Annotated in this window: 41 protein-coding genes (1 of these 41 running past the window's edge); 18 read left to right on the top strand and 23 right to left on the bottom strand. The window is 65.9% G+C overall.

The window, feature by feature from the left end:
- A protein-coding gene (locus AC1Q6P_RS08600) for a glycoside hydrolase family 13 protein (protein WP_492663651.1) crosses the window boundary here: on the top strand, positions 1-1,068 show its 3' portion. 792 nt of this gene lie to the left of the window's left edge; 1,068 of the gene's 1,860 nt are visible here — the last part of the coding sequence; its start codon lies beyond the left edge, outside the window; the stop codon is at positions 1,066-1,068.
- Positions 1,069-1,096: 28 nt separating this feature from the next.
- Here AC1Q6P_RS08600 and AC1Q6P_RS08595 read toward each other — a convergent pair whose 3' ends face one another.
- From AC1Q6P_RS08595 to AC1Q6P_RS08550, 10 genes are all read right to left on the bottom strand, one after another.
- Positions 1,097-2,296, bottom strand: coding sequence for a cation:proton antiporter (locus tag AC1Q6P_RS08595; RefSeq protein ID WP_492663652.1), 1,200 nt, complete (start codon positions 2,294-2,296; stop codon positions 1,097-1,099).
- Positions 2,297-2,514: 218 nt separating this feature from the next.
- Positions 2,515-3,009 carry a DUF7000 family protein gene (locus tag AC1Q6P_RS08590; RefSeq protein ID WP_492663653.1) on the bottom strand — a complete coding sequence of 165 codons (495 nt, stop codon included), beginning with the start codon at positions 3,007-3,009 and terminating at the stop codon, positions 2,515-2,517.
- Between the two features lie 429 nt (positions 3,010-3,438).
- The gene (locus AC1Q6P_RS08585) at positions 3,439-4,104 is read right to left on the bottom strand and encodes a hypothetical protein (RefSeq protein WP_492663654.1); all 666 of its coding nucleotides are present in this window, start codon (positions 4,102-4,104) and stop codon (positions 3,439-3,441) included.
- Between the two features lie 137 nt (positions 4,105-4,241).
- Positions 4,242-4,769, bottom strand: a complete 528-nt coding sequence (locus AC1Q6P_RS08580) for a hypothetical protein (protein ID WP_492663655.1) — start codon at positions 4,767-4,769, stop codon at positions 4,242-4,244.
- Positions 4,770-6,110: 1,341 nt separating this feature from the next.
- Complete coding sequence (locus AC1Q6P_RS08575) at positions 6,111-6,800, bottom strand: GIY-YIG nuclease family protein (RefSeq protein WP_492663656.1); 690 nt, start codon at positions 6,798-6,800, stop codon at positions 6,111-6,113.
- A 639-nt stretch (positions 6,801-7,439) separates the two neighbouring features.
- Positions 7,440-8,963, bottom strand: coding sequence for a 4-alpha-glucanotransferase (gene malQ / locus AC1Q6P_RS08570; protein ID WP_492663657.1), 1,524 nt, complete (start codon positions 8,961-8,963; stop codon positions 7,440-7,442).
- 37 nt (positions 8,964-9,000) lie between these two features.
- On the bottom strand, positions 9,001-11,142 hold the full coding sequence (glgX, locus tag AC1Q6P_RS08565) for a glycogen debranching protein GlgX (RefSeq protein ID WP_492703139.1): 2,142 nt from the start codon (positions 11,140-11,142) through the stop codon (positions 9,001-9,003).
- 8 nt (positions 11,143-11,150) lie between these two features.
- On the bottom strand, positions 11,151-12,104 hold the full coding sequence (locus tag AC1Q6P_RS08560) for an alpha/beta hydrolase (protein WP_492663659.1): 954 nt from the start codon (positions 12,102-12,104) through the stop codon (positions 11,151-11,153).
- Positions 12,101-14,002: a 1,4-alpha-glucan branching protein GlgB gene (gene glgB, locus AC1Q6P_RS08555; RefSeq protein ID WP_492663660.1), complete on the bottom strand. Its 1,902-nt coding sequence runs from the start codon at positions 14,000-14,002 to the stop codon at positions 12,101-12,103. Before glgB ends, AC1Q6P_RS08560 begins: the two co-directional genes overlap by 4 nt.
- A gap of 20 nt (positions 14,003-14,022) precedes the next feature.
- Positions 14,023-16,494 carry a glycogen/starch/alpha-glucan phosphorylase gene (locus AC1Q6P_RS08550; protein ID WP_492663661.1) on the bottom strand — a complete coding sequence of 824 codons (2,472 nt, stop codon included), beginning with the start codon at positions 16,492-16,494 and terminating at the stop codon, positions 14,023-14,025.
- Positions 16,495-16,997: 503 nt separating this feature from the next.
- Here AC1Q6P_RS08550 and AC1Q6P_RS08545 point away from each other — a divergent pair.
- The 8 genes from AC1Q6P_RS08545 (at position 16,998) to AC1Q6P_RS08510 (ending at position 27,530) form a co-directional block, all read left to right on the top strand.
- Positions 16,998-18,101 carry an ABC transporter ATP-binding protein gene (locus AC1Q6P_RS08545; RefSeq protein ID WP_492663662.1) on the top strand — a complete coding sequence of 368 codons (1,104 nt, stop codon included), beginning with the start codon at positions 16,998-17,000 and terminating at the stop codon, positions 18,099-18,101.
- Positions 18,098-19,303 (top strand): maltose/maltodextrin ABC transporter substrate-binding protein MalE, encoded by a 1,206-nt coding sequence (malE, locus tag AC1Q6P_RS08540; protein WP_492663663.1) that lies wholly within the window; start codon positions 18,098-18,100, stop codon positions 19,301-19,303. The genes AC1Q6P_RS08545 and malE overlap by 4 nt, the downstream gene beginning before the upstream one ends.
- An 8-nt stretch (positions 19,304-19,311) precedes the next feature.
- Positions 19,312-20,943 carry a maltose ABC transporter permease MalF gene (gene malF / locus AC1Q6P_RS08535; protein WP_492663664.1) on the top strand — a complete coding sequence of 544 codons (1,632 nt, stop codon included), beginning with the start codon at positions 19,312-19,314 and terminating at the stop codon, positions 20,941-20,943.
- A gap of 46 nt (positions 20,944-20,989) precedes the next feature.
- Entirely contained in the window at positions 20,990-21,880 is an 891-nt protein-coding gene (malG, locus tag AC1Q6P_RS08530; RefSeq protein ID WP_171825886.1) for a maltose ABC transporter permease MalG, read from the top strand.
- The gene (locus tag AC1Q6P_RS08525; RefSeq protein WP_492663665.1) at positions 21,880-24,321 is read left to right on the top strand and encodes an alpha-amylase family glycosyl hydrolase; all 2,442 of its coding nucleotides are present in this window, start codon (positions 21,880-21,882) and stop codon (positions 24,319-24,321) included. Before malG ends, AC1Q6P_RS08525 begins: the two co-directional genes overlap by 1 nt.
- Before the next feature lie 142 nt (positions 24,322-24,463).
- Positions 24,464-25,666 (top strand): sensor histidine kinase, encoded by a 1,203-nt coding sequence (locus AC1Q6P_RS08520; protein WP_492663666.1) that lies wholly within the window; start codon positions 24,464-24,466, stop codon positions 25,664-25,666.
- Complete coding sequence (locus AC1Q6P_RS08515; RefSeq protein ID WP_492663667.1) at positions 25,663-26,769, top strand: histidine kinase; 1,107 nt, start codon at positions 25,663-25,665, stop codon at positions 26,767-26,769. The genes AC1Q6P_RS08520 and AC1Q6P_RS08515 overlap by 4 nt, the downstream gene beginning before the upstream one ends.
- On the top strand, positions 26,766-27,530 hold the full coding sequence (locus AC1Q6P_RS08510) for a LytR/AlgR family response regulator transcription factor (protein WP_171825882.1): 765 nt from the start codon (positions 26,766-26,768) through the stop codon (positions 27,528-27,530). Before AC1Q6P_RS08515 ends, AC1Q6P_RS08510 begins: the two co-directional genes overlap by 4 nt.
- Here AC1Q6P_RS08510 and AC1Q6P_RS08505 read toward each other — a convergent pair.
- From AC1Q6P_RS08505 to glk, 5 genes are all read right to left on the bottom strand, one after another.
- On the bottom strand, positions 27,503-27,865 hold the full coding sequence (locus AC1Q6P_RS08505; protein WP_492703151.1) for a diguanylate cyclase: 363 nt from the start codon (positions 27,863-27,865) through the stop codon (positions 27,503-27,505). The genes AC1Q6P_RS08510 and AC1Q6P_RS08505 overlap by 28 nt on opposite strands.
- Before the next feature lie 44 nt (positions 27,866-27,909).
- Entirely contained in the window at positions 27,910-28,521 is a 612-nt protein-coding gene (locus tag AC1Q6P_RS08500; RefSeq protein ID WP_492663669.1) for a nitroreductase family protein, read from the bottom strand.
- Positions 28,522-28,564: 43 nt separating this feature from the next.
- On the bottom strand, positions 28,565-30,673 hold the full coding sequence (locus tag AC1Q6P_RS08495) for an alpha/beta hydrolase family protein (protein ID WP_492663670.1): 2,109 nt from the start codon (positions 30,671-30,673) through the stop codon (positions 28,565-28,567).
- Between the two features lie 100 nt (positions 30,674-30,773).
- Positions 30,774-33,566: a TonB-dependent receptor gene (locus tag AC1Q6P_RS08490; RefSeq protein ID WP_492663671.1), complete on the bottom strand. Its 2,793-nt coding sequence runs from the start codon at positions 33,564-33,566 to the stop codon at positions 30,774-30,776.
- Positions 33,567-33,879: 313 nt separating this feature from the next.
- Complete coding sequence (gene glk, locus AC1Q6P_RS08485; RefSeq protein WP_492663672.1) at positions 33,880-34,926, bottom strand: glucokinase; 1,047 nt, start codon at positions 34,924-34,926, stop codon at positions 33,880-33,882.
- A 500-nt stretch (positions 34,927-35,426) separates the two neighbouring features.
- Here glk and AC1Q6P_RS08480 point away from each other — a divergent pair, with 500 nt between their 5' ends.
- Positions 35,427-37,346, top strand: coding sequence for a glucokinase (locus tag AC1Q6P_RS08480; protein ID WP_492663673.1), 1,920 nt, complete (start codon positions 35,427-35,429; stop codon positions 37,344-37,346).
- 114 nt (positions 37,347-37,460) lie between these two features.
- A complete protein-coding gene (locus tag AC1Q6P_RS08475) occupies positions 37,461-38,048 on the top strand; it encodes a GGDEF domain-containing protein (protein WP_165794724.1) in 588 nt (195 codons plus the stop codon).
- 88 nt (positions 38,049-38,136) lie between these two features.
- Here the strand turns inward: AC1Q6P_RS08475 and AC1Q6P_RS08470 are convergent, their stop codons facing one another.
- From AC1Q6P_RS08470 to AC1Q6P_RS08455, 4 genes are all read right to left on the bottom strand, one after another.
- The gene (locus AC1Q6P_RS08470; RefSeq protein ID WP_492663674.1) at positions 38,137-39,504 is read right to left on the bottom strand and encodes an esterase-like activity of phytase family protein; all 1,368 of its coding nucleotides are present in this window, start codon (positions 39,502-39,504) and stop codon (positions 38,137-38,139) included.
- Between the two features lie 142 nt (positions 39,505-39,646).
- The gene (locus AC1Q6P_RS08465; RefSeq protein WP_171825877.1) at positions 39,647-40,198 is read right to left on the bottom strand and encodes a YfiR family protein; all 552 of its coding nucleotides are present in this window, start codon (positions 40,196-40,198) and stop codon (positions 39,647-39,649) included.
- A complete protein-coding gene (locus tag AC1Q6P_RS08460; RefSeq protein ID WP_171825876.1) occupies positions 40,198-42,255 on the bottom strand; it encodes a TonB-dependent receptor plug domain-containing protein in 2,058 nt (685 codons plus the stop codon). The genes AC1Q6P_RS08465 and AC1Q6P_RS08460 overlap by 1 nt, the downstream gene beginning before the upstream one ends.
- A gap of 60 nt (positions 42,256-42,315) precedes the next feature.
- On the bottom strand, positions 42,316-43,683 hold the full coding sequence (locus AC1Q6P_RS08455) for an MATE family efflux transporter (RefSeq protein WP_492663675.1): 1,368 nt from the start codon (positions 43,681-43,683) through the stop codon (positions 42,316-42,318).
- Between the two features lie 244 nt (positions 43,684-43,927).
- On the opposite strand from AC1Q6P_RS08455, the gene AC1Q6P_RS08450 reads away from it, so the two are divergent.
- From AC1Q6P_RS08450 to AC1Q6P_RS08435, 4 genes are all read left to right on the top strand, one after another.
- Positions 43,928-45,775, top strand: a complete 1,848-nt coding sequence (locus AC1Q6P_RS08450; RefSeq protein ID WP_492663676.1) for a helix-turn-helix transcriptional regulator — start codon at positions 43,928-43,930, stop codon at positions 45,773-45,775.
- A 137-nt stretch (positions 45,776-45,912) separates the two neighbouring features.
- On the top strand, positions 45,913-47,787 hold the full coding sequence (gene malZ / locus AC1Q6P_RS08445; RefSeq protein ID WP_492663677.1) for a maltodextrin glucosidase: 1,875 nt from the start codon (positions 45,913-45,915) through the stop codon (positions 47,785-47,787).
- A 57-nt stretch (positions 47,788-47,844) separates the two neighbouring features.
- Positions 47,845-48,612, top strand: coding sequence for a substrate-binding periplasmic protein (locus AC1Q6P_RS08440; RefSeq protein ID WP_492663678.1), 768 nt, complete (start codon positions 47,845-47,847; stop codon positions 48,610-48,612).
- 67 nt (positions 48,613-48,679) lie between these two features.
- The gene (locus AC1Q6P_RS08435; RefSeq protein WP_492663679.1) at positions 48,680-50,146 is read left to right on the top strand and encodes a sulfatase family protein; all 1,467 of its coding nucleotides are present in this window, start codon (positions 48,680-48,682) and stop codon (positions 50,144-50,146) included.
- A 9-nt stretch (positions 50,147-50,155) separates the two neighbouring features.
- On the opposite strand, the gene AC1Q6P_RS08430 is transcribed toward AC1Q6P_RS08435, so the two are convergent.
- Positions 50,156-52,303: a diguanylate cyclase gene (locus AC1Q6P_RS08430; RefSeq protein ID WP_492703137.1), complete on the bottom strand. Its 2,148-nt coding sequence runs from the start codon at positions 52,301-52,303 to the stop codon at positions 50,156-50,158.
- Positions 52,300-54,363, bottom strand: coding sequence for a GGDEF domain-containing protein (locus AC1Q6P_RS08425; protein WP_492663680.1), 2,064 nt, complete (start codon positions 54,361-54,363; stop codon positions 52,300-52,302). The genes AC1Q6P_RS08430 and AC1Q6P_RS08425 overlap by 4 nt, the downstream gene beginning before the upstream one ends.
- A 138-nt stretch (positions 54,364-54,501) precedes the next feature.
- Between AC1Q6P_RS08425 and AC1Q6P_RS08420 the strand changes: the two genes are divergently transcribed.
- Positions 54,502-55,137: a DUF6172 family protein gene (locus AC1Q6P_RS08420; RefSeq protein ID WP_492663681.1), complete on the top strand. Its 636-nt coding sequence runs from the start codon at positions 54,502-54,504 to the stop codon at positions 55,135-55,137.
- 47 nt (positions 55,138-55,184) lie between these two features.
- Here AC1Q6P_RS08420 and gloA2 read toward each other — a convergent pair whose 3' ends face one another.
- Both gloA2 and AC1Q6P_RS08410 read right to left on the bottom strand, forming a co-directional pair.
- A complete protein-coding gene (gloA2, locus tag AC1Q6P_RS08415; protein WP_102770010.1) occupies positions 55,185-55,607 on the bottom strand; it encodes an SMU1112c/YaeR family gloxylase I-like metalloprotein in 423 nt (140 codons plus the stop codon).
- Between the two features lie 230 nt (positions 55,608-55,837).
- Entirely contained in the window at positions 55,838-56,602 is a 765-nt protein-coding gene (locus AC1Q6P_RS08410; protein ID WP_171825868.1) for an SDR family oxidoreductase, read from the bottom strand.
- Positions 56,603-56,843: 241 nt separating this feature from the next.
- Here AC1Q6P_RS08410 and AC1Q6P_RS08405 point away from each other — a divergent pair, with 241 nt between their 5' ends.
- Positions 56,844-57,476, top strand: coding sequence for a transposase (locus AC1Q6P_RS08405; protein ID WP_492703135.1), 633 nt, complete (start codon positions 56,844-56,846; stop codon positions 57,474-57,476).
- Positions 57,439-57,671: transposase (locus tag AC1Q6P_RS08400; RefSeq protein ID WP_492663683.1), on the top strand; the 233-nt coding region annotated here is incomplete at its 3' end. The genes AC1Q6P_RS08405 and AC1Q6P_RS08400, both read left to right, overlap by 38 nt.

The raw sequence follows: 57,671 nt of genomic DNA, 5'->3' as shown, positions 1-57,671 counted from the left end.
CAGTGGCCCAGCTACACCGAGACCCACCATGCGCGCCTGAGCCTGCTCGACCCGCACGCCGCTGCCAGCGATCGCGAGCGCTTCGTCAGCGGCTGGTTCACGCGCGGCATGCCCGATCTGAACCAGCGCAACCCACGCGTCGCCCGCTACCTGACGCAGATGAGCATCTGGTGGGTGGAGTACGCCGGACTCTCGGGCCTGCGCACCGACACCTACTCCTACTCCGACCGCGGTTTTCTCGCCGACTGGTCGCGGCGCCTGATGCAGGAGTACCCGCGCCTGAACCTGGTGGGCGAGGAATGGAGCCCGCACCCGGCCGTCGTGGCCTACTGGCAGCGCGGCAAGCGCAAGCACGACGGTTACGCCTCCCACATGCCCAGCATGATGGACTTCCCTCTGCACGGCGCCCTGCTCGCCGGCCTCAAGGAAGACGACGGACACGACAGCGGCCTGACCAAGCTCTACGAAGCCCTGGCCCACGATTTCCTCTACCCCGACCCGCAGCGCCTGGTGCTGTTCGAGGGCAACCACGACACACCCCGCTTGTTCAGCGCGCTAGGGCAAGACCTGGCCCTGTGGAAGATGGCCCTGCTCTACCTAGGCACGGCGCCGCGCATCCCACAGTTCTTCTACGGCGACGAGCTGCTGCTCAGCAGCCCCGCGCAGCGCGACGACGGCCGGGTGCGCGCCGACTTCCCCGGCGGCTGGGCCGGTGATGCGGCCAATGGCTTCACCGGCCAGGGCCTGAGTGCCGAGCAGCAAGAGGCCCAAGCCCTGGTGCGCCGGCTCTTCAACTGGCGCAAGAGCGCCCCAGCCCTGCACGGCGGCCGCAGCACGCACTACGCCCCCATGGACCAGGTCTATGCCCTGTTCCGCCAGGGCGGCGGGCAGACGGTGATGCTGCTGCTGAACAAGGCCAAAGAGCCGCGCCGGGTCGACATGACGCGCTTCCGCGAAGCCTTGGGCAGCCACAGCGAGGGCCGCGATGTGCTCAGCGGCCAGACGTTGCGCTGGGGCGAGAGCCTGGAGCTGCCGGCCCGCTCGGCCCTGCTGCTGGAATTGCGCTGATGGTCTGAGGCGCTGAGAGGAACAGGTCTCAGCTGCTGCGCCCCAGCAGCGCCGCCATGCGCGCCAGCTTGGGCTTGACCACCGGCGTGGTCAGCATGGTGCTGCCCACCGCCATCAGCAGCAGCGCGGTGAAGCTCTCCTGCGTGATGATTTGTTTGTCCAGCAGGATGTTGGCGAAGATGATCATGATCAGCGCTTTGGTCTGCAGCAGCCAGCCGATCAGCGAAGCCTCGCCCGGCTGCCAGCGCAGGATGCGCCCGGCCATGTGCACGCCGATCAGCTTGCCCGCGACCGAGGCGAGCAAGAGCCCGGCCGCTGCCAGGAACACCATGCTGCCGCCCACGCCCCAGTTGGTGCGCAGGCCCGTGCTCAGGAAGAACACCGGCATGATGACCAGCAGCACATGGTGGCGCAGGCTGTCGAGCTGCTTTTGATCGAACCAATCGGCATCCATGATGGCGCCGGCCAGGAAGGCGCCGACCATGTAATGCAGGCCCGACCAGTCGGCGCCAAAGCCGCACAGGGCCAGCCAGATCAGGCTGACGAACCAGCGGTCGCTGGCGCTCAGGCGCGCCATCAGGCGGCGGAACAAGCTGCCTATCACGATGAAGGCCAGCACAAAGGCGAGTTGCTTGCCGACGCGGCTCCAGTCCATCAGGATCAGGGCCAGCACGCCCCAGATCGCCACATCGTCCACGCTGGCGTAGCGCAGGATGCGCTGGCCCAGGGGCTGGCGCAGGATGTCCATTTTTTCCATCAGCAGGATCAGGATGGGCAAGGCCGTGACCGCGCAGGCCATGCCCACGCCCAGCACGAACTGCCAGTCCAGGGCCTTGGGGCCGATCCAGCCCGAGCCCGCCAGCATCAGCAGGGCCGCGCCGCAGCCGAAGAGCAAGGGCATGCCCAAGGCCAGGCCGGCCGTGATGCCGCTCTCGCGTCGGTGCTGCCAGGCGGCCTTGAGGTCCAACTCAATGCCGGCTATCCACACAAACAGCATCACCGCCCACCAGGCAATGCCGTTGAGCGACTGGATCACCGCCGGGTTGAAGACGAACCGGTAGTACTCGGGAAACGCGGCCCCCAGCACACCCGGGCCCAGCAAGATGCCGGCAATGATCTGCACCACCACCAGGGGCGCGAAATGGTCGGTCCTGAACAAGCGCCACACCAGGTAAGGCACGCTCAGGATGATGAGCATGGCGATCAGGAAAATTTCGGTCGTGTTCATGGGCATAGGGATGAGAAGCGCGCGAATGGTAGGCGCTCTCCCGAACGCTTTTGCCTAGGGCTTGCACCGCTGCGGGCGCAGAAAGAACTTGGGTGTAACCGGCGCTGCGGCTGCGAGGAGGCGTGTGGGGTGCGGGCGCGTCTCAAGGGCGAGGGTGGCCGGCCGTGACCGCGAATGAACTGGGGCACGCCGGGAAACGGTTCGCTCGTTCAATGCAGTTACTCGCTCGCCTCAAGCAACTCCAAAATTTCCTGCAGCAGAGTTTCAAATCGCCCGCATACCGTTTCCGTCAGCTTCGCCGCATCGTCAAAGTCTGGTGCATCAACCAACAGCGGCGCTTCAAAGACCGAATACGCCGGCATGGCCTCTGGGTTCACCCACTTCGCGCCCCTCAGCTTTTTCCAATACTGGATCTGCACATCCTTGGTTTGCCCCAGAAGCCACAGCTCAAAGTTTGCCTTCTGATGATTGAAAACCAAGCCGAGCTTGAGCTTCTTGCTCTTGAGATACTCATTCTGCAAATAGAAGTACGTGAAATCGGTGTACCCATGCAGAACGGCCGCGACCGAGAACTCGGTTTCGTATCTCTTCGAGAATTCGGTTCTTAAATTCTGAACCACACCGACCAAGTCCTGGTAGGTTCTTTGGAGTTCGCCGCTGGAGAATGCGTTTTTGTACGCGGGGATGCGGGCGTTCAGACTTTGACTCGACATCGGCCATTCCCTCCCAAATCAAGGTTTGACTTCATGAGTCATTCTGCGACACCGAGGCGGATCAACTGAAAAGAACTGTCACTTGGCACCGGTTGCCTCCCGGAAACTCGCAAGTGCCAACCAGGCCATCCCGAGCCCTATGCCAAACCAAACCACCACACAGGACCAAAACGTTTTGGGGCTGGCTTCGCGGAGCACCAGGACGCTCTCGCGTTTACTTGGAAACTGGACCGCGCCTGACAGAACACCATCAACACAGCACCAAAAGGCTATCCCGGAGAGGCAGAGTAACGTGATGGATATGGCGAATTGAAACGCGGGGCGCATAGATGAGTGCTTAACGACGTGAGGGGCCACCGGAACGACGGAGTCGCGGAGGGCAACTGCAAGCGCAGTTTGTGGTTGCTGTCAAGACGGAATAGTCAAATTTCATAGCGCGTGAATCCGACAGATTCTTGAAAGATTGCCCAACTTCAATATCTGTTGCGGATGTGCTGTTGCACGGCCAGCCCTTTTGGCTCCAATTGGAACGAGACTGACACTCACGTTTTCTACACCAAAGGCATCTCCCGTAGGGATAGCGAATCGGTATTCCTTTTGCCACGAAAAAGTTATGGGCTTTCTCATGGCTATGCGCTCTGGTAGCGCCCAATCGACAATCGGCGGTTCCTCCCAACCGTAGTAACGGACGCCATCGTGTACAAGGTGGTCGACGCGAAAACGCCGACGTAACGACAACGAAGCCCTCAGGCGAGCCAGAAACTTTGTGGGGTCGATAATTTCAATCGCTACCTCTGCATTAAACCGCCGAGCAATCTCCAGGCAAAGCTCGGTGCTCATGCAGTAAACAAAAATTTCATCCTCTTTGGCAGTTGACTCTAGTCGATACGGCAGAGACCCAGACTCTCCGGTCGTGAGATTGTTTACTCGTAGCCCACCTGATGTTTGGTGAACTAGTGTGCCTTCAAATTCATCCGCTCGAACACCTGCATCCTCGTAGTCTCGGAAGTAAGACAAAGACCGAAGCAAAACAACTCCACTCTCCACAAAATCAGAGGCGTGTTCTTTTGAGAAGTAGCGAAATAGAGAGGGCATGAAATTCAACTTTCATTTACAACTCGGAGTCATGCAGGGTTCGGGGACAAGTCTTGACTATCAGACCCTTGCCTCTTCGTTCTTCATTCAACTTTCAGACTCGCGTGTTCTTTTTTTTCGCTGGCGCCCTCGCACAGTCAAGACCCGCCGACGATTATCACCACCGCTCTACCCGCCTTCGCATCGTAGGCAATATACTGATATGCCTCGTAATGGGTCGAATGAAACAGGATTGGCTGCCGCATGGCCAAAAGGCGCTTGAGTCTTGATTCTGGAATCTTCAACTCATCGCCATCCAAGTCAGAAAAGTTCTCTTTTGTCCGTCGAACTGCCTTGGGCAACTGCTGGTGCGGAACAACTGCATTCCAAAGGGTGTCATCCACAAAACTCTTTGCCACCGACACCAAGTTCGGATCATCCCATTGCACAACGGTATGCCTCTTGAACGGCGCACTGTAGCGATACAAGGTTCTCCCGGAAGCGGAGACCACGGCGATGGTCAGGGTCGCCGAATGGCACGAGCCTGAACCGATTCCAATGGTCAGCAAATCATGCGATTTTGACGAAGCAAACGAAATCTTGCGCCTGGCCCGGTACTCGCACGACGGATCAGCGGCGGTTTGCGCAGTTGCGACAGAAGCAAGTAGGCCTCCCATCAGCGCCACAAATGCAACTCTCCTCATTGCTTATCGTCTGCAATGCAGGCTTGGGCATCACTCGTCCTCATCTCGTGCCCGGCATGAGAGTTCGGCGTAGCGGCCACTCGGTGCTACAAATCTGACATTTGATTCCCTCTGGTATTTCTCCAAAGATTCGTACTCATGCAGAGTGCAGCGATTGGCAACTGCGAACTCCGCAAGCTCGCCTGTGCTCCCTAGCAGTCGAACCACAAGGCCACCACCTTCACTGACGCAACACCCGGCGTACTTGGTCATGTATTCCTCTTCTAGGAGCACAAGCTCGTGACCCAAAAACTGCAAACTACCTTGAACGCGGTAGTAGTCCGTGTAATCAACCCGAATGAGAGGTCGAAACGGAATCAGGCTCTGCTCTTTGAATTCCCTGAGCACCGTAGGGGAATCGGGGTCAAGTCTTAAATATTAAGTCCCCGCCGCTGGACTCTTCATTTGCCTACCAGACTCGCATGGCTTTAGTTGCTAGCTGGCGTCCACTCATCAAAATGCGTCCAGTCTTTACAGATGACAAAAATGCCATCACCGCCGCCTGTCGCGGAGTTCATCAGGAGCAGAAGTTGCTGGCGCGGCGATGAGGATAACTTAACATTTAAGACTTGACCCCGAATTTTCGCCTTCATTGCCAAAACGTTGAGCTCCTTCTCGAAGGGTACTGTACCAACCTGAGGGGCATTGAATTGACCAAGTCGCTGGATGATGCCACGCCAAGAAAAAACTGTTTATTCTCCTGACTCGTGGGTGAGCTTAATACGCACGCCCGTGACGACAATATTTCGATGCTTAACAGTTAACGCCAGTCGGAAATTAAGGATTGGACCCACTGTTGTATAGCCCACCTCAGGCGTTGGCTGAGTGATTATTCGCAAGGTAGGTTTTATGAACCACGAGCGCACTCCTGAAAATATGGAGAGCGCCCACGCAAGTGCACCAACTAGTGCAGCCACTTCAGTGATATTCATTTTACGAGCGTATGGCATGAGTCAAAAATTGCCACCAGCTAGAATGCTTCTGCCGTCACACCACGCTTCAAAAGACTCAACTCGACCGACGACAGGCAAACCGCGCCAAACGAAACTATCACCACTTTGGTGGCAAGAGATGCTAGCGGAGTCTCGGGGGCAACCACCAAATATCAAGTCCTTGCGACCGAGTTCTTCAACAAATTATAATGTTCGCTTAGCTTTAGTTTTTCTCTGGGATCTTCTCGTCAAAATTTTTCTTGTTTTTTGATGGCATCGAACGCTGTCAGCGTTGCCTGTCGAGGCACTGATGAGGAGCTGCAGCTAATGGCGCGGCGATCAGGGAGTTAACTTAATACTTAGGGCTTGACGCTGGATTTATCTCCAAACCAATCCCACTTCCCCCGCAACCCAATTCCAACAGTTCTGAGACCATTTCAATCTGCGTGCGAAAGATGCTCAACGGAACCTCCGGCTGATTGTTTAGATTACTCCCCAAAACAAAGAGTGATCTCAAAATTTGATCAAAGAAGTCATCCGAATCAGATGGCTGAGCTCGATTCTCACTATAGCCTCCCGCTATTCCAACCATCGACTCAAAGTACTTCCGCAACCCCTTCTCAGGACATGGCAAAACCTTTGCTCGCGTCCAATTTGGCCACCAGCCTTTCCTGGCATGCTCTGAAAATCGGTCGACAAAAGACCTCTCAGTTTCCCCGACATAAATAGGCTCATCGCCCTCCCCGTAAAACGCATAAACCCAACCAAGGTGAACACTCAACTGCTTTGAAATAGCCCCGGATTCAAAATTTCTCTTAGTTATTTGGTATCCATTGGCGTGAAAGAACTCGTAGAAAACCGTTGTCGCACCAAACAGATATGCACCTAGGGGCTCAAAATCCTCTTGAACACGCCTAAATCCAAGACCAATATCAGAATCTAGTTCTAGATTGTCGCGGCACTTTTTTTGCCCGACTCTATCCGCCGGTTGCGGAGGTCGACTAGTGTCTGCGTCCGTAGATTCTTGTTTTGGTGAAGACATTTCTATTCCTTTGGTTTTGGCTGAGTCTGTTTAACCCATGCATCGAGACACCCGACATTCAATGAGGCGACCAAATGCACTTGGACGTCAACTCCATTCGCAGCTTGTTCTTTGAGGATCGCTGAATCATCATTTTCTTCACCTTATTAACCTGGACCTTATCAAATAAAACCCCGAAAAAACAGCACAGGGTTTTATCGAGCAGCGCGGCCGCCCCTGCCCACCCCTGTCTTTCCTGTGTCATCGGCGCCAGCAGGCTCGCCCTATCCATGCCGTTTGGCACGCTCGCCGATGCCTCACCCGATATGAATCGCTTCGAGGTGCGCCGAACCGACTGCCCTGTCGAGTCGATCCAGCTGAATGAGTCCGCTCCTTGCACACGGCATGATCGACCACTCAATTGAACCCATAGAAACATGACGCCCCAACAACAAAGGGAGCCTTTCGGCTCCCCTGGTTGCTCCTGCCCTGCTCAATGCCATGGCAGCGGAGCCCGGCTCTTGATGGCGTCTGACCTCGTCCAGTCCCTGGAGAGTGCCCGCTGCAATGGAAGGAAGCTTCGCAGCCGCGGCCGGGCTCGTCCATCCCCCAGGAGTGTGGACGGGTCAACCCTAGTGAAGGTGTCCCGCTGCCGCTCAGTCAGGCCGGCAGCTGCATCAAGCCCACATCAGCCCGGCCGCTGGCGGCCGTGATCAGGCCCAGCACGCGGCCGGGCTCGGCCCCGACCATGTCCCAGCTGAAGCGCCAGGCCCAGTTGCCGCCGAGCACGCCGGGCACATTCATGCGGTGCTCGCTGCCCAGGCCCAGCACGTCCTGCATGGGGAAGACGGCGATATTGGCGACCGAGTTGCAGCAGGCGCGGATCATGGCCCAGTGCACATCGTGCTCGTTGCAAGGCAGGTAGGCGCCGGCAAACGCGCGCTCGCGCGCTGAAGCGCTGCGCCACCAGCCGTGCACGGTGTCGTTGTCGTGCGTGCCGGTGTAGGCCACGCTGGCGCGCGGCCAGTTCTGGGGCAGGAACTCATGCGTGCCGTCGCCGCCGAAGCCGAACTGCAGGATCTTCATGCCCGGGAAGCCACAACCCTCGCGCAGGGCATGGACGTCCTCGGTGATGAAACCAAGATCCTCGGCCACGATGGGCAGCGGGCCCAGGGCCGCGGCGATGGCGTCGAACAAGGCCTGGCCGGGGCCGGTCTTCCATTGGCCTCGGCGGGCGTCCGGGCTGTCGCCGGGGATTTCGTAGTAGCCGGCAAAGCCGCGAAAATGGTCGATGCGGAAGACATCGGCCTGGCTCAGCGCGCGGCGCACGCGGGCCGTCCACCAGGCGTAGTTTTCGGCGGCCATGCGGTCCCAGCGGTAGAGCGGGTTGCCCCAGCGCTGGCCCTCGGCCGACATGGCGTCGGGCGGCACGCCGGCGACCACGGCGGTCTGGAACTGTTCGTCCAGCTCGTAGAGGTCCGGGCGCGACCAGCAGTCGGCGCTGTCGTGGGCCACGAAGATGGGCAAGTCGCCCATCAGATGCACACCCTTGCTGTTGGCGTAAGCCTTGAGCGCGCTGACCTGGCTGTCAAAACACCACTGCACGAACTGCCAGAAGCGGAACTCCTCGGCATGGCTTTCGCGCGCCTGCGCCAGCGCGGCTGGTTCGCGGCGCGCCAGGGCCGGCGCCCAGGTCCACCAGGCCTGGCCACTCAAAGGCGAGCGGATGGCCATGAAGAGCGCGTAGTCGTCCAGCCAATCGGCCTGAGCCGGGGCGGCGCACCAGGCGGCAAAGGCGGCGCGGTCCTCGGCGCTGGCGCGGGCGAAGAAGCCCTGGGCCGCCAGGCGCAGCTGCTGCTCGCGCCAGGGCAGGACGCGGCCGTAGTCCACCTTGTGGGCCTCAAAGCCGCCCTCGGGCAGCTGCGGCGCGGCCAGCCAACCCTTGGCCACCAGGGGCTCGAAGGCCACCATCCAGGGGCAGCCGGCAAAGGCCGACACGCCTTGGTAGGGCGAATCGCCGGGGCCGATGGGCGTGGTCGGCAGCAGCTGCCACAGGCGCTGGCCGGCGCTGGCCAGCCAGTCGACGTAGGCGTACGCATCGGGGCCGAAATCGCCCATGCCGTGCGGGCCGGGCAAGGAGGTGATGTGCAGCAGCACACCGGCGCTGCGTTGGGTGAGGTCCATGGGGTGGGTTCTCGTGGGGAAACAAAAAAGAAGAGAGTCAGGAAAGAGGGGCTTCCGGCGCCTGGCTCAGCACCAGCAGGCTGCAAGCCGGTGCGGCCAGCGTGCTGCTATGCTCGCCATGCTCGGCCAGCTCGCCGCTGCTGTCCAGAGCCAAGCGCCACGGCCCGGGCGGCAAGGCGAAAGCCTGCAGAGCCTCCGCGGGATTGAAGAGCAGAAGCAACAAAGGCTCGGCTGCTTCACCTTGCAGCAGGCCGGCAAAGGCCAGCTCGCCGCCGTGGTGCCAGTCTTGCACCTGCATGGCGTGGCCGTGCGGGCTCAGCCAGCGCAGGCTGGCCGCGCCGGATGTGCCAGAAGTAGAAGCAGCCTCGCCAAACCAATGCGGCTGGCGCAGCAGCGGGTGGGCGCGGCGCAGGGCCGTGAGGCGGCCGACAAAGGCCGCCAGGCTGCGGTCGGCCTGCGGCCAGTCCAGCCAGCCCAGGGCGTTGTCCTGGCAGTAGGCGTTGTTGTTGCCGCCCTGGCTGTTGGCGATCTCGTCGCCGGCATTGAGCATGGGCGTGCCCTGGGCCAGCAGCAAAGTGGCGAGCATGGCGCGGCGGGCGCGCTCGCGGCGGCGGCGGATGCTGGCATCGTCGCTCGGCCCTTCGACGCCGAAGTTGGCGCAGAGCTCGCCGTCGCGGCCATCGCGATTGTTCTCGCCATTGGCCTCGTTGTGCTTGCGCGAGTAGCTGACCAGATCGTTGAGCGTGTAGCCGTCGTGGCAGGCCACAAAGTTGACCGAAGCGAGCGGGCTTCGCTGGCCATGGTGAAAGACATCGCTGGAGGCGGTGAAGCGGCGCGCGAACTCGCCCCGGCCGGTGCCACCGGCTCCGCCGGCGCCCAGCCAGTAACCCCGCACGGCATCGCGAAACTTGTCGTTCCACTCGAGGAAGCGGCCCGGAAAACGGCCCAGCTGGTAGCCGTCATAGCCCGCATCCCAGGGCTCGGCGATCAGGTGCACACCGGCCAGCACCGGGTCCTGACGCAGGGCCATGAAGAAGGCGGCGTTGCCATCGAAACCGTGGCGGGTGCGGCCCAGCACCGGGGCCAGGTCGAAGCGGAAGCCATCCACCCCCATCTCCTGCACCCAGAAGCGCAGCGAATCGAGCACCAGCTGCGCCACGCGCGGGTGCGCGGTGTTGAGGGTGTTGCCGCAGGCGCTGTGGTTCTCGCAGCGGCTCAGGTCTTCGGCCACCAGGCGGTAGTAGCTCTTGTGATCGAGGCCGCGGAAGGAAATCGTCGGGCCGAACTCATTGCCCTCGGGCGTGTGGTTGTAGACCACGTCCAGCACCACCTCCAGCCCCGCTTCGTGCAAGGCCTGCACCGTGGCGCGAAACTCGGCCGCCACGGCGCTGGCGTCCTCGCGGTGGGCCGGCTGCGCCAGGCGCGGGTCGGGTGCGAAAAAGCCCAGGGAGTTGTAGCCCCAGTAGTTGCGCAGGCCGGTGCCGGCCAGATGCGGCTCGTCCAGCGCGTAGTGCACCGGCAGCAGGGACAGGGTCGTCACGCCCAAGGCCTTGAAATGCGCAATCGCCGCCGGATGCGCCAGGGCGGCATAGCTGCCCCGCAGCTCGGGCGGGATCTCGGCCATCTGCTGCGAGAAGCCTTTGACATGGACCTCGTAGAGCACCACATCCTGCAGCGCGTGGCGCGGCGCCGAGCGGCGCGGGCTGAGCCCGGCCAGCGGTGCGGGCACGCGCGCCTTCAGCGCCTGGGCGGCGTTGTCGCGGCGGTCGAAGGAGCGCGCGCCATCCGGGTGGCCCAGCTCATAACCGTGGTGCTCGGCATGCCAGCCAAAGTGACCGACGATCTCGCGGGCATAGGGATCGAGCAGCAGCTTATGGGCATTGAAACGATGGCCGGCCTCGGGCTGGTACGGGCCGTGAGCGCGCAGACCGTAGACCAGGCCGGCACCCAGGCCGGGCAGAAAGCCCTGGAAGATGCCGTCCTGCGGGCCCTGCAGGCGGTAGCGGCGCAGCTCGCGCTGGCCGGCGGCATCAAAGACGCAGAGCTCGATGGCCTGCGCATGCTCGGAGAACACGGCGAAATTGATGCCGCCATCGCGCACATGGGCGCCCAAAGGCTCATGGCGGCCGGGCTCCAGGGCCTCGGGCAAACGGAATGCAGTGCTCGTCGTCATCATCATCGTCAAGCTCAGGCGCTGGCGCCCAGTAGAAAGCTCAGGGGCTGGGCCAAGCGGGCAGACCAAGCCAACTCATTGTGGCCTTGGCCTTCAAACACCCGGGACTGCAGCTGCGGGGCTCGGTGGCCCAGCTCGGCCATCAGCGCATCGACCTGGGCTTGCGCATCGTCGTACTGCGCATCCAGATCCGCCGTGCCGCGGTCCATGTAGAGGCGCAGCTGGCCCGGTGGCGGCAGCTTGCGGCGCAGGTAGGCCAGCGCGGCGGCGGGGATCTCGCGGTTGCGCTCGAAGCTGCCGATCCAGTGCGTGCTCAGCGCGGCCGCAGCGCCGAAGACCTGGGAGTATTCGCAGAGGCCGTAGACGCTGATCATGCCGCCCATGCTAGAGCCCATCAGAAAGGTGGACTCACGGCCGGGCGCGGTGGCATAACGCGCATCCACGGCGGGCTTGAGTTCCTCGACGATGAAACGCAAGTAGGCATCCGACATCACCGGATGCTTGATGCGCTCGGCGCGGTAGCGCTGGGCCGTGGGCGAATCTTTCAAAGCCTGGTCGTAGGCCTGCGGGAAGAACTCGGCGTGGCGAAACTCGGGCCGATTCCAGATGCCGACGACGATGAAGTCACGCAGCTGGCCCGTGGCGATCAGGGGCGCAGCCACCTGATCGACCTTCCAGGCCTGGCCGTTCCAGGTGCTGCGCGGGTCGAACAACATCTGGCCGTCGTGCATGTAAAGCACCGCATGCGGGCGGCGGCCGTCGTAGCCGGGCGGCAGCCAGACTTCGACCGGGCGCGGCGGCACGGCGCGCGAGGGGAACGGCGCCCAGCGTTCCAGGCGGCCGAGCTGCACCTGGGCCTCTGGGCTTGCTTGAATCGGCTCGGCCGACGCGGCAGAACCCAAGACCGCGCCGCTCAAGACCGCCCCCGTCTTCATCAAGGCCTCGCGTCGATTCAAGCCCAGCGTCATGACTTCTCCCGCCCCAGGAACAGGACCGACAGCGGCGGCAGAGTCAGCACCAGGCTGCCATCGGCCTCGGCCTGCAAGCCGGCATCGAGATTGCCCAGATTGCTGCCGCCGTAGTGGGCGGAATCGGTGTTGAGCAGTTCGCGCCACGGGCCACCTGCGGCAAGGGCCAGCGGCAGCGCTAGGCGATAGCCGGGCCGCGGCACCGGCGTGAAGTTGCAGACCACCAGCACCGTGCGGCGCTCGCCCTCTTCACCTTCATCGTGCCGCGCCCAGGCCAGCACCGACTGCTCGCGGTCCTCGGCCTGCAGCCACTCGAAACCGCGGGCCTCGCAGTCCAGGCGATGCAGGGCCGGCTCGCGGCGGTAGAGCAGATTCAGGTCGCGCACCAGGCGCTGCATGCCGGCATGGTGGCCCTGCGCATCGTCCAGCAGATGCCAGGGCAATTCGGCATCATGGTTCCACTCGCTGGGCTGAGCAAACTCCTGGCCCATGAAGAGCAGCTTCTTGCCCGGATGGCCCCACATGAAACCATAGAAGGCGCGCAGATTGGCGAACTTCTGCCAGGCATCGCCAGGCATCTTGCCCAGCATGGAGCCCTTGCCATGCACCACCTCGTCATGCGAGATCGGCAGCACAAAGTTCTCGCTGAAGGCGTAGACCAGGCCGAAGGTCAGCTTGTCGTGGTGCCAGCGGCGGTGGATGGGATCTTCCTGCATATAGCGCAGGCAATCGTTCATCCAACCCATATTCCATTTGTAGTGAAAGCCCAGGCCGCCGGCATAAGTCGGTGCGCTGACACCGGGAAAGCTGGTCGACTCCTCGGCCACGGTGATGGCGCCGGGCGCCTCCTGGCCGAGCAGCTCGTTGATGCGCTTAAACAGGCTGATGGCCTCCAGGTTCTCGCGCCCGCCGTCCACATTGGGCAGCCACTCGCCCGCCGGGCGGGAGTAGTCGCGGTAAAGCATGGAGGCCACCGCATCGACGCGCAAGCCATCCACGCCCCAACGCTCCATCCAGTAGAGCGCATTGCCGGCCAGGAACTGGCGCACCTCGTAGCGGCCGAAGTTGTAGATGGCGGTGTTCCAGTCGCGGTGGAAACCTTCGCGCGGATCGGCGTACTCAAACAGCGCCGTGCCGTCGAACTGCGCCAGGCCATGCGGGTCCATGGGGAAATGCGCCGGCACCCAGTCGAGCAGCAGGCCCAGGCCCTGCGCATGGCAGGCCTCGACAAAACGGGCGAAGCCCTCGGGCGGGCCGAAGCGCGCGCTGGGCGCAAACAGACCCAGGGTCTGGTAGCCCCAGCTGCCATCAAAAGGATGCTCGCTGATGGGCATCAGCTCGATGTGGGTGAATCCGAGATTGGCGGCATAGGCCGGCAGCTGCGCGGCCAGCTCGTCCCAGCTTGGGAAGGCTCCAGTGCCACGGCGCCAGGAGGCGGCATGGACCTCGTAGATGGCCACCGGCGCCTGCCGCGCATTGGCCATCGCGCGCTCCAGGCTCAGACGCGGCCGGGTCTTGAGCAGCGGCAAGGCCGGCGCCACGATGCTGGCCGTGGCCGGGCGCAACTCGGCCGCACGCGCGAAGGGGTCGGCCTTCAGCGGCAGCAGCTGCCCCGCGCGGTCGTGAATCTCGAATTTGTAGAGATCGCCCGCGCGCGCGGCGGTGGCAAAGCCCTGCCACACGCCTGATGCCTCATCCTTGACGAGGGGATCGGCCTCGCCGTCCCAGCGGTTGAAACTGCCGACCACGCTGACCCGGCTGGCATTGGGCGCCCAGACGGCAAAGCGCACACCATGCTTGCGCCCCAGACGCCCGACATGGGCACCCAACAACTCCTGCGGCCGCGGGTGCTCACCACGGGCCAGCAGGGCCAGGTCTTGCGCGGAGATCAGTGCCATGGCCAAGCGCTGACGGAGGCTCAGCCCAAGCTCTTCACCGACCAGACGCGATCGACGTACTCGGTGATCGTGCGGTCGGCCGAGAACCAGCCCATGCCAGCCACATTGAGCACCGCCTGGCGGGCCCAGGCCTCGGGCTGGGCGAACAAGGCGTCGACACGGGCCTGGGTGGCCACATAGTCCTTGAAGTCGGCCATCAGCATGTAGACATCGCGGCCCAACAGGCTGTCGACCAGGGCGCGGTAGCGCTCGCGGTCGCCGCCGCTGAAGGCACCGCTGGCGATGGATTCCATCACCTGGGCCAGCTGGCGGTTTTCTTCGACAAAAAGGCGCGGGTCGTAGCCCAGGGCCTTCATCTGCGCCACGGCTTCGGTGCGCAGGCCGAAGCAGAACATGTTCTCGGGGCCGAAGGCCTCGGCCATCTCGATATTGGCGCCATCCCAGGTGCCGATGGTCAGCGCGCCGTTGAGGGCGAACTTCATATTGCCGGTGCCCGAGGCCTCGGTGCCGGCGGTGGAAATCTGCTCGGACAGATCGGCCGCCGGGATGATGGTCTCGGCCAGCGACACACCGTAATTGGGCAGGAAGACGAGCTTGAGCTTGTCACCCACACGCGGGTCGCTGTTGACCACGCGGCCCACATCATGGGCCAGCTGGATGATGGACTTGGCCGCCACATAGGCCGATGCGGCCTTGCCGGCGATCAGCACCGTGCGCGGGGTCCAGTTGGCTTGCGGATTGGCGATGATGGCCTGGTAGCGCGCGATCACATGCAGGATGTTGAGCAGCTGGCGCTTGTACTCGTGGATGCGCTTGATCTGCACATCGAAGAGGCTGTCCGGGTTGATCACCAGGCCCAGCTCCGCGCGCACCCGCTCGGCCAGGCGCTGCTTGTTGGCGCGCTTGACGGCCATGAACTGACGGCCGAATTCAGCGTCATCGGCAGCTGACTTGAGTTGAGCCAAGCCTGCCAGGTCCTGGCGCCAGGCGATGCCGATGCGGCCATCGATGAGGCTGGAGAGCGCCGGGTTGGCCTGCTGCAGCCAGCGGCGCGGCGTGACGCCGTTGGTGACGTTGTGGAAACGCTCGGGGAAGATGGCCGCGTAGTCCGCAAAAATGGTCTGCACCATCAACTCGGAATGCAGGGCCGCCACGCCGTTGACGCGGTGCGAGGCGACGATGGACAGGGCCGCCATGCGCACGCGGCGCTCACCGCCGAAGGGGCTGCCTTCGTCGATCAGCGAGACGCGGGCCAGCAAGCCCTCGTCGCCGGGGAAGCGCTGGCGCAGCTCGCTCAGGAAGCGGTGGTTGATCTCGTAAATGATCTCGAGGTGGCGAGGCAGCAAGGCCTCGAACATGCGCACCGGCCAGGTCTCCAGGGCCTCGGGCATCAAGGTGTGGTTGGTGTAGGAGACCGCCTGGCGGGTGATGGCCCAGGCCTCGTCCCAGCCCAGGCCCTGCTCATCCAGCAGCAGGCGCATCAGCTCGGCCGGCGCCAGCGCGGGATGGGTGTCGTTCAGATGGATGGCATTGCGGCGGCCCAGCTCATGCAGGGGCGCGCCCTCGGCCAAGTGGCGGGCCAGCAGGTCTTGCAGCGAGGCGCTGACCAGGAAGGCCTCTTGCTTGAGACGCAACTCGCGGCCGGCTTCGCTGCTGTCGTCCGGGTAGAGCACCCAGTTCAGGGCATCGGCGGCGACGCGGTGGCGCGCGGCCGCGGCGTAGTCACCCTGGCAGAAGGCCTTGAAGTCGATCGGCGCCACGGCGCTGGCCTGCCACTGGCGCAGGGTGGACACGCGCTCGCTGTGGTGGGCCGGCACGATGAAGTCAAAGGCCTGGGCCTCCAGCAACTCGGCCGGCAGCCAGCGGCGCTGGCCTCCTGCGTCCAGCTCGACCCGGCCACCGAAGCCGACGCGGTAGCGGATCTGCTCGCGGCGCACTTCCCAGGGTGCGCCGAGGCGCATCCAGTCGTCCGGTGCCTCGACCTGGCGGCCGTCCTGAATGGCTTGGGCGAACATGCCGTACTGGTAGCGCAGACCGTAGCCGAAAGACGGCAGACCCAGCTCAGCAAAAGAATCGAGGAAGCAGGCGGCCAGGCGGCCCAGGCCGCCATTGCCGAGCGCCGCATCGGGCTCGCGCTCCAGCACCTCGCCCAGGCTCAGGCCCTCAGTCGCCAGCAGCGCTTGCAGATCACCCTGAAGGCCCAGGGCGGCCAGGGCATTGCTCAGCGCCCGGCCCATCAGGAACTCCATGGACAGGTAGTGCACGCGGCGCACGACCTCGCCAGCGACCGGGCGCTGCGCATCCTGCGCTTGAGTCTGGGCCCAGCGCTCGGCCAAGACCTGGCGGCAGGCCGTGGCAGCAGCACGCAAGGCCAGGGAGGCGGAGCTTTGGCCCAGGTTCTGGCGCTGCGCCTCCCGGTAGGCGGCGGCAAAGGCGGCGCGCAGCTCGGGGGAGGCCGAGGAAGTCAGGGCGCTGGAGGCAGAGTCGTTCATGGGCACGGCTTTCGCAAGCGAGGTCAGCGGGGATGAAACAAGGGTGGCGAGCTGAGACATGGCGGCGATCGGTTGAAGGGGCGGACTGGCTGCAAGCAGGCGTGAAACGCGCCCGCGACCGCCGGTGTTCATCAAAGGGTGTTCATCAGTGCGCCACAGGGGCGACAGAGCAAGAATGCGAGGCCGCCAGAGGGCCTTCCTCTGGCCACCACACGGCCGGCTGCGGCGGCATCCGGCGTCGCGTTGGCAAAAGTATCGCCGACGCCCGTAGTTTTGTGTAGTTTCACTACATCGGGTTATCCCGATGATCAACGCAAGTCATTGATTTTACTTGTTTTGAACTTGGATCAATCGGGTTACCGCGGTTGTTCAAGTAGTTTTGACGCTGTATATTGTCTACAAATCAGGCCTGAAACGGCAAGCGCTTGCCGGCCAGGAACACACAAGCACATACAAGACACAGCGGCGCCGCCCTGAACAGGGCAGCACCCCGGAGACAGCAAGTGGCGGACGTTCAACTCAGCGGCGTGAGCAAGGCCTACGGCAGCATCAAGATCCTGCACGGCATTGATCTGGAGATCCGCGACGGCGAATTCATGGTCTTTGTCGGCCCCTCAGGCTGCGGCAAATCGACCCTGCTGCGCACCATCGCCGGCCTGGAAGAGATCACCGGCGGCGAGTTGCGCATCGGTGGCCGCTTGGTCAACGAGGTGCCGCCGGCCGAGCGCGGCATTGCCATGGTGTTCCAGAGTTATGCGCTCTACCCGCATATGAATCTCTACGACAACATGGCCTTCGGCCTCAAGCTGGCCAAGGTGCCGCCGGCCGAGATCGACGCCGCCGTCAAGAACGCCGCGCGCATCCTGCACATCGAGCACCTGCTGGACCGCAAGCCCAAGGACTTGAGCGGCGGCCAACGCCAGCGCGTGGCCATCGGCCGCGCCATCGTGCGCAAGCCCGAGGTGTTCTTGTTCGACGAGCCCCTGTCCAACCTCGACGCCGCCCTGCGCGTGCGCATGCGCTACGAGTTCGCCAAGCTGCACGAGGACCTCAAGACCACCATGGTCTACGTGACCCACGATCAGGTGGAGGCCATGACCCTGGCCGACCGCATCGTCGTGCTCTCGGCCGGCAAGATCGAACAGGTGGGCACGCCGCTGGAGCTCTACGAACACCCGCGCAATCTCTTCGTCGCCGGCTTCATCGGCTCCCCCAAGATGAATTTCCTGGAAGCTGAACTGGTCCGGGGGACCAATTCCGAAGCTCTCGTCCGCCTCGCCTCCGGCACCCACATCCGCGCCACCGTCGACGCCTCCCGCGCCCAAGCCGGTGACAAGCTGACCCTGGGCCTGCGGCCCGAGCACTTTGTGGTCGGCGGCGAGGACAACGCGATCCAGTCCACCGTCACTTTTGTCGAGTCGCTGGGCAGCGCCACCCATGCCTACTGCGCCTACCCCGGCGTCGAGGACGCGCTGACCTGTGAATTCGACGGACGCACCCGCATCAAATCGGGCCAGGACATCCGCCTGGGCCTGCCGCCCGAGGCCTGCTATCTCTTCGATGCCCAGGGCCAGGCCTTCCAACGCCTGAGCGGATCGCCGACATGATCAGCACGCGCGCCCCGAAACTCTGGCTGCTGGCCGCGGCCTTGCTGGCCACCCAGCCCGCGCTGGCGGCCAAGAACCACAAGCTGCTGGTCTGGATCAATGGTGACAAGGCCTACAACGGCCTGCAAAAAGTCGGAGATGCCTTCGAGAAGGCCTCCGGCGTCAAGGTCGTGGTCGAGCACCCGGTGGACGCCACCGACAAGTTCCAGCAAGCCGCCGGCGCCGGCAAGGGCCCCGATGTGTTCTGCTGGCCGCATGACCGGGTCGGTGAATGGGCCAAATCGGGCCTGCTGACCCCGCTGCGCCCGAGCAAAAAGCTCTACGACGAGGTGGAAGAGAGCGCCTGGAAGGCCTTCGCCTACCAGGGCAAGCTCTGGGGTTACCCCATCGCCATCGAAACCACCGGCCTGATCTACAACAAGGCCCTGGTACCGACACCGCCCAAGACTTTCGACGAGGTGATCGCCCTGGACAAGCGCCTGCAGGCCGAATCCGGCGGCCGCAAGCACGCCATCCTCTGGGACTACAACAAGAGCTTCTTCAGCTGGTCGCTGCTGGCCGGCGCGGGCGGGCAGATCTTTGCCCGCGATGCCCAAGGCGAGTTCGACAGCAGCAAGGTCGGCGTCAACAATGCCGGCGCGCTGGCAGGCGCCGAGATGATCGCGCGCCTGCTGCGCGAAGGCCAGATGCCCAAGGGCGCCCGCTACGCCGAGATGGAAAGCGGCTTCGCCCGCGGCGAGGTGGCCATGATGATCTCCGGCCCCTGGGCTTGGGACAACGCCCGCCGGGCCAAGATCGATTTCGGCGTGGCGCCGATTCCCGGCGTGAAGGCCGGCCAGTATTCCAAGCCCTTTGTCGGCGTGCTGGGCTGCATGATTGCCGCGCCCTCGCGCCAGAAAGACCTGGCGCGCGAGTTCATCGAGAACCACCTGATGCGACCCGAGGCGCTCAAGGTGCTCGATGCCGATGTGCCCATCGGCGTGCCGGCCAACAAGGCCTTTTATGCGGAGCTGGCGGTCAACCCGCTGATCCGCGCCAGCATGGAGAACGCCCGCCTCGGCGAAGCCATCCCCAACATCCCCGAAGTCGGCCGCTTCTGGACCGCCATGGACGCCGCGCTGGAAGCCATCACCAACGGCCTGCAATCGCCCAAGGACGCCCTCGACGGCGCCGCGGGCCGCATGTTGCTGAACACCAAGTGAACCCGTCCATGAATCCGCCCGCCAGCCTCTCGCCTTCGGACGCAGCTCCTGCGCACGCCTCCACCCCGGGCCGCGGCGTCTACACCCGCTTGCCGCCCAGCCGCCTGGAACGCCTGGCCCAGCGCCTGCGTTGGCCGCTGACCGGCGCGGCCGGCCTGGCCTCGCTCTACCTGGTGTTCCTGATGCATGCCGCCGGCCAGACCTGGCTGGCCCTGGGCGCCCTGGGCTTCTTCGTCCTGGTGTTCTACATCTACATCAGCCAGGCGGCGTTTGCCCTGCGCTACCTCTTCCCCGGCATTGCCGGCATGCTGATCTTCATCGCCTTCCCGCTGATTTACACGGCGCAGATCGGCTTCACCAACTACTCCTCGGCGCATTTGCTGAGCCAGGAGCGGGTGCGTGAGTACCTGCTCGACCAGCACGAGGCGGTGCCCGGCCAGACCCAGGCCTTCACCCTGCATGCCGATGGGCCGGAGTTCCGCCTGGTGCTGCGCGCCGAGGACGGCAGCCCGAGCTGGGTTTCGCCGGCCCTGGCCCTGAAGACCACCCGCCAGGAACTGAGCGTGGACATGCTGCCCGCGCAGTCCGCCCAGCAACCCCTGACCGCACCGCTGCAGCAAGCCCTGCCCCTGCGGGAGCTGATCGAGCACCGTGAGGCCCTGATGCAGCTCAAGCTGCGCCTGCCCGGCGCCGCGCAGGAGCTGCGTTATCTGGGACTGCGCGAGTTCGGCGCCATCAGCCGCCATTGGCAGGCACTGGACGATGGCAGCCTGCTGCGCCTGGCCGACCAGACCCGCTTCAGCCCGAATCTGCAAACCGGCTATTTCGAAAGCGCCGCTGGCGAGGTGCAGCAGCCCGGCTTCAAGGTCGTGGTGGGCTGGCGCAACTACACGCGCATGGTGATGGACGCGGAGTTCCGCGGCCCCTTTCTCGCCATCTTCAGCTGGACTGTCTTGTTCTCGGCCCTGACCGTGCTCTGCGCCACCGCCATCGGCATGCTGCTGGCCGTGCTCTTGAACTGGGACGACCTCAAGTTCCGCGGCACCTACCGCACCCTGCTCTTCCTGCCTTACGCGGTGCCGGGCTTCATCTCCATCCTGGTGTTCAAGGGCCTGTTCAACCAGAACTTCGGCGAGATCAACGCCATCCTCGATGCCCTGCTTGGCATCAAGCCGGCCTGGTTTGCCGACCCGCTGCTGGCCAAGGTGATGCTGCTGATCGTCAACGTCTGGCTGGGCTACCCCTACATCATGATTCTCTGCGCCGGCCTGCTGAAGAGCATCCCGGCCGATTTGTACGAAGCCTCGGCGATTGCCGGCGCCGGCCCGCTGACCAACTTCTTCAAGATCACCGCGCCCCTGGTCATCAAGCCGCTGGCACCCCTGCTGGTCAGCGCCTTTGCCTTCAACTTCAACAACTTCGTGCTGATCGCGCTCCTGACGGACGGCCGGCCCGATTTCCTCTCGACCAAGATCCCGGCCGGGCAGACCGACATCCTGGTGTCCTACACCTACCGCATCGCCTTCAAGGACTCAGGCTCGGACTTCGGCTTGGCCGCAGCCATCTCCACCCTGATCTTCTTCCTGGTGGCGGCCATGTCCCTGATCAATCTGCGCCTGATGCGCAAAGCCAATTCATGACGATCATGATGATGACAAACACACCCGTCGTCTGGGGGAGCCGCTAATGGCCATCGTTCGAGGCAAAAAGGCGCGCTGGCAGGTCTGGGCCGCGCATGGGCTGATGTGGGTCTTCCTGGCCCTGACCCTGTTCCCGCTGCTGGCCATCGTCAGCATCTCGCTGCGCCCGGGCAATTTCGCAACCGGCCAGCTGATCCCCAGCGAGATCAGCCTGGAGCACTGGAAGCTGGCTCTGGGCATCCCCTACCAGGCGGCCGATGGCAGCCTGGTTCAGCCGCCCTTTCCGGTGCTGACCTGGCTGTGGAATTCGGTCAAGGTGGCGACCCTCTCGGCCTTTCTGATCGTGGCGATTTCCACCACCGCAGCCTTTGGCTTTGCCCGCCTGCAGTTCCGTTTCAAGACGCCCATCCTCAACAGCATGCTGCTGCTGCAGATGTTCCCGCCGGTGCTGGCCTTGGTGGCGATCTACGCGATCTTTGAAACCCTGGGCAACTTCGTGCCGGCCCTGGGCCTGGAGACCCACGGCGGCCTGGTGCTGGCCTACCTCGGCGGCGTTGCCACCCACATCTGGACCATCAAGGGCTACTTCGAAACGATTCCGGTCGAGATCGAGGAATGCGCCAAGGTCGACGGGGCCACGCACTGGCAGGCCTTCCGCATGGTGCTGCTTCCCATGGCCTTGCCCATCCTGATGGTGGTGTTTGTGCTGGCCTTCATCGGCACCATCATCGAGTATCCGGTCGCCTCGGTGCTGCTGCGCGAAGAGGGCAATCTGACCCTGGCCGTGGGCTCCAAGTATTTTCTGCATGACCAACGCTTCCTCTGGGGCGATTTCGCCGCCGCGGCCGTGCTCTCGGGCCTGCCCATCACGGCAGTCTTCCTGCTGGCCCAGCGCTGGATCGTCTCGGGCCTGACGGCCGGTGGGGTGAAAGGGTGATGCGTGGCGCGCTGCTGGCTGCGCTGCTCGCCCTGCCCCTGATCCACAGCCCGGCCCAAGCCAGCTCCAACTGCACGCCCAGCCCCTTGGGCACACGCGAGCTGTTCCTGCGCGGCAGCTTCAACAACTGGAGCGCGAGCGATGCCCATCGCTTGGTCTATGTCTGTGACCGTTATGAGCTCTACCTGAAGCTGCAAGGCGAGCAGAGCTTCAAGATCGCCGACGAAGACTGGTCACCCGATGCCGACTTCGGCGGCTCGGCCGCTCGCCTGCAGCTCAAAGGCCCGTCGCTGAACCAGCGCTTCAAGGGCGGCATGCACAAGCTGGTGCTGCGCCTGACGGACAAAAGCGGCAGCCTGGCCATCCAGCCCTTTGCCGGCAAACCGCCCCAGCTCCGCAGCGCGCCCAGCGTCACAGACCCGGTGGCCCTGAGCCTGCGCTTTGACTCGCGCGATCTGCAACACAAAGCACCGTTTGGCGCCGTCACGCCCGGCACGCCGCTGCGCCTCAGTCTGAGCGCCCTGCCCGGCGTGCAGCGCGCCAGCCTCGTGGTCGCCAAGCGGCGGCTGGAGGGCAATCAGGAGCTGCTCGAGTACAGCGAGGTGCAGCGCCTGCCTCTGCAAAAGGAAGGCGGAAGCAAAGCGGGCCGCGAGCGCTGGAGCAGCACCGTGGTGCTCGCGGAGCCGGCCATCTACGGCTACCACTTCGAGGTGGAGATCTCCGGCAAGAACTATGTGTTCCACAACAACCGCGATCCGGTGTTCTGGACCCGCGAAAAAGGCAGCATGGGCGCTGGCAGCGTGGACCTGCTGCCCTTGGACCTGCGACCCGAGAACCCGCGACAGATTCGCCGCTACCGCCAGACCGTCTACGCCGCCGACTTCAAAGTGCCCGACTGGGCGCGCGACATCGTCTACTACTCCATCTTCCCCGAGCGCTTCCGCAACGGCGACCGCAGCAACGACCCGCAGCCGGGACGCGAGCACTACCAATACCAGGGCGTGGAGCGCCACAGCCGCTGGCTGAGCAAGCCCTACAAACCAGGCAGCGGCGACGGTTCGGACGGCGTCTACAACAACGATTTCTTCGGCGGCGACCTGGCCGGCATCATCGAAAAGCTCGACTACATCCGCGAGCTCGGCGCCAACACGATCTACATGACGCCGGTCTTCCGCGCGGCCAGCAACCACAAGTACGACACCGGCGACTACAAGCAGATCGACCCGGCCTTCGGCAGCAACGAGGACTTCAAGCGCCTGACGCTGGAGGCCGCCAAGCGCGGCATGCGCGTCATCCCGGACACCTCGCTCAACCACGTCGGCAGCGACTCGCCCTACTTCAACCGCTTTGGGAATTTCAAGCCCGGCGGCGCCTTCGACGGCGGCCGGCTTAACCCCGACTCGATCTACGCCAGCTGGTTCAAGCTCGACCCCAGCCAGGCCAAGCCCGAGGACCAGTACCAGGGCTGGACGGGGGTGAAAGACCTGCCCGAGCTGGACAAGAACTCGCCCGCTTTTCGCGAGTTTGCCTACCGTGCGCCTGACTCGGTGACCCGGCAATGGCTGGACTTCGGCGCCGCCGGCTGGCGCATGGATGTGGCGCCCTGGGTGCCCGACGACTTCTGGCGCGAATGGCGCCAGGTGGTGAAGGCGACGACGCCCGATGCGCTGACCGTGGCCGAGACCTGGTTCGATGCCAGCAAGTATTTCCTCGGCGATATGTTCGATTCGACGATGAACTACATCTTCCGCAATGCCGTGCTCGAGTACGCGGCCGGCGGCGATGCGAGAAAGCTCTACGCCCAGATCGAACTGATGCGCGAGGCCTACCCGCCCCAGGCCTTCTACGCGCTGATGAACCTGCTCTCCAGCCACGACCAGGCCCGTGCCCTGCACCACTTTGGCTATTCGGATGAGCCCGGCGCCAGCGCCCAGCAGCGCAGCGCCCAAGCCCTGAGCCTGGCCAAGCAGCGCCTGCGCCTGGCGGTGTTCTTCCAGATGGTCTTCCCCGGCGCACCGACGATTTACTACGGCGACGAAGTCGGCCTGGGCGGCGGTGAGGACCCCTACAACCGCGCGCCCTACCCCTGGGCCGACGAAGGCGGCCGGCCGGACCTGGCCCTGCTGGCCGACTTCAAGCGACTGACCGCCCTGCGCCATGCCGAGCCCGTGCTGCGCCACGGCAGCCTCAGTGCGCCGCTGCACCTGGATGCCAAGGTCATCGTGCTGGCGCGACAGGACGGCGAGACCTGGGCCCTCACGGCCATGAACAATGCGGCCAGGCCGCGCCGTGTCCAGCTGACGCTGCCGACCGCTCTGCAAGGCCGCGCCTGGCGAGAGGCTCTGAACACCGGAACCGCGCGCGTGGCGCCGCGGGCCGAGGGCGCGAGGCTGACGCTGACCCTGCCCGCTCACGGCGGGCGGGTGCTGATCAGCCGCTGAAACCGGGCGCGAGGCGCTCGCGGCGCCGCCAACGGCGGCAGACCGGGCGCCGCCGCGCCGCAAAAACCGCCTTTGGTCCGCGCGGGGCGGCATTCGTCGCATGCCACAGCAGCGGTCTTGTCCAGCCGCGAGAATGCCGGCCATGTCCATGGCCTTCAACGACACCCGCAGCGCTGGCCCGAAAAGCGGCCGCCAGGTTTTTCTGCAAATCGTCCAGCTGCGGGTGGTGGCCGCCGTCTACTACCTGTGCTTGCTGGTCGCCACCTCGCGCGCCCTGCATTGGTACAAGCCGGAGGATTCACTGGAAAGCTGGGTGCATCTCTGGGTGCGCTTCACCCGACAGAACCTGATCACCGGCTTCACCCTGCTGCTGGCCATTGCACTGGTGGAAGCCTGGCTGCAGCACCGCAAGCACTGCGGCCCCGCCCTCCGCTGGCGCGGCCTGGCCCTAGGCCTGGCCGCGCCGGTCAGCGTGCTGCTGCGCCATGTCATCGGTCGCCTGGACAACCCGGAGGCCGTCTTCAAATGGAGCTGGGTGTTTTCCACCTCCCTGCTCTGGATCATGATCGGCGGGGCGGCCTATGCCCTGCTGCTCTTCACCCACAGGCACCAGGCTTTGCACCAACAACTGGCCGCCAATGCCCGCGAACAAGAGCGTCTGAGGGGGCAACAGCTGGAGGCCCAGCTGAGCGCCTTGCAGGCCCAGATCGAACCTCATTTCCTGTTCAACACCCTGGCCCATGTCAAACGCCTGTACGAGACCGCACCGGAACGCGGCCGTGACATGCTGCAAGCACTGATCGCCTATCTGCGTGCCGCCCTGCCCGCCATGCGCCGCAGCGAGTCGACCCTGGGTCAGGAGCTGGATCTGGTCTGCAACTATCTGAGCGTGCTGCGGATGCGCATGGGTGAGCGCCTGCGCTTCACGGTCTCGGTCGAGCCTGGGCTGCGCGATGCCAGCCTGCCCACGCTGGTGCTGCCCACCTTGGTGGAGAACGCCATCAAACATGGCCTCGCTCCCCTGCCCGAGGGCGGCAACATCCACATCAGCGCCGAGGCCGAGGGCGAGCAGCTCTGCGTGCAGGTGCTGGACGACGGCCGAGGCTTCAGCGGCCAAGGCGGCTCCGGCGTCGGCCTGGCCAACACGCGGGCGCGCCTGAGCGCCCTGTTCGGGGATCGCGCCGCCCTGGTGCTGGAAGCCGCCGAACCGCGCGGCGTGCGGGTGCGCTTGCAACTGCCCCTGAACAGGGGTTCAAGCATGGCCTCGAACATGATCCAGCAGGCGCCTCCATCCGCCCACCGGTCACATCCGGGTACGGCGACCCGCCCGGGCCTGCCGGCATGAGCCGCCTGGCCTCCCGGACCTGGGCCGCATGGCGCTCGCTGACGCCACGCGAAGCCCTGTCAGGCCTGTTGCTGGCCCTGCTCTACGGCCTGATCGACCTGCCCGAGCTGGTGCATGTCAGCGATGTGCCGGGCTGGCAACTGGCCGTGGCACGCGAGCTGCTGAAACCACAGCTGGTGCTGCTGGGCTTGCTGCTGACCTGGCTGCCGGTGCTGCGCAGCCAGCTTGAGGGCGGGCGCCGGATCTGGCTGCTGGTGGCCGCCACCGTGGCCGGCGCTCTGTTGGGACAAGGCCTGGCGCAGGGCGTGATTCATGGGCTGGCCTGGCCCGATTACGAAGCCCTGCTCTGGCAACGCAAGGGGATGACACGGCCACCGCTCGGCTGGCAGCAATGGCTCAGCGGCGCGCTGTACGCCCTGATCCCTTGTGGCCTGCTGGTCGCGCTGACCGAGATGCAGCGGCGCCAGACCCAGGCGCAAGCACAGCTGGACCAGCTGCTGCTGCGCCACAGCGCCATGGCCCGCCAGGCCCTGGCCAGCCGTCTCGCCGCCTTGCAAGCCCAGGTAGAACCGGAGCTTCTGTTCGATACCCTGGTCGATGTCGAGCAGGCCTACCAGGACAGCAGCGCCGAAGCTCCCGCGCGGCTGGAGCGTCTGATCCGCCACCTGCGCGTGGCCCTGCCCCGCCTTCGTGAAAGCGGCAGCCGCCTCGAGATCGAGACCGAACTGCTGGACAGCTACCTCGCCGTCATGTCCGACCGCCACCGCAGCCCGGTACAGTTCAGCGCCGACTGGCCCGAGTCACTGCGCCAGCGGACGCTGCCGCCCATGCTGCTGCTGCCCTTGCTGCAACGCGCTTTGCGCCTGGCGTGGCAGCGCCAACACAGCCTGCCCACGCAGGCTCAGTTGGCGGCGCGCGGCTTCGGCGCAGGCGAGCAAGGCCTGAGCCTGACGCTGAAGCTGTCCTTGCCGGGCCTCTGCGGCGACGACGCCAGCTTGCAAGAACTGGCGGCCCGCTTGCGCGACTGCAGCGCCGGGCTCGCGCGCCTGCGCTGTTACAGCACGACCGGCCATACCCACTTCACCCTGGAACTGCCCCCATGAGATCCCTGAGCGCACCGACCGCCGTGGTCGCCGAAGATGAGCACACCTTGCGCCAGGAGCTGGTCGAGCGCCTGGCCCAGCTCTGGCCCGAGCTGAGCATCGTGGGTGAGGCCGCCGACGGCATCGAAGCCCTGCGCTTGCTGGATCTGCATGCGCCCGATGTGCTGTTCCTGGACATCCAGATGCCCGGCGCCAATGGTCTCGATGTGGCGCGGCAGGTGGGTACGCGCAGCCATGTGGTGTTCATCACCGCCTTTGACGAGCATGCCATCGCCGCCTTCGATCATGGCGCGGTGGACTACTTGCTCAAGCCTCTGGAACCCAGCCGGCTGTTCACCGCCATCGGCCGGCTCAAGGCCCGGCTCGCCAGTCCGGCGACGGGTCAGGAGCGTGCCTGGCAGCCTGCGGCCCCCGCCGAGCCCAGCGCCTCACGCACGCCGCTGCGCTGGATCAACGCCTCGGTGGGTCAAACCCTGCGCCTGATCACGGTGGATGAGGTGCTGTACTTCCAATCCGACAGCAAGTACACGCGCCTGGTCCTGCGCGATTCCGAGGCCCTGATCCGCAAGCCGCTGAAGGAGCTGGTCGAAGAACTCGATCCGCAGCAGTTCTGGCAGATCCACCGCTCCACCCTGCTCAATGTGGCGGCCGTGGCCAGCGTCATCCGCGACTTCCGCGGCCGCCTGCAGGTCCGGCTCAAGGACCACGCAGACATCCTGCCCGTGGCCGAGGCCTACAACCATTTGTTCAAGCAGATGTGATCCCTGCCCACGGGCCGCATCTCCGTCCGGCTCACGGGTCCAGACGGATCACTGCCGACAGAAGCAGCGCTCAAGCCCGAGTCATCAACTCCATTGCGAATCTCGTCCTGCAAGACCACGAACTCCCCCCCGTTTGAGCGAGGCACGGTGTCCACGGTTCGCACCGTACTCGCCATGCGCCGAGCCGCTTCCGCCAGCACCTGATCACCGGCGGCGTGACCCAAACGGTCATTGCGAGGTTTGAAGTCACCCAGATCCACGTCCATCAAGGCCGCGCAGCGGCGACTCCTCCCTCTCCCATGAACACGGGCACAGCCCGGACCCGCATGGCCCACCCGAACCACGATTCGGGCAAAACCACAGCAAAGACCGGAATCACTCAGGAGACCGGTGGCGTCCAGTCCGAACAGACCTCGGCCTGCGACAGAGCCTGGGCCGGCGATGCAATCCCGGGCTTCGCGCGCGGCAGGGCCGGCTTGAGCGGCGTGCCGGCCAGCACCCAGGCCAGCAGCTGCTCGCCGGGTTGGCAAAAGGCCGCCTGCAGCGCCGGGTCGCGCAGAGCGGCACCGCTCAAGGTCTTGGCGGCATAACCCATCAAATGCAGGGCATTGAGGAAGTTCATCAAACCCGCCCCGGCACAAAGCAGCTGCTCATGGGCCGGCACCTCGGGCTCGCCTTCGCGCAGGCGCACGATCAAGGCGGCCAGGCCGGGCCCGTTCCAGGCGCGGTCGTGGGCGCGCTGCAGATCTTCGGCCTCACTCTGGCCCCAGCGCCGAGCGGCATTGACAAAGAGTTCGGCCAGCAACGCACGCTGATCCTCGGACACCAGCACAAAGCGAAACGGCCGCAGGCCGCCATGGTCGGGCGCGCGCAAGGCCAGCTCGGCCGCCTGCTGCCACTGCGCGCGGCTCGGCGCCGGCGCAATCATGTACTTCGGGCCTTGAGAGTAGCGGCCGGCCAGGGCCGCAAGGGCGGAGGAATCGATGCTCATGGCCGGACTGTAGAGCGTTCTGGAGAACGTTATGGCGGGAGGCTCAGCTGCGAACCTCCGCCAGGTGGCGATCCAGAAAACGCGCGGCACGATTCCAGAAATCGATGTCGTTGGCGGGCGCGCGCCAGCCATGGCCTTCGTCGGCATAGACCTGCCACTCCAGGCTGTCGGGCGCGCGGCCAGGCGCGGCCTGCAAGGCCTTGCGGAAGGCCTCACCGTGGATCAGGGGCACGCGCCGGTCTTTCTCACCGTAAGCCAGCAGCAGCGGATGGCGAATCGCCGCCGCATGGCTGAGCGGCGACTGGGCGCGCAGCAGGGCCGCGTCCTTGACCGGATCGCCCAGCAGCAAAGGCATGCCGTGCTGCTTGATGGCATCCGAGGTGTCGCTCCAGCTGACGCTGTAGAGCAGATTCAAATCGGTCACACCCACCCAGGCCACGGCGCAGCGGTACAAGGCCGGCTCGCGCACCAGGCCCATCAGGGCCGAGTAGCCGCCGTAGCTGGCGCCCATGAGGGCGATGCGGGCAGGGTCGGCCACGCCTTGTTCAATGGCCCAGCGGGTGGCGTCGCTGATGTCGTCCTGCATGGCCTGGCCCCACTGCTTCCAGCTGGCGCGCTCGTGCTTCTGACCCAGCCCCAAGGTGCCGCGGAACTGCGGCTGCAGCACGGCATAACCACGCGCGGCCAGGAATTGCACATAGGGGTCCCAGGCCCAGGCCGGGCCGCGCACCCAGGGGCCACCGTGGATCAGCACCACCAGGGGCAGGCGCGGCTTGTCGGCCAGGTTCTTGCTCTTGGGCAGGGTCAGCCAGGCGGGCAGCTCCAGGCCGTCACGCGCCTTGAGGCGGTGCAGGTCCATGGCGGCCATCTGCTTGGCCTCGACATCAGGCCGCTCGCTGCCCAGTCGGGTGTACTTGCGGGTCTGGCGGTTGTAGAGGAAATAGAGCGTGGGCTGGATGTCGGCCGAGGCCTCGATCAGCACCCAGGGCGCATCTCCGCTCCAAGGCACAGACAGGCGATTGGCGGTGCGCGGCAGCACCTTGTCGACCTGGGCCTGCACGGCCTGCAAGTCCGCATCCAGCCACTGCGTGACCTCGGCGTCGATGCTGAAGCGCAGACCCAGCACCCGGTCCTGACGCGTGATCACCTCGGCATCGATGTCGAACTGCGCATGCTGGGCCAGGGGCGCCTCTGACCATTGGCCGTTGACTGGATCGAGAAGCCAGCAGGCCAGCTTGTCGGCGCCCTGGCGGCGGGCGCTGACGTAGAGCTTGCCGTCGGCGCCGAGGTGGCGCACGCGGAAGTCGCCCTCGCCGGTGATGGGGTTGAACTCGGCGATCGGGCACCAGGCCTCCTTGTCGGAGGCGCTGCCCAAATCACGCCAAAGGTAGCGGCCGCGCGGGGCCGCTGCGCGTTCGCCAGAGGTGGCAGCCGGGGTCTCCAGCGTGCGCTGCAGGCGCAGATGGCCAGCGGCATCGAACCACCAGCTCTGCGCCTGCGGCAGGCTGTCGATCTCGCGGCTGCGACCCGTCACCGTGTTCAGACGCAGGAGCTTGAAATGCCCCAGCTCCTTGTCGGTGTAAGCCTCGGGGCGCACCACCAGCACCTCATCGCCTCGGCGCTGGGTGTCACCATGGAGCAGAAAGGTGTTCCAAGGCTCCAGGCTGCGGACTTCGTTGCCGCTGCGAACCAGCACCCGCTGGCGCTCGACCAGCTGCCGAAAGCGGCTGCCATCGTGATCGACAGCAAACAGACCGGGCGCCGCATCCTGCCGGCCCTCGGGCGTTTCGCGATCTTGCAAATCAAAGACCAGGCGCTCCTTGTTGACCCAGAGAAAGCGGCCCACATCAGCGCCTTCGCTGCTGTAGACCACGGTGGGCGCCAAGGTGTCCAGCAGCAGGACGCTGAGCATCCAGCGGCCATGCGGGCCGGTCGTACGCAGGGCGAGGCGCTGACCATCGGGCGAGAGCGCGGCGCCGGTCATCTGCGCCGGCCGGATGAAGCGGCCGGCGTCCGGCAGTTCCGCCGCCCAGGCACACGACCCGGGCCAGACCGAAGCCGCCGACGCGGCCGCAGCGGCGCCAGCCGCCTGGAGCAGTTGGCGCCGGCGCCAGGTGGGAGCAGCGGATGCGGTGGAGTGGTCGTCGTTCATTCAGCGTTTCCTGGTCCTGTGGGCCCGAGGCTTGGGCCTACCCAAAAGTAAAAACCCCTGCGGGCTGGGCGGCCGGCAGGGGTTGCGGTCAAGGCAGGGTTCAGAACTTGTAGCTCGCGCCCACCAACCAGCTGCGACCCCACTTGATGTACTCAAGCGGGCGATCCTTGGTGCCAGCATAGGTCTGGTACGCCGCGTCACCGAGGTTGTTCACCTGCAGTGTCAAGCCCAGGCCCTTGAAGGCGCCATCGTTGAAGCTGTAGCCGATCTGCGCGTCGGTGATGTTCTCACCCACCACATAACGCAGGGTGCGAGCGCCATTGAAGTTGCCGATTTCACCGATGAAGTCCGAGCGGCGGCGGTTGCTGATGCGGAACTCGAAGCCGTCTTTCTCATAGTAGGCCGTCAGGTTGGTGACGCGCTTGGACAGACCCGGCAGGGTGATGTCGCCGCTGCCCACGCTGGAGGCGCTTTCCGGATCGCGGATCTTGATGCCGCTGCTGGTGAAGCTGGCGCTGGCCTGGATGCCGAAGCCGCTCAAAGCCGGCGTCAGCAAGGACAGGGGCAGCGAGGCCGAAAGCTCCACACCCGACAGGCGGCCGCCCTTGCCGTTCTCCGGCGCGGTGTAGGTGCCGGTGGGCTGAATCGGCAGAGGCTTGCCATCGGGACCCAGGATCGGCTTGACATCGGGCAGGTAGGCCGAGAAGTCATAGTTCGAGATCTTCTGGGTGTAGATGTAGCTCTTCAGGTCCTTGTAGAAGTAGGCGGCAGCAACGTAAGCCTTGTTGCCGAAGTACTTCTCGTAGGACAGGTCGAAGGCCACGGCGCGCCAGGGGTCGACCTTGGCATTGCCACCGCTGGCGCCGGGCTCGCGGAAGCCTTGCGAGTTCACGGTGTCACCCACGCCAAACTCGATGGCCGAGCGCAGCTGATCCACACGCGGGCGGGCCACTTGCTTGGCCAGGCCGACACGCACGGTCTGGTCATTGCTCAGACCGAAGGCCAGGTTCATGCTGGGCAGAGCGTCGGTGTAGGTCTTGCCGTCGTGAACCGGCTTGGGGTTCTCGCCACCGGTCAGGCGGATGGCGTCCGAGGACTGGTCCACGCGCTGGAGCTGCAGGCCGATATTGCCGCGCACATCCACACCGCCCCACTTGGAGTCAATGAAGCCCTTCAGGAAGCCGGTGGTGATCTTCTCGTTGACATCCCAGGACTTGGCGATCAGGTAGTTCGCGGCCGTCGAGCTGGGCTCGAAGGTCATGTACTTGGCCACGGCGCCGGGCACGTTCCAGGCCGGAATGTTGCCAATGCCGGCAAAGCCCAGGTCCACCAGACCGTACTGGAATTCAGAGCCGATGGCGGTCTCGCCCTGCTTGCCCAGGTTGATATTGCCTTCGGGCTGGCGCTTCTTCTTGGAGCGATCGGCGTAATTCAGGCCGACCTCGACATCCGAGAAGATGCCGCTCAGCAGAGACGGCGCCGGCATGGTGGCGGCCAGCTTGAAGCTCTTGAGCTCGTCTTCCACGCTGGGCACCTTGCCGTAGCCCGAACCGTAAATCGTGCCGCGCAGCAGCAGCTTGGTCGGATCGGCATAGCTCAGCGTGGGCGCCAGGGTGGAGAAGCCACCGGTCGCATAGTTGAGCTTCAGAGTGTCCAGCCAGGCCGAGGTCGCACCGACCGGCGCCAGCTGGGTGTTGTTCTCCAGGTTCAGCTCATCGCGCTTGGCCTTGGAATAGCTGACATCGGCGGTGACCTTCACATCGCCAAAGCTGAACTTGTTGTTCCAGCCAGCAGCGTCGATCTTGTCCTCGCGCTTGTTGTACATGCCACGCACCAGCGGGAACAGATTGGCCGCCGAGCCACCGATGAAGGTGCCGTTGCCGTTGACCTGTGCGTTGCTGATGTCGATGCGGTAAGCGCCGTTGGTGCCGTTGTAGTCGCCCAGGTTCACTTCGAACTGGTTGGCCGTGTCTTCCTGCTTGGCCGTGGTGTGGAACACGTCCAGCACGCTGGTCCAGGCCTTGGAGGCGCGGACTTCCAGGGTCGCCATCAAGGCGTCACGCTTGGTGAAGCCGGTGCGGCGCAGGGCCTTAATCCCGTTCGAATAGAAGGTGCCTGCCGCCACGCCCGGACGCCAGCCATTGCCCACGGCTTCCCAGGGCTCGTACAGGCCGACCTGGTTTTCCTGGATCGGCGTTTCCTGGTGCGAATAGCCCAGCACCAGACCGACCGTGCGATCGGCGTACTGGTCGATGTAGCTGGCGCTGAAGCGGTTGCCGGTGGCCTTGGCATTGCCGGCGGCGCCGAGCGAATTGCGCTGGCCGCGGGCGTTCAGGGCCACGACACGGCTGCCGAAGTTCAGCGGACGCACGGTCTGCATGTCCAGGGTGCCCGACAGACCTTGGCCGATCAGGCCGGCGTCGGGGGTCTTGTACACGGTCACGCCGCTGAGCAGCTCCGAGGGGTACTGGTCGAACTCGACGCTGCGGTTGTCACCGGTGCTGACCAGCTCACGGCCGTTGAGCAGGCTGGTGGCGAAATCGGGCGACAGGCCGCGCACGCTGATCACCTGAGCCCGGCCGGCCACGCGCTGGGCCGAGAGACCCGGCAGGCGAGCCAGAGACTCGGCAATGCTGTTGTCAGGCAGCTTGCCGATGTCTTCGGAAGAAATCGACTCGACGATGGAGTCGCTGTTCTTCTTGACCGAGATGGCGTCCTCGATGCCCTTGCGGATACCGGTCACCTGCACAGTGTCCAGTTTGGCCGGCGATTGTTGGGCAAACGCACCCGTGGCCAACATCAACAGGCTGCAGCCCACGGCCACCGGGTTGATTTTGAAAATTTCGCGCTGCACTGCCAGGGCCTGCTTGCGCTTCTCTGCGGAAGTACTCATCTTTTGTCTCCTGAATCTCGACTGCTTGCTACGTACTCAACAACGACCGAACCAACGAACCCTTCGCCGCCCTGCCCCGCCGCTGGTGCGCCGGATGCCATGACTTTGAACCTGATGTCTGAACTAGTTTGTATCAAAACTAGATTTTCAGACCAACAAACGTAAACCCTAGTTTTGCGTTCAAGCAACCATTTTTAGATGCTTGTTTCTGAAAAAACCGCTGATTTAACGCGTTTTTAATACCACTCTCAGTCCAGATCAGGGTCATCACCGAGGCTGAAAGTCATGCAGCTTGTAATTCAACTACATCCAACTACAGGCGCATCGCATCTTGCTGCTCCAAGGCCAGGGCTGCACCACTGAGCGCCGCCAGGGTGTCGGTGATCAAGGCCACCGGGATCTCCTCCAGATAGGCACGGAAGCGCCCCTTGGCTTCAAAGCGCTCACGGAACTGCGAGGCAAAGAAGTAGTCGCCAAGGCGCGGCACGATGCCGCCGCCGATATAGACCCCACCACGCGCGCCCAGCGCCAGTGCCACATTGCCGGCGAAGCCGCCCAGCAAGGCACAGAAGGTGGCCAGGCTGCGCTCGCAAAAGGCATCCGCGCCGGTCAGGCCGCGCTCGACGATCTGCTCGGTGCTCAGCGCCTCGGTGAGCGGCGCACCCAAGACCGCCCGCACCGCCTGATGCAGCACCGGCAGACCGATGCCCGAGAGCAGGCGCTCGGCAGAGACATGCGCAAACTCGGTGCGCACCCGGGCCAGCAACTCGCTCTCAAAGCCATCGGCCGGCGCCAGCGTCATGTGCCCACCCTCACCCGGCAAGGCCATCCAGCCGTGGCGCGAAGGCAGCACACCGGCCACGCCGAGGCCGGTGCCCGGGCCAATCACGGCCAAGGCACCCGCCGCCCCCAGACCCTCACCCGGCAGCACCCGCGCACCACCCCACTGGCGCAGCTGCGCCGCCGACAAGCGCGGCAGCGACAAGGCCAGGGCCTCGAAATCATTGAGCACCAGAAGGCTGGACAGCCCCAGCTGCGCCTGCAGCTCGCTGCGCGAAAAGCTCCAGTGCGCATTGGTCAGCTCCAGGCGATCACCCCCGACCGAGGTGGCCAGAGCAAACGCCAGCCGGCGTGGCGCCTGATAGGCCGCACCCAGGCGCTCCTGCTGTAGCGCCAGATAGGCCTGCACGGCCGACAAAGGGCTGCGATGCTCACGCACCGGCAGCACCTGCACGTCCGTCACCGCAGCGCCGGCCTGCGCCAGCCAGCCGAAACGGGCATTGGTGCCACCGACATCCGCCACCAGACTCGGGTAGGCCGGCGCCTCAGCAGCCGATGCACGCGGCGCAATCGCACTCATGCGCACGCACCCTGATCCGGCCTCAGCCCCAGAACCACGCCCATCACATCTACTCGCTGCATCCTCGGTCCCCGTTCGCGGCAGACCACCCGGAAGGCGGCTGCGTCTCATGTTCTTGCGCGGCCAGCCCCTTGAGCCCGCTCCTCGCACAGGCAAAAGGTAGCAAAACTACATTCACATAGCAAGAGCGACTACCCGAAGCATGGCAAAAACTCGCCACCCGTGAGGCGATTCCCATGTCAGAAGCCCCTTGACTACTGAGTGAAGCGCACAAAACACGGCCAACAAGCCAGGTTTGCCGCCTTCTCAAAAAGTAGTGAAGCTACAACTTCAAGTTGAAATCATCCCCATATGTGCTTGCCGCTGCAAGCCTGCGGGCACCCTGCGCACACCGAAGCTGCCGGGCTGCTGGCATGGCAGGGACTGCCCGGCTTACCCTGCCCAGGAGCGGCCCTGATAATGCGCAGCTGCCCTGCCCCCTTGCCTGGATGCCCACGCCGATGTCCTCTCTGCCTCCGTTTGACGCCCCCCGCCTGATTGCCGACATTGGCGGCACTTACGCGCGCTTCGCTCTGGAGACGTCGCCGGGCGAGTTCAGCCGGATCGCCTCCCTGCGCTGCGCCGAGCACGCCGATTTCCATGCCGCTGTGAGCGCCTATCTCAAGGGCTTGGCCGACACCCCCCATATCGCCCACGCCGCCATCGCCATCGCCAACCCGGTCGAGGGCGACCAGGTGCGCATGACCAACTACCACTGGCAGTTCTCGATCGAAGAGATGCGCCAGCGCCTGGGTTTCGACACCCTGGTCGTGGTCAATGACTTCACGGCCCTGGCCATGGCCTTGCCGCGGCTCTCACCCGCCGATGTGCGCCAGGTCGGCGGTGGCGAGGCGCGCATGCCCAGCGTGATCGGCCTGCTGGGCTCGGGCTCGGGCCTGGGCGTGTCAGGCCTGATCCCGGCCGGTGACGGCTGGATCGCCCTGGGCACCGAGGGCGGCCACACCAATTTCGCACCGCGCGACGAGCGCGAGATCGCCATCCTGCGCCACGCCTGGAAGCAGTACGACCATGTGTCTTTTGAGCGCCTGCTCTCTGGACCCGGCCTGGAGCTGATCTACCGCGCCCTGGCCGAGCATGCCGGCCAGGAGGCCGAGGAATTGGATGCGCCCAAGATCACCCAGCGCGCTCTGGATGCCAGCGACGCCTTGTGCGTCGAAACCCTGGAAGTCTTCTGCGGCCTGCTGGGCACGGCCGCCTCCAATCTGGCGGTGACCCTGGGCGCCCTGGGCGGCGTCTACATCGGCGGCGGCATCGTGCCGCGCCTGGGTGAGGCTTTCGACCGCTCCAGCTTCCGCGCCCGCTTCGAGGACAAAGGCCGCTTCAGCGACTATGTGGCCGGCATCCCGACCTTCGTCATCACCGCCGAGCACGCCACCTTCAAAGGCGCCTCGGCGATTCTGCAAGCCCAGCTGGCCACGCTGGAAGAAGCGCCCGGCGCCGGCCTGCTGGGCCAGATCCGCCGCGCCCGCCCGGGCTTGTCACCGGCCGAGGCCCGCGTGGCCGACCATGTGCTGGCCCACCCGCGCTCGGCCCTGAACGACCCCATTGTCGAAATCGCCCGCGCCGCCAACGTCAGCCAGCCCACCGTCATCCGCTTCTGTCGCACCCTGGGCTGCGAGGGCCTGTCGGACTTCAAGCTGCGCCTGGCCTCGGGCCTGACCGGCACCGTGCCCGTCACCCACACCCAGGTCAAGGGCGACGACTCCATGCTGGAGCTGGGCGCCAAGGTCTTGGGCAACACCGCATCGGCCATCCTGCAGGTGCGCAGCCAGCTCAACCGCGAGATGATCGACCGTGCGGTCGCCCTGCTGCTCAAGGCCGGGCGCATCGAGTTCTATGCCGTCGGCCACTACGGCGTGGTGGCGCAGGATGCGGAATTCAAGTTCCTGCGCTTTGGCATGTCCAGCTGCTCCTACACCGACCCGCGCCTGCAGCTGCTGGCCGCCAATGTGCTCAAGCCCGGCGATGTGGCCGTGGTCATCAGCAACAGCGGCCGCTTGCCCGAGCTGCTGGAGGTGGTGGAAAAAGCCAAGGCGCGCGGCGCCTATGTGGTCGCCATCACGGCCGGCCAATCGCCGCTGGCCCGCAAGGCCGATGTCGCCCTGATCATCGACCATGTCGAGGATGTCTCCACCCACCTGCCCATGGTCAGCCGCATCCTGCACCTGCTGGTGATCGACATCCTGGCGGTCGGCGTGGCCATGCAGCGCGACCCGGCCGGCCTGATCGCGGCCAGCCCGCAAGACCGGTTGGAAGAATCCAGCGCAGAAGCCAGCCCGGCGCGCAGCGGCGCACGGCGGGCTGCGCCCGGCGTCAGCCTGGCCTCGCCCTTGGCCCGCCTGACCTCGCACAGCCGCTGATCTGGCGCAAGAAAAGGGCGCACCGGCCGCTGGCGACCCACGGGAAAAGGAGCATGCTCCGGGTTCGGCCCCCTGCTTAGGATGGGGTCGTTCCTTAGACCGGAGAGCGCTGATATGCCCAATCTCATTGCCGACACACTGGAGTTGAACGGCTTGCTGGACCGCACGGCCCTGCAAGGTCATCTGGATCAGGCGGCCGCGGCCGCACGCGCTGCGGGCCAGCCGCTGGCGGTGCTGACCATGGACCTCGACCATTTCAAAGCCTATCTGGAAGACCAGGGACAGGCCCAGGCGCAAGCCGTGCTGCTGCGTGTGGCCGAACTGCTCAAAGCCCAACAACCCGCGGGCGGCAGCCTGGTGCATCTCGGCGGCGATGAATTCGTGATGCTGTTACCAGCCACCGATCTGGCGGCCGCCCACGAGAAGGCCGAAGCGCTGCGCGCCGCCGTGCAAGCGGCTTGCGCCGATCTGGACGGTCCGGCGCCCTTGACCATTTCACTCGGCGCCGCGGCCAGCCCGGCCGGTGGCGACTGGAATGCCAACAGCCTGCTGGCCCTGGCCGAAGCCCGGCTGACCTTCGGCAAGAAACGCCTGCAGCCCCACCACAACCGGGTCTGGGCCGGTACCCTGCCGTCCGACTGGTACCACCGCTTCGAAATTCAGGCCGAACAATGGCCCAATCTTGATCTGCAGCCAGCCTGACGCGGGCGAGCAAAAAAACAGGCCGGATGACCGGCCTGTTTTTCTTGGTTCGGGGCGCCAGCCCCCCCTCCCTCCTTGCTGGGTCCGCTCAGGCCAGCTTGCGGCGGCGCAGCCAGGCGCCCATCAGACCCAGACCACCCAGCAACATGGCATAGCTGCTGGGCTCCGGCACCGGGTTAGCCAGCTGGATCTTCAGAAACTCGGTCGGGTCCGAACCCAGATCACGGCCACCCGTGCCGGGGTAGTTGTTGTCGTTGGCGATCAGCAAGGTGTTCTCGTCCAGCACCAACACGCTTTCGATGGTGACAAAGGGGAAAGTGAAGGTGGTCTTGCCGTCTCCGTTGAGATCGTTCGGATCGGCAATGTTCATCAGATCGACCAGCTCGGTCTTGCTGACATAACCCTGGGCATCGACGCGATTGATGTCGATGCGGAACAGCTTCTTGAAGGGGGTGCCGCCAGCGGTGGCGGTGGCGTTGTTGCGTTCGATGACGATGAACTCATGGTCGTTCAGCGCCGTCATGTCGCCGATGGCCACGCCCGCAGCATCGAGCTTGTAGCGGAAGCTGGCGCCGGTGTAGCTCTCGCTGTCGATGCTGAACTCATTGATGCGCAGGGTGCCGGCTGCGTCGCCGGCCACGCTCTTTTCCATCAAGGTGTAGAGCTTGTCGCCGGCCGGGTTGATGGCCATGCCTTCGAAGCCACCCGAGCCCGGCAGATTGGCCACGCCGCCGTTGAGGTGCGGGTTTTGCGGTGCCATCACGCCAGGCAGGCCGACTTCGGTGCGCAGCACCTTGCCCGTGGCATCAGCCTTGACCAGGAAGGGGCCGAACTCGTCGCCGAACCAGAGATTGCCGTTCTTGTCCTTGCGCACCGACTCGATGTCGAAATCAGCGCCGGTCAGCAATCGGCCCGAGCGGATGCTGGCATCGACCAGGGGGTTGGCAGCGTTGTTGTAATAGTTGGTGTAGTCGGCCTGGATCTTGAAACCCAGCTTGCGGTCCGGGTCGGCCAGGGTGATGCGACTGTCGGCGTTGAAGGCCGGCAGGCTGGCGCCGGTCTGGTAGCTGGCAGCCGAGATCGTGCCGCTGCCGCCCGAGATGGTCTTGAAGTCGGGCGTCACGGCGTACATGCGCAGCAAGGTGTCGGCCGAGTTGCCTTGGGTGCCGAAGCCGTTGTCGGGCATGAAGAGGTAGCTGCCGGCGCTCGGGCCATTCAGCACGGCCGAGAAGCCTTGCACCGGCTGCTTGTTCAGCAAGGGCAGCGGGTTGCCGCCGGCGCCCGAGGCGAACTGGCCCGAGGTCGGGCCGTCCGAGAAGGTATTGGCGGGCATCTTGGCCCAGCCGATCAGGGTGTTGCTTTGGGCTTGGGCCGAGGTGGCAGCGGCCGCCAGGGTCAGGGCCAGAACCAGCGTATTCAGGGCGCCCGGGGCGCGGGCAAAAGTCTTGGTGATCATGAGGAAGAAGGCTCCGTGGGGCGCAGGAGCAGGGGCCTGCGTACGCGGCGCATTCTTCAAGCCAGGGGTGACAAGGCGGTGAAGCAGGCCCGGTGCAAACGGACCATGTGGCCGACACGACCCGCGCAATCGGCGCCCGGTGCTACTTCACCTCGCGCGCCAGCTTGAGCATCTGCGAGCTCAGGCTCAGGCCGCGGCGCTTGGCTTCGCTGTGGTTGATACGAAAGGCCAGGCCATTGGGCTCCACCAGCAAGGCGATCGACACGCCGGCACGAAAAGCCTCGGCGCTGTCGCCCACCACCAGCACCGGCTCGGCCCCCAAGGCCTGCTGCCAACGCAGCAGATCGGCCCGCTCGCTCAGGCCCAGCACCAGCACCTGGCAGCCCAGGGCCTGCTGCGGTTCGCTGACGCTGCGCACCTTGACCGTCGCCACGGCATGGGGCTTCTGTGGCAGGCCTGACATGGCCTCGCGCAGCGCCGGTGCGCTCGCCACGCAGTAGCTGAATTCCTGCGGCGGCGGCCCGGGCCACTGGGTGAACTGGGCGAAGCGGTAAATGAAGGCGGCCTTGAGCTGCGCATCGTCGAGGCCCAGGCCGGCGCGCACCGGGCTCAGGGCCGAGGCGAGCAGCGCCAGCAGGGCCAGCGCCTGGCGGCGTCGGCGCTGCAGGGTCGCGGCAGGCAGGCGCTTCGTCATCACTCGAAGCTCCAGGTCCAGCTCAGCTGAGCGCTCCGCCGCGGCTGGGGCAAGGGGTAGCCTTGCACCACGGGCTGATCGAAATAGCGAGTCTGGGTCAGGTTGTAGAGGCCGAGGCTCAGCTCATGACCGGACGCCGGCCGCCAGAGCAGGTTCAGGTTCTGCACGACATAACCCGGCAAATCCTCGCCGTCGGTATGGCGCCGACTGGTGGCTTGCAGCTGCCACCCGAGCTGCAGCCGGTCGCCCAGCAGCGGCCTGCTGTAGTGCAGCTTGAGCAAGGCGTGGGGCGAGTTGCTCAGGCCCTGACCTTGCGGGTCGCGGGTGCGCTGCAGCGACAGCGAGGCTCGCAGCTGCGCGCCCTGGTCCCAACGTTTTTCCAGGCCGAGCTCCAGCCCCTCGGTGCGCAGGCGCGGGCTGTTGATGAAGTAAGGCTGGGGCGAATCATCGAGACTGATCAGGTTTCGCAAGCGCGACACAAAGGCCGACGCCCGCAGTTGCAGCTGCGGGCTGAGCGCCTGATCCCAGGCGGCCTCCAGGCTGCGCACGCGCTCGGGTTCCGGTGTCGGCAAGGCACGCGGCTCGTTGACCTGGAACTCGAACAGATTGGCGGCCCGGAAGGCGCTGCCGTACAGCAGCTTGAAGCTGGCATCGGGCCGGGCCCGCCAGATCCAGGCCAGACGCGGATTCCAGCTGCTGCCGCCAATGCGAGCACGGTCCTGGCGCAGGCCCAGGACCAGCAGATGCGCATCATTGAGCCGCCATTCATCCTGCACAAACAGACCGTTGCGGCGGTTGCCGCCTTCGAAGACAAAGAGATCCCCGTAAGCGTCGGCACCAGCAGAGACGCGCTGAACCAGGTCTCGCTGGTACTCCAAGCCGAACATCAGCTTGTGCCCCGCCCACAGCTGGGTACTCAGGCGCAGATCACCGTTGATCCAGCGCCCCAGACTGCGCTCGTTGTAGAACGACACCGTGTCCGGGCCATCGAGAAAGGGCGAGTGCTTCTGGAAATCCACCCGCTTGCCCGAGAGATGCAAGGCCAGATCCCAGTGAGCTCCAAGACTGCGCTCGTAGTCGAGGGCGTAAAAAGTGTTGACCCCGCGGCTGTTGTACTGGCCCAGATCCCAGGTGTCCTCGGTCAAGAAATACGGCAGACCCTCGCGCACGCTGCTGAAGCCAGCCTGCAGGCTGATGCCGTCCCCCCGCACACCACCCAGCACGCGCTGATCACGCGCCCACTTGAGCGCGCGCAGGGCCGACTCATGTTCGGGCGGGTATTCGTTCATGAGCGAGCGGCGGCTGTGCTGCATCTGGCTGCTCGAAAGCCAGCCCTCCCAGCCCGACTCGCCACGCCAGCCCCAGCTGGCACGCAGGCGCTTTTGTCCCTCGGAGTCGAGGCTGCTGCGCAGCTGGAAGCCACGCAGCTTGTCCACCCGCTTGGTGATCACATTGACCACGCCCAGGAAGGCGTTGTTGCCGTAGACCGCAGAACCCGGCCCAGGCGCGTACTCGACCCGGTCGATCAGGTCAACATCGGCAAAGAAGTCGCCGTCGATCAGGGCCGCGTCGTAGATGTTCTCATTGACCCGCATGCCGTCCAGCAGCACCAGCAAACGGCTGTTGAAATCGGCCGGCCGGCCCAGGCCGCGGGCACCGATGTAGCTGAAGCCGCCATCAAAACTGATGTGGATGCCCGGCATGGCGCGCAGGATGTCGGCCAGGCTGCGCATGCCGTAGCGCTGGATCTCGGCCGCCGTGACCACATAGGTGACGGCTGGGGCCTGCGCGGCGCTCTGGGCGAAGCGGGAAGCCGCCGAAACCTCGACCTCGCGCGGTACTTCGCGCAATTCCTGGCGCAGCAGTTCTTCAAGGTCGGGTTCGTCGGAGCCCGGCTGCAGCCGCACGGCCGAGGCAGCCGAAGCCGCAGGCACGGGTGCCGCAGCTGGGGCTGCGTGCTCGGATGCCTGCGCCTGCGCTGGCAGACCGCTGACGGCCAGCCAGAGGACCGCCAGGAAACCGTGGAACAAAACGCGGAATTCGGGCTTCAGGCTCATCCCCACCAGTATCGCAGCGGGCCGGACGCGACGCACGGCGAAGTGTGCCGCGCTGCCAAATCATGCCGAGCGCAAGCGCCTGTGTGCAGCCCGCGCCATGGGCACCCAGGCCAAAGTGTTCCAGCGGCGCCACATCAGGAGGCCGCGAATCCACTCGTCCAGCACATAGGCCAGCCACACCCCAGGCAGGCCCAGGCCGCAAAACGCGCCCAAGAACCAGGCGCCGCCCGCCAGCACCAACAGCATGGATGCAGCCCCCGCCATCACCGGATAGCGGGCGTCGCCGGCCGCGCGCAAGGCGTTGATCACCACCAGATTGAAGGTGCGCCCCGGCTCCAGCAGCACGGTCAGCCACAGCAGCACGCTGCCGGCTCGAATGATGACCGCGTCCGTCGTGAACAAACCCAGCAGCCAGGGCCCGGCCAGGGCCGCACTCAAAGCCACCCCCACACTGACCACCAGGCCGCGCGCCAGCGCCCGCCGCACGAGGCGGTTGGCCGCGTGCAGCTGCCCCGCGCCAATCAAGTGCCCCACCACGATCTCGACGGCAAAGCCGGTGGCCAGGCCGAAAAGCAAGATGCCGTACATCAGCTGCGACACGTACGCATGGGTGGCCAGGGCCCCGGCGCCCCAGAGCGCGGCCACCGCCACGCTGACCATGAAGGCCAGCCGGTAAGCGATGTTCTCGGCCGCGCCGGGCAGCCCGATGTGCAAGACCGCCGACAGCTCCCGGCGCGGCAGCCGCCACCAATCGCTGCGCTGCGGCCGCAGATCCAGACGCGCCCGCCACAGCATCAGATGCAGGCTCAAGCCCACCGCCCGGCTCAAGCCGAGCGCCACGGCAAAACCAGGCAGGCCCAGCGCCGGCAAGGGCCCCCAGCCCTGCATCAGCGGCCAGGCCAGCATCAGATGCACCGAATGCATCACCACCACCACGGCCAGCGCTTCTCGGCTGCGCAGGTGCGCGCGCATCACGCTGCTCATCGAGGCATTCCAGGCATCGAGCAGCAGCGCCGGCGCCAGGGCCTGCAAGAACGGCTGGGCCAGAGGCAGCACCTCGGGCGGGGCATTGAGCAAGCGCAGCAGCGGCCCGGCGAACAGCAAGGCCACCGAGGCGCTGAAGGCGCCAATCCAGCTGCTGGCGCCCAGCACCGCGCGCGCCACCGCATCGGCGGCATCGCGCCGGCCAGCCCCCAGGCTTTGGGTCAAGACCACGCTGACCCCGGCACCGATGATGCGAAACAGGATGAACAGCATGGCCGAGACATGGTTGGCCAGGGCGAAGGCCGCGCCGGCCGTGTCCGAGATGGCGGCGGCCAGGGCCGTGCCCAGCAGGCCGATGGCGATGCCCAGGCCCAGCTCGGTGAACAAGGGCCAGGCCAGGCTGAGCAGGCGGGGCTGGGGATGCGGGGTGGAGGCAGACGACAAGGCGAAAGGGCAGCAAGAACGGTGAAACAGGCCGGCTGAGGAAGCAGCGTACGGCCAGGTCGCAAAGCCCCAGCGCCGATTGAACGTAGACTTTGCGTCAGCGCATTGTTGCCACTGCGCCGCGGCCCGGCATCCACCCCCGGAGTGGAACTTGTCGATCCCGGTGCGGCGAGCGCACCGCCCGAGGCCTCGCACGCTGGCGGCCCCGGCTTCACTCACACCACCCCAGCCCCCTGCCCGCCCCTTGCTGAGCCCCTCTGTCACCCCCACGGCCCTCCCGCCCAGCCTGGACCTGGCCAGCCGGCGCCTGGCCTTGCAGGCCCTGCTCGGCGGTGAGCCCGGCGCGCAGGACCCGGCCCTGCTGGCTGCCGCGCTGGCCTGTGCTCCGCGCGAGCTGCCGCCCCTGACCGCCGGCGGCGCGGACCAGGTGGCCGAGGGCCTGAGCGCCGTGCAGCGCTGGCGCGAGCGGGAGCCCGCCAGCTTCGACGCCATGCTGAGCCGCGCGGTGGAACTTTTGCTGCGCAGCCCCCAGCCCCTGCTGGCGGCGCGCCTGGCGCTGGAGCACGGCTGGGCCGGCCTGCAGCTGCAGGTGCTGGAGCGCGCTGGCTGGGCCCTGCTGCTGGGCCCGCAGCAGGAGCTGGCGGGCCGCTTGCTGAAACCCAATCTGCTGCAGCCCGCGCTGCAGCGCGGCGAGCTGCTGGGACTGCGCCTGGCCTGGACCATCGAAGCCGTGGGCGAGCCCCACACGGTGGAACGCCTGCTGCCGGCGGCTGAAGGGCTGAACGAGGGCTTGCGCGCCACCTTGCAAGCCCGCGTCGCCCTGGCGTTTGACCAAAGCAGCCGCGCCGTGGCCGAGGCCCAAGCGGCCATCGCGGCCTTCCCCAATGACCTGATCCTGCCGGCCCTGATGGCCCGGGCCACCCTAGGCCGAGCCTGGCTGGCGGCCGGCCAGCCGCGCGCCGCCCTCGCGCCGCTGACGGCGGCACTCAAGGGCGCGCGTCGCGACGACTGCAGCCTGCTGCAGATCGAAGCCCTGGAAGCCCTGGCCGAGGTGCATCTGGAGCTGGACGACGAGGCCGGGGCCGAGCCCGGCGAGAGCGCCCGTTTCTTCGCCGCGCAGGCTCAGGCCCTGCGGCAGCAGCTGGGCTTGCTGGATGGCCCGCTGCCGGCCGAGGACTATTTCGCCTTCCCGCGCCTGGTGGACCAGGCGCAGGCGGGCTTGAACAGCGGCGAGGTCGAGGCGGCTGCGCGACAGATCGAGGCCCTGAGCCAGCGCGACAGCCACACCTTTTACTGCAAGCGCTGGCGCAACCGCTTGCTGCAAGCGCAGATCCACCTCGCTTCACTGCAACACCAGATGCCACGCCTGCTGCATTGGGCGGCACTGAACCCGGGCGAAGACAGCGCCGCCGCCCTCGTGCCCACGGCGGCCTCGCTGTTCGATTTCGAGCGCGCCTGGCTGCAGGGTTGCGCCGCCTTGCTGGCCGCCCGCCCCTGGCCGGATGCGCGCCTCGTGGCCTGGGCCGAAGCCATGCAGGCCCGCGGGCTGCAGCGACTGGCCTGGCAGCAGGCGCTGCTGAGGGCGCTGAGCCAGCCGGCCGGCGGCGCCGGGCTGGACGCCCTGCGAGATGGCCTGCAGGCCCTGCGCAGCGCCCAGCAGCTGAACGAGACGCTGAACCGCGTGCGCCTGCTGGCGCCCAAGCTGGTCGGGCCGCTGGCCGCCCTGCTGGCCCAGCCGGCCATCGTCCACCACCCGCTGGCGCGCCAGAACGCGCGCCACTGGTTGCAGGTCTTGCGAGGCGGGCCGACTCAAGCCTCGCTCATGCCCGAGACCCAGCGCAACACCCCTCGCCCGAACAATCAGCCCGCGAGCCGCGCCGATGAGCACACCAACCCGCCGCCCTTCGGCCTGACCCGGCGCGAGTGGCAGGTGCTGCAGCTGATCGGCAGCGAGCTCAGCAACGAGCAGATCGCCGCCCAGCTTTTCGTCTCGGTCACCACGGTCAAGACCCACATCAACCGGCTTTACGCCAAACTGCACATCAGCTCGCGCGAAGAAGCCATGCAGCGGGCTCGCACCGTGCCGCGCTGAGCGCCGGCCCTCGCCTTGCCTCCACCCCAGATTCCACCCCCGGGGCGGACGCATCAGGGGCCGGGCTCTGCGCAGAATGCCGGCCCGGATCGGCCTGCCCGGGCCGCCCCAAGACCGAGAACCCGAAAGACCCGCCAATGCTGCTTGATTCCCATCCGCTGCTCCTGGTCCATCCGCAGATCAGCCCCTGGGTGCAGCGCGGCCCCGAAGGTTGCGAGATCAGCCTGCTCAGCGAACGTGAACAGCTGGACCAGGTCTATCTGCGCAGCCAGCCCGACAACGAAGAGCAGCTGATCACCATGCACTACGTCGGGCGCCAGGGCCAGCTGCACCGCTGGCAGGCCTGGCTGCCCTGGAACCACGGCGATGCGCTGACGCTCTATGCCTTCAAGGTGCTGCTCGATGGCACGCAGCATTGGCTGGCGGCCGATGGCGCGCATGAGCACCTGCCGCCAGAAAGCCTGCATTTCCGCCTGAATCGCCAGCACCAGCCGCCCGACTGGGTGCGCGAGCATGTTTTCTATCAAATCTTCCCCGATCGCTTTCATGCCGGCGAGCACAGCGAGCGGCCGCCCAGCCGCCAGGGTCAGGTCTTGCCCGGCCAGGCGGGCCGCGCGGTGGTGGAACCGGCCTGGCATGAGCCGGTGGACCCGGCCCATGCGGCCAACAGCTTTTACGGCGGCGACCTGCCTGGCATCACCGAAAAGCTCGACTATCTGCAGCAGGAGCTGGGTATCAGCGCCCTCTACCTGAACCCCATCTTCAGCTCAGGCAGCAACCACAAATACGACTGCGACGACTACTTCAAGGTCGACGCACAGCTGGGCGGCAACCGCGCCCTGGTCGAGCTGCGCGAGGCCACCGCCGCGCGCGGCATGAGGCTCGTGTTGGATGCGGTGGTCAACCACACCGGCGTCAACCACCCCTGGTTCAACCAGACCGGCGTGCATGCGGAGCTGGGCGCGGCGCAGTCGATCCATTCGCCCTACCGCAGCTTCTATGCCTTCGACGGCCAGGGCCGGCCGCTGGGCTGGAAGGGTTATGACTCCCTGCCGGTACTGGATTTCAGCTCGGCCGCGCTGCGCCAGGCCATCTACGCCGGGCCCGACGCCGTGCTGCGCCACTGGCTGCGCCCACCCTATGCTGTGGACGGCTGGCGCCTCGACGTCATCCACATGCTGGGCGAAGGCCCGGGCGCGCGCAACAACGCCCAGTTTGTGCGCGAGTTCCGCCAGGCCATCAAGCAGGAGAACGGCCAAGCCTACGTGTTGGGCGAGCATTTTGCCGAGGCCACGCGCTGGCTGCAGGGCGAGCAGGAAGACGGGGCCATGAACTACTACGGCTTCGCCCACCCGGTGCGCGCCTGGCTGGCCGGGCTGGACGTGGCCTACCAGCCGATCCGCCTGAGCACCGTGGCCTTCGAGCGCTGGCTGGCGCGCGGCCGCGCCACCATCCCCTATGCCAACCAGCTGGCCCAGCTGAATCTGCTGGACAGCCACGACACCTCGCGTTTCTTCACCCTGCTGGGCGAAGACACGGCCCGCATGGCCCTGGCCGCCACCCTGCTCTTCACCAGCCCGGGCGCGCCCTGTGTCTACTACGGGGACGAGATCGGCCTGCCCGGCGGCCAGGACCCCGACTGCCGCCGGCCCTTCCCCTGGGACCGCGCGCAGTGGAACCTGCCCCTGTTCCAGCACTACCGCGCGCTGATCCAGCTGCGCCAGAGCCGCGGCGAATGGCGCCACGGCGCGGTGCAGACCCTGGCGGTGAGCGACGAGGCCCTGGTGTTTGCACGCCACACCGATTGGGAAGCCACGGTCGTGGCTGTGAACCGCGGTGATCAAGCCCTGAGCTTGGAGATCCCCGTCTGGCAGCTGCCCCTGCAGGTGCGCCAGTGGCGCGGCGTTCAGCCGGGGCATGCGGGTCCGGTGGCGCTGGAGCTGCTCGATGGCGGACACCGCCTGCGCCTGCAACTGCCGGCCTGCGCCAGTGTGCTGCTGCTGAGCGAGTAGGTGCCAGGGCAGCGCAGGTCAGCGCAAGGCGAAGAAAGAGCGGCACTAAACTGCCGCATGCGTGTTGAATTGCGCCCTTCCTGCCGGGCAGCGCTGCTGGCGCTGTGCTTGCTGTGGTCCGGCCGCCCTGCGGCGGCACAAGGTGCCGTGGCCGCTGCGCCGGCCCTGCCGCCGGCGCCGCTGCGCGTGCTGATCAACGATGTGGCGCCCTACACCCTGCGCGGCGAGGCCCAACGGCCCGGCATGCACATCGAGATCATGAATGCCCTGGCCCAGCAGGCCGAGCTCGCCGTCAGCATCAACTCCGCCGTCTACGTGCGCCTGGCCCTGGGGCTGAAGGACGGCAGCGCCGATCTGGTGGTGGGCGTCGACGGCCCCGAGTTGGACGCCCTGGCCCAAAAGGTCATGCCCTTTCACAGCTTCAAGTTCGTGGTGCTGACGCGCAAAGCCGCCGGCATCAGCCAGGTCAGCCAGCTGCGCGGCCGCCTGCTGGGCGTGGCCCGCGGGGCCTTCTACGACGAGAGCATCAACAACGACGAAGCGATCCAGAAATTCCCCATGGCCGACCCCTTCCAGGGCGTGCGCATGCTGGCCCTGGAGCGGCTCGACGCCGTGATCTCCTCCGACTACCTGCTCAGCTACGCCCTGCGCCAGACCGGCATCGATCGCGCCAGCTTCGCGCCGCCCTTTGTCGTCAACGAAAAGAACTACAGCTTGTACGCCCGCCGCGATCTGCCGGAAGAGACGCTGCGCGCCCTGCGCCGGGCCATGGAGCAGCTGCAGAAATCAGGCCGGCTGAACGCCATTCTGCGCAGCTACCAGTGAATCCCCGGGGGGCTGGGCCCGACGCCGGCGCTAGCATGCCCGGCTTTGCATCCCCGCGGAGACAGGCATGAGCGATTCACCCACCCACCGAGGCCACTGGAGCCGACGCGACTGGCTGGAGCGCAGCCTGGGCGCCGCGGCCGGTTTGGGCCTGGGGGCCGGCTCGGCCTCGGCCCAGGCGGCCGACCCCGCCAAGCCGGCCGGCGCAGCGCCCCACATCGTCTTCATCATGGCCGACGACCTGGGCTGGGGTGATCTCGGCTGCTATGGTCAGACCGATTTCAGCACTCCGGTGCTGGACCGCCTGGCCGCTCAAGGCCAGCGCCTGACCCAGGCCTATGCCAATTCACCGGTCTGCTCGGCCACGCGCACGGCGCTGATCACCGGCCGCTACCAGTACCGCCTGCGCGTGGGCCTGGAAGAGCCTATTCCCAGCCGCAACTCGCCCCACGGTCTGCCTCCCGATCACCCCACCCTGCCTGGACAGCTGCACGCAGCCGGCTACCGCACGGCCCTGGTCGGCAAATGGCATCTCGGCCACCCACCAGCCTTCGGCCCGCTGAAAAGCGGCTACGAAAGCTTCTACGGCAATCTCGGCGGCGGCATCGACTACTTCAATCACAAGGACAGCACCGGCCCCAAAGCGCAGGTCGATTTCTGGGACGGCGAGCGCCTGCTCGACACCCAGGGCTACTACACCGACCTGCTGAGCAGCCGGGCGGTCGAAGTGATCCAGGCCTGCAAGACCGACCCTCGCCCCCTGTTCCTGAGCCTGCACTACACCGCGCCGCACTGGCCCTGGGAAGGCCCGGAGGATGCCGCCCTGGCCGGGCAGCTCAAGAGCCTGCTGCACCACGACGGCGGCAGCCTGGAGACCTACGGCCGCATGGTGCAGGCCATGGACCGCGGCATCGGCCGGGTGCTGCAAGCCTTGCGCGAGCAAGGGCTGGAGGACAACACCCTGGTGGTCTTCACCAGCGACAACGGCGGCGAACGCTTCTCGCGCACCTGGCCTTTCAGCGGCCAGAAAACCGAGCTGCTGGAAGGCGGCATCCGTGTTCCCCTGATCCTGCGCTGGCCGGCGCGGCTGCAGGCTGGCGTCAGTGAACAAACCGCCATCAGCATGGACATGCTGCCCACCTTGCTGGCCGCCGCCGGCGCGCCGGCGCCCGCCCTGGCCAGCGACGGCATCGATTTGCTGCCTGTGTTGCAAGGCCGAGAGCCGCTCCAGGCGCGCCGCCTGTTCTGGCGTTACAAGGCCCAGGGCCAGCGGGCGCTGCGCGAGGGCTCGATGAAGTACCTGCGCATCCGCCAGCATGAATTCCTGTTCGACCTCAGCCGCGATCCGCGCGAGCGCGCCAATCTGGCATCGGCTCAAGCAGAACGCCTGGCCACGATGCGCGCCCTGTGGGAGCAATGGAACGCCGAAATGCTGCCCATCACGCCCGATGTCTACACCCATTGGGTGCGCGGCGATCGCCAGGCCGACCGCTACGGTGTCGATACGCCGGAAGCGCCGGCCCGCAAGGACTGAGATTCGGGATCAGGCCCCGGGGCCCAGCACCTGCTGCAGCTGCACCCGCTCGCTGGAGCAGGCGGCGTCAAAATCGGCCTCGATCTGCTGCAAGGCCTGGCGGTCGCCGGCCTTGACGGTGACGATGGCGGCAGCCCGGTTGCGACCGCGTGATTTGGCGGTGTAGAGCGCCATATCGGCCCAGTTGACCGCCTGCTCCCAATGCTGCGGCAGGCCGCTGGGCTGGAGCGGGAAATGCGCGCAGCCGATGGACACGGTGATGCGCAGCGGCCCCTCGCTGCTGGCCACTGGCTCGCCACCAATGCCTTGCAGCACGCGCTGGGCCAAAGGCAGCAAGTCCTCGGGCGCAATACCCGGCGCGAAGACCAGAAACTCCTCGCCGCCCCAGCGCACCACCAGGTCTTCGGCCCGCACGGCCAGGCTCAGGCGCCGGGCCACCTCGCAGATCACCACATCGCCGACCCCATGGCCATGCTGGTCGTTGACATGCTTGAAGTGGTCGATGTCCACCATCAGCAAGGCACCGTGGAACTCGCGCCGCGCATGCTCCTGCATCACGGCCAGGAAATGGCGGCGGTTGGCCAGGTCGGTCAGGGGGTCGCGCTCGCTCTGGGCCTTGAGCAGTTGCTCGTTGGCGCGCAATCGCTTGTGGGCAGCCCGTACCCGCTGCACCATGGCCGCCACCAGAATGAGCGACAGACCCAAGAGCAAAGCCACGGCCACGCCCACTTGCTGCACCCGCTGGCGGTTGGCGAGCTGATGGTCCACCAGAGCCTGGTCGCGCTGCAACAACTCCAGATCGCGCTGCTTGCGCTCACTGTCGTACTTGAGCTGCAGCTGCTGCAAGGCGCTGGCGCGATTCATCTCGACCAACTCGGCACTCAGGCGCCGCTCCAGGTGGTAAGCGGCCAGACCTTCCTTGAACTGGCCGGCTTCGGTCCAGGCCTCGCCGAGCTCGCGCAGCTCCTGTACACGCAGGCCCTGGTCCACCAGGCCCTGGCTCATGGCCTCGATGCGCGCCACCTCGCGCTTGGCCTGCTCGTAGTCGCCCAGCTGCACATAGGCCACTGCCATATTGTGACGAATGGTGCGCTGGATGCGGATGTCGCCACGCTGCTCGAACAAAGGCAAGGCCTGGCGCGCCACCTCCAGCGCCCGGGCCGGCTGCTTGAGCTGCAGGTAGGCATCCGCCAGATTGCTTTGCGCCTGTGCAAGCCAGCGTGGTGCGTCGGCCTGACGCGCCAGCTCCACGCACTCTTCCAGCGCGCGCAGCTTGGCCGCGTGGTCCTGGCGATGGCTGGCCACGAAGGCCTCGTAGTTCTTGACCTTGAACAGCGCCAGTGCATCGCCCTGGGCCAGCTGCCGGGCCTGGACCAGCCAGCGCTTGGCTTGCTCAGCCTGATCCTGCATCTGCGCCAACATGGCCAGGGTGCCCATGCTGTTGGCCGCCAGATGACGGTCGCCACCGGCCTGTGCCAGAGCCAAGGCCCACTGCACCGTGGCCTCGGCCAAGGGCAAGGTGCCCGAGCGGATCTGGTTGCGCTCGATCAGGCGCAGGGCCGACCAGCTGAGGCGGAAATCGCAGGCGGCCGGCAAGGCCGAGCGCCCACCCGCCCCCGAGGCCTGGACGCTTTGCAGGCTGGCCGAGCTGGGACAGTGCAAGCTCAAACCGGCCAAAGCCTGGCGAGCCAGGGCTGTGGCACGAATGCCCTGGCCTTGGCGATCCGCCCACTCGGCTTGCAAAAGCAGAGCGGCGTCACGCGCCTCGGGGTGCTGCGCCAATCGATCGGCCAAGGCCTGGGCCGGCGTGAACTCACCCGCCAGCACCAGCAGCCGGCCTTCAGCCAGCAACAGAGGCAGGCTGTGGCGGGCCATGGCCCGGTCCTTTTGCATCGCACGCACGCGCTGCAGGGCTTGCTCGGGTCGATCGAAACCCTGGCGCAGCAACAGCTCCAGCGAATCGTCGAAGCTGCGCTCGTAGGGCCAGGCGGTCGGCGTCAAGCGCGCGGCGCTGGCCGCGGGCGCCGCCCCCGACATGGCAGCCTCGGGTGGCCGAGTGTCCTGGGCCGCCAGCGGTGACAGCGACAGCCATGAGGCCAGCAGCACCGCGGCTCGGGCGGCCCTCTGAACCCGGTGCGAGGGCATGGACTGACTCATAACCCACCCTCGCTCGGCACCGCGGACGGGCTGGCGGGCAAACTTGGACCTTGCAGCTGCAAGAGGGCCAGCTCGCCTTGCTGCCAGGCCTCCTCCATGCGCTCGCTCAGCGCCAGGCAGCCAGCAGCATCGAGCGAGGCCTGCCCGGCGCCCAGGCTCTGCAGACCAAAGGCACGATTGCGGCCATGGGCTTTGGCCATGTACATCAAGGTGTCCACCAGGGCGATGGCGCGCTCCCAGTCCACCGTCCAGTCGTGGGGCGCCACCGGGAAGCTGGCAAAGCCCATGGACGCGCTGATGGGCAGCAGCTGGGCCAGGCCCGGGCCGAAGCGCACCGGGGCCTGGGCAATCTGGTTCAAGAGCCGCTGGGCCAGGTGCTCGATCTGCGCCGGCTGGCGCGCATCGATGACGATCAGGAACTCCTCGCCGCCCCAGCGCACCAACAAGTCCTCGTCGCGCAGGCAGCTGCGCAGGCGCTCGGCCACCTCGATCAACACCGCGTCACCGACCGCGTGACCATGGCTGTCGTTGATGCGTTTGAAATGATCGATGTCGATCAAAAACACCGAGGCGCGCAGTTGGCCATGCTCGGCCAGGCGACGGATGGCCGTCTGAAAATGGCGCCGGTTGGCCAGGCCGGTGAGTGGATCACGCTCACCCTGCACCTTGAGTGCTGCATTGCTGTGCGCCAGCGCGAGATTGGTCTTGCGGATGCGCTGGTAGGCCAGGCCCAGGAGCACGGCCGACAGCACCACGCACGCCCCCACCGCCGCCCAGAGCTGCAGCTGCAGATCGCGGGCGCGCAGCTGCTCCAGCTTGAGGCTGTGGTCGCGGTTGAGCAGGGCCATTTCCTTGGCACGGCGGTCGTCGTCGTACTGGGCTTGCAGCTCGAGCACGGCGCTGCGGGTTTCTTCGCGCAGCTGCTGGTCGATCATGCGCCGGTGCTGCTGAAAGGCATGGGCGGCGCCGCCCAGATCTCCCATGCGCTCCAGCGCATCGCCCAGCTCATGCAGGCTGTCGGCCACCTGGCCATTCAAGCCCTGGGCCTGGCTGACGGTGATGGACTGCATGACATAGCCCTTGCCCTGCTCCACCTGGCGCAGCTGGATCAGGGCGATGCCGAGGTTGTGCAAGGCCAGGGCCTCGTTGCTGCTGTCTTCGTTGCGGCGGGCCAGGGCCAGGCCTTCCTCGGAATACTGGCGGGCCTTGGCGAAATTGCCTTGGCGCAGGTAGAAATCGCCGAAGTTGGCCAGGGCCAACGACTGCAAGGTCAGCGAGCCGCTGTCGCGTGCGGCGCTCAAGGCCATCTGCATGGAGGCCTGGGCCCGGTCAAAGCGCTTGAGCTGGCTCAGGATGATGGCGCGTGTGTTGTGCACGCGGTAGAGCAACATGGGGTCGGGGTCGCGCCCGGCCTCTTGCAGCGCCTCTTCGATGACCGAGGCAGCCCGCTCAAACTGCTGGGCACGCAGCAAGGCATAGGCCAGGCTGGACAGCGCAGCCGCGCGGCGCCAGGACGCCCGCGAGCGCTCGGCCAGCTGCAAGGCCTGATTGGCATGGGCGATCGCCTGCTCGACCCGCCCAGCTTCGGATTCGGCGATGCAAAGCTGACTCAGAAAACGCACCATCAGGCTCAGAGGGATCTCGGGCGTCCATTCGGTGGGCAAGGTCGACATGGCTTTGAGCGCCTGATCCGACTTGCCCTCGCGATTGAGTTGCTGCGCACGCACCCAGGCCTCGGCCAGCTGGGCCGCAGCGTGATGGCGACTGTCGGGCCAGGCTTTCAGGCGATCCAGCAATGGCTGCAGGGCCACCGTGTCCTTGGTTTCCACCAGGGCCGAACCACGCAGGGCCAGCAACTCCAAGAGCTCCAGGCTGCCCGGGGCCGCGCGCCCCTCCAAGGCCGCCAGCACCGGCAGATTGAGGGCAGCGCGGGCCGTGCCGCCGCGCTCGACCCGCTCCAACTGCGTCCAGAGATCGGGCACTTCGCTGTGCGAACTGCGCAGCGCGGAACTGGCTGCTGAACCGGCGCTTCCAGGCGGCGCCACCTGGCTGGCCGACATGTGCCCGGGCTGTGCTTGCGCCAAGCCCAGCAGCAACGCAAGGCCCAAGAGCAGCGTCACACCAGGCGGACACAGACCTGCGCCGCGGCGCATGCCCCCTGTCCTCTGTGCCCCGGCCCGCATGGCCCCCAGCCTGTCGTGCGCCATCTGCTGCTGCTCGTCCTGGAGATAGAAAAAGAAGTTGCCGATGATGATGCCTTGATGAACCGGCGCCGCCATCGCCGCGCCGGGCGCCACGGGCAACCCCATACGTCCTCGGCCAAGGAGGATGGCGCTATTCTGAGTCCAGTATCGACCCAAACCCCGGCACCGAAGCGCCGAATCGAAGGGCAAGCCCGGCGCAAAAGCTCCATGACGACTGGCGGGCGCCTCCAGGGGATAATCGCGCCCTGTTTCGCCATCGCCGTGCGCTCATCGCCCGGGCCGGCACCACTTGCCCAGAAAGCCCACTTGAAAAAAACCTACCCCCTCCACGTCGAAGGCAAGCACCCCGACCGCCTGCTCGAAGCCACCAAGCACGAGATCCGTAAATACATCAAGCGCGAGCAGAACAAGCCCCGCCCCGCTGGCGTGGACTTTTGGGATTTCGACTGCAAGTTCGGCAGCAGCGCCGCCACGGCCGAGTCCATCCACCCAGGCGCGCTGACCGAGCGCATCAATGCCTATGCCGCGGAGAAGGCGGAGAGCTTTTACGTCGAACTGATTGCCAAGCCCGGCGTGCGCAAACCACGCGCAGCCAGCCCCGCAAGCGCTGACGAACATCACGAAGACTGAGCGCCCGCCGCCCCGCCCTCCCATCGCTCACCAGAGCATCCGCGCCCTCAGGCGCTGGGCTGGCCCGGCTCCACTTCCTCCCGGACCGAGCGCTCATACAGCTCCAAAGGCAGCCCGTCCGGGTCCGCAAAGAAGCTGAAACGCCGCTGCGTGTGGGCGTCTAATCGAATCGGTTCGACAGCCACACCTTGCGCCCGCAAGGCTGCGCAGCAGGCATGCACATCCTCAACCTCAAACGCCAGATGGCGCAACCCCTGCGCCTCAGGATACGAGGGCCGCGCGGGCGCGCCTGGAAACGAGAACAGCTCGATCTGCCCCCCATCCGGCAACGCCAGATCGAGTTTGTAAGACTGTCGCTCCGCCCGGTACTGCTCGGCCAGCACCCGCAGCCCCAGCACTTCGGTATAGAAGCGCTTGGACACGGCGTAATCCGAGCAAATGATGGCGACGTGATGGATGCGCAAGAGCATGGGCTTGAAAAGGAAAGAGCAAAAATGACTGGCGATCCGTAGGCGCGGCGAGAGCCCGGTACCGAAAAACAAAAAGCAAAAACTCAAAACGATCGAGGGTGGCCTCCAGACGAACGCGCCGCGCACGTCGCCCCGACGAGCATAAAGCCAGACACGCCGGCTGAAGATGGGCCTCGCAAACAGCCCCCCGGCCTCTCTCATGGGCCGGATGCCGCTCCATCCCCCCGCTCTCAACCCCGGTGAATCGACACGCCCCCGTCCACCAGCAAAGCACTGCCTGTGGTGAAGCTCGAAGCGTCCGAAGCCAAATACAGCGCCGAACGGGCCACCTCGTCCGGATGGGCCAGGCGCCGCAGCGCGTGCAGGCCCTGCACCTGGGCCATGGCCTCTGGCGTGTTGGCCACATGTCGGCCCATGGGCGTGTCCGTGCCGCCCGGCAACAAGGCGTTGACCCGAATGCCCTGTGCTCCCCATTCGCTGGCCAGGCACTGCGTCAGTCCGATCAGTCCTGACTTGCTGGCCGCATAGGCCGACATGCCTGGAAAGCCCACGGTGTGGCCGACAAAACTCGATGTGAAGATCAGCGAACCGCCGCCACGCGCCGCCAGCGCCGGCAGTTGGAACTTGGCCGCCAAAAACGCGCTCGTCAGATTGGTCCGTAAAGTGGCTTCCCAAGCGGAAAGAGGCAAATCCGGCGCCGCCGCCATCTCACCCAGAATCCCCGCATTGTTGAAGGCCACATCCAGCCCGCCGAACTGGGCGCACGCACGCGCCACCAGCTCGCGCGCCACGGCCTCGTCGCTCACATCCCCAGCCATCGCCACTGCCTGACCGCCTGCGCTCGCAATCTCCTCGACCAGGGCTTGAAGCGGCTCCTCTCGCCGCGCCGCCACCAGCACCCTCGCCCCTTCTCGCGCGAACAACAGCGCCGCCGCGCGCCCAATCCCCGAACTCGCCCCGGTGACGATCGCCACCTTGTTCATCAAAGCCGCCATACTGAATGAAGCCTCCTAGATCCTGTGAAAACTTGCATCCACGCACCAGCCCTGCTCCTGCGCCCACACCAGGCAAGGCGACGAAGGGTGATGCGAAGCAACGCAATTCAGTGCGATGCGATGCAATGCGAGACCTGGACTGTGGAGGACAGTCTGGAAACTTGCGACCCGCTTCTTGCGAAGCGAAGCGCGACGAAACGCGGCGCCGTAAGCGGATCGGCTGGAACATGTGCCCAGCGCCGTGCCGGAAGAATTCAGCAGCAAATTACCCGACCTGATGCTGCTGACGTTGAAGCAGGCACGCACGCACTGGTTGGCTGAGTTTGGGCTGGTCTTCCCGCAAAGCCCTGATGCCTTGCGTCGTGCACTCAACGATGTGCTGGAAAACGCCAGCAACGAACTGCCCGGCGTGATGCGCTTAGCATTGCAGCGAGCACAGGCGCATTGGCGCGCGCTGCACGATGAAATCGCCTGGTGTAATCAACAGATCAAGCAGCATGTGCATGCCGATCAGGCCTCCGCTCGTACCGCGCAGTTGCACGGTGTAGGCGATCTCACCGCTTCAGCCTTGGTGACCGCCGTCGGTGACATGCGCCAGTTCAAAAGTGCGCGCCAGTTCAGCGTCTGGGTGGGCTTGGTTCCGAGCCAGAACTCCAGTGGCAGAAAGCTCTGGGGCGCTGGCCAACAAGAACGCCCGCTTTCTGTGGGCGGTGCTGACGCGGGGCATCGACTACGACCCCGAGCATGTGCCGCCTGTTCCTCAGTGCAAGCTGCCTGCGACCCAGGCGTGAATCGCCCCGTGTTTCGAGGAGGCTCCAACTCTGGAGAATGGAGCCATGAAGAAGTCCCCGAAGTTTTCCCCCGAGGTGCGTGAGCGCGCCGTGCGCATGGTGCTGGAGCACCGTGGCGAGCATCCGTCGCAGTGGGCGGCCATCGAATCCATCGCCGACAAGATCGGCTGCGTGCCGCAGACCTTGCACACCTGGGTCAAGCAGCACGAGGTCGATGCCGGCCAGCGAGACGGTGTCTCGACTGCGGAGGCTCAGCGCATCAAGGAACTGGAACGAGA

This window comes from Roseateles sp. GW835-FHT13E02, from assembly GCF_058794035.1.
The sequence above is the reverse complement of the archived record's forward strand: the minus strand, read 5'-3'. Positions and strand labels throughout refer to the sequence as shown.

Coding starts and splice junctions, on each gene's coding strand:
- AC1Q6P_RS08595 (WP_492663652.1), bottom strand. CDS start 2,296: ATGAACACGACCGAAATTTTCCTGATCGCCATGCTCATCATCCTGAGC.
- AC1Q6P_RS08590 (WP_492663653.1), bottom strand. CDS start 3,009: ATGTCGAGTCAAAGTCTGAACGCCCGCATCCCCGCGTACAAAAACGCA.
- AC1Q6P_RS08585 (WP_492663654.1), bottom strand. CDS start 4,104: ATGCCCTCTCTATTTCGCTACTTCTCAAAAGAACACGCCTCTGATTTT.
- AC1Q6P_RS08575 (WP_492663656.1), bottom strand. CDS start 6,800: ATGTCTTCACCAAAACAAGAATCTACGGACGCAGACACTAGTCGACCT.
- malQ (WP_492663657.1), bottom strand. CDS start 8,963: ATGGACCTCACCCAACGCAGCGCCGGTGTGCTGCTGCACATCACCTCC.
- glgX (WP_492703139.1), bottom strand. CDS start 11,142: ATGATGATGACGACGAGCACTGCATTCCGTTTGCCCGAGGCCCTGGAG.
- AC1Q6P_RS08560 (WP_492663659.1), bottom strand. CDS start 12,104: ATGACGCTGGGCTTGAATCGACGCGAGGCCTTGATGAAGACGGGGGCG.
- glgB (WP_492663660.1), bottom strand. CDS start 14,002: ATGGCACTGATCTCCGCGCAAGACCTGGCCCTGCTGGCCCGTGGTGAG.
- AC1Q6P_RS08550 (WP_492663661.1), bottom strand. CDS start 16,494: ATGAACGACTCTGCCTCCAGCGCCCTGACTTCCTCGGCCTCCCCCGAG.
- malE (WP_492663663.1), top strand. CDS start 18,098: ATGATCAGCACGCGCGCCCCGAAACTCTGGCTGCTGGCCGCGGCCTTG.
- malF (WP_492663664.1), top strand. CDS start 19,312: ATGAATCCGCCCGCCAGCCTCTCGCCTTCGGACGCAGCTCCTGCGCAC.
- malG (WP_171825886.1), top strand. CDS start 20,990: ATGGCCATCGTTCGAGGCAAAAAGGCGCGCTGGCAGGTCTGGGCCGCG.
- AC1Q6P_RS08525 (WP_492663665.1), top strand. CDS start 21,880: ATGCGTGGCGCGCTGCTGGCTGCGCTGCTCGCCCTGCCCCTGATCCAC.
- AC1Q6P_RS08520 (WP_492663666.1), top strand. CDS start 24,464: ATGTCCATGGCCTTCAACGACACCCGCAGCGCTGGCCCGAAAAGCGGC.
- AC1Q6P_RS08515 (WP_492663667.1), top strand. CDS start 25,663: ATGAGCCGCCTGGCCTCCCGGACCTGGGCCGCATGGCGCTCGCTGACG.
- AC1Q6P_RS08510 (WP_171825882.1), top strand. CDS start 26,766: ATGAGATCCCTGAGCGCACCGACCGCCGTGGTCGCCGAAGATGAGCAC.
- AC1Q6P_RS08500 (WP_492663669.1), bottom strand. CDS start 28,521: ATGAGCATCGATTCCTCCGCCCTTGCGGCCCTGGCCGGCCGCTACTCT.
- AC1Q6P_RS08495 (WP_492663670.1), bottom strand. CDS start 30,673: ATGAACGACGACCACTCCACCGCATCCGCTGCTCCCACCTGGCGCCGG.
- AC1Q6P_RS08490 (WP_492663671.1), bottom strand. CDS start 33,566: ATGAGTACTTCCGCAGAGAAGCGCAAGCAGGCCCTGGCAGTGCAGCGC.
- glk (WP_492663672.1), bottom strand. CDS start 34,926: ATGAGTGCGATTGCGCCGCGTGCATCGGCTGCTGAGGCGCCGGCCTAC.
- AC1Q6P_RS08480 (WP_492663673.1), top strand. CDS start 35,427: ATGTCCTCTCTGCCTCCGTTTGACGCCCCCCGCCTGATTGCCGACATT.
- AC1Q6P_RS08475 (WP_165794724.1), top strand. CDS start 37,461: ATGCCCAATCTCATTGCCGACACACTGGAGTTGAACGGCTTGCTGGAC.
- AC1Q6P_RS08470 (WP_492663674.1), bottom strand. CDS start 39,504: ATGATCACCAAGACTTTTGCCCGCGCCCCGGGCGCCCTGAATACGCTG.
- AC1Q6P_RS08465 (WP_171825877.1), bottom strand. CDS start 40,198: ATGACGAAGCGCCTGCCTGCCGCGACCCTGCAGCGCCGACGCCGCCAG.
- AC1Q6P_RS08460 (WP_171825876.1), bottom strand. CDS start 42,255: ATGAGCCTGAAGCCCGAATTCCGCGTTTTGTTCCACGGTTTCCTGGCG.
- malZ (WP_492663677.1), top strand. CDS start 45,913: ATGCTGCTTGATTCCCATCCGCTGCTCCTGGTCCATCCGCAGATCAGC.
- AC1Q6P_RS08440 (WP_492663678.1), top strand. CDS start 47,845: ATGCGTGTTGAATTGCGCCCTTCCTGCCGGGCAGCGCTGCTGGCGCTG.
- AC1Q6P_RS08435 (WP_492663679.1), top strand. CDS start 48,680: ATGAGCGATTCACCCACCCACCGAGGCCACTGGAGCCGACGCGACTGG.
- AC1Q6P_RS08430 (WP_492703137.1), bottom strand. CDS start 52,303: ATGAGTCAGTCCATGCCCTCGCACCGGGTTCAGAGGGCCGCCCGAGCC.
- AC1Q6P_RS08425 (WP_492663680.1), bottom strand. CDS start 54,363: ATGTCGGCCAGCCAGGTGGCGCCGCCTGGAAGCGCCGGTTCAGCAGCC.
- gloA2 (WP_102770010.1), bottom strand. CDS start 55,607: ATGCTCTTGCGCATCCATCACGTCGCCATCATTTGCTCGGATTACGCC.
- AC1Q6P_RS08410 (WP_171825868.1), bottom strand. CDS start 56,602: ATGGCGGCTTTGATGAACAAGGTGGCGATCGTCACCGGGGCGAGTTCG.